Origin of the sequence: Rothia sp. HMSC068F09, from assembly GCF_001812775.1 — a bacterium.
Lineage (GTDB): Bacteria > Actinomycetota > Actinomycetes > Actinomycetales > Micrococcaceae > Rothia > Rothia mucilaginosa_A.
Genome location: NZ_KV810419.1, coordinates 243,849 through 301,519, shown reverse-complemented (window position 1 = coordinate 301,519; position 57,671 = coordinate 243,849). Strand labels below are relative to the sequence as shown.

At 64.4% G+C, this 57,671-nt stretch carries 43 protein-coding genes and 2 tRNA genes (1 of these 45 only partly in view); 3 read left to right on the top strand and 42 right to left on the bottom strand.

Annotated features, from left to right (window positions below):
• From HMPREF2874_RS03435 to dapB, 5 genes are all read right to left on the bottom strand, one after another.
• Positions 1-2,975, bottom strand: partial view of a DNA translocase FtsK gene (locus HMPREF2874_RS03435; RefSeq protein ID WP_070648952.1) — the 5' portion only. The gene continues 163 nt to the left of window position 1, outside the view; the window shows 2,975 of its 3,138 coding nt (coding positions 1-2,975); it begins with the start codon at positions 2,973-2,975; its stop codon lies beyond the left edge, outside the window.
• Positions 2,976-3,223: 248 nt separating this feature from the next.
• Positions 3,224-4,939 carry a ribonuclease J gene (locus HMPREF2874_RS03430; RefSeq protein ID WP_070648951.1) on the bottom strand — a complete coding sequence of 572 codons (1,716 nt, stop codon included), beginning with the start codon at positions 4,937-4,939 and terminating at the stop codon, positions 3,224-3,226.
• Positions 4,940-5,415: 476 nt separating this feature from the next.
• Positions 5,416-6,351 carry a 4-hydroxy-tetrahydrodipicolinate synthase gene (gene dapA, locus HMPREF2874_RS03425; protein ID WP_049344398.1) on the bottom strand — a complete coding sequence of 312 codons (936 nt, stop codon included), beginning with the start codon at positions 6,349-6,351 and terminating at the stop codon, positions 5,416-5,418.
• A 244-nt stretch (positions 6,352-6,595) separates the two neighbouring features.
• On the bottom strand, positions 6,596-7,264 hold the full coding sequence (locus HMPREF2874_RS03420; RefSeq protein ID WP_070648950.1) for a tetratricopeptide repeat protein: 669 nt from the start codon (positions 7,262-7,264) through the stop codon (positions 6,596-6,598).
• Positions 7,265-7,273: 9 nt separating this feature from the next.
• The gene (gene dapB, locus HMPREF2874_RS03415; RefSeq protein ID WP_070648949.1) at positions 7,274-8,032 is read right to left on the bottom strand and encodes a 4-hydroxy-tetrahydrodipicolinate reductase; all 759 of its coding nucleotides are present in this window, start codon (positions 8,030-8,032) and stop codon (positions 7,274-7,276) included.
• Positions 8,033-8,326: 294 nt separating this feature from the next.
• Here dapB and HMPREF2874_RS03410 point away from each other — a divergent pair, with 294 nt between their 5' ends.
• Positions 8,327-10,294 (top strand): acyltransferase family protein, encoded by a 1,968-nt coding sequence (locus HMPREF2874_RS03410; protein ID WP_070648948.1) that lies wholly within the window; start codon positions 8,327-8,329, stop codon positions 10,292-10,294.
• A gap of 189 nt (positions 10,295-10,483) precedes the next feature.
• Here HMPREF2874_RS03410 and HMPREF2874_RS03405 read toward each other — a convergent pair whose 3' ends face one another.
• From HMPREF2874_RS03405 to rpsB, 27 genes are all read right to left on the bottom strand, one after another.
• Positions 10,484-11,815, bottom strand: coding sequence for a M16 family metallopeptidase (locus HMPREF2874_RS03405; protein ID WP_070648947.1), 1,332 nt, complete (start codon positions 11,813-11,815; stop codon positions 10,484-10,486).
• Positions 11,816-11,840: 25 nt separating this feature from the next.
• The gene (locus HMPREF2874_RS03400; protein WP_049344388.1) at positions 11,841-12,887 is read right to left on the bottom strand and encodes an acyltransferase family protein; all 1,047 of its coding nucleotides are present in this window, start codon (positions 12,885-12,887) and stop codon (positions 11,841-11,843) included.
• A 137-nt stretch (positions 12,888-13,024) separates the two neighbouring features.
• Positions 13,025-15,244: a polyribonucleotide nucleotidyltransferase gene (locus HMPREF2874_RS03395; RefSeq protein WP_070648946.1), complete on the bottom strand. Its 2,220-nt coding sequence runs from the start codon at positions 15,242-15,244 to the stop codon at positions 13,025-13,027.
• A 391-nt stretch (positions 15,245-15,635) separates the two neighbouring features.
• Positions 15,636-15,905 (bottom strand): 30S ribosomal protein S15, encoded by a 270-nt coding sequence (gene rpsO / locus HMPREF2874_RS03390; protein ID WP_049332781.1) that lies wholly within the window; start codon positions 15,903-15,905, stop codon positions 15,636-15,638.
• A gap of 267 nt (positions 15,906-16,172) precedes the next feature.
• Entirely contained in the window at positions 16,173-17,579 is a 1,407-nt protein-coding gene (locus HMPREF2874_RS03385) for an amino acid permease (RefSeq protein WP_070648945.1), read from the bottom strand.
• A gap of 252 nt (positions 17,580-17,831) precedes the next feature.
• On the bottom strand, positions 17,832-18,170 hold the full coding sequence (locus HMPREF2874_RS03380) for a hypothetical protein (protein ID WP_070648944.1): 339 nt from the start codon (positions 18,168-18,170) through the stop codon (positions 17,832-17,834).
• A 212-nt stretch (positions 18,171-18,382) separates the two neighbouring features.
• The gene (mtnN, locus tag HMPREF2874_RS03375) at positions 18,383-19,282 is read right to left on the bottom strand and encodes a 5'-methylthioadenosine/S-adenosylhomocysteine nucleosidase (RefSeq protein WP_070648943.1); all 900 of its coding nucleotides are present in this window, start codon (positions 19,280-19,282) and stop codon (positions 18,383-18,385) included.
• Positions 19,282-19,740 carry an S-ribosylhomocysteine lyase gene (locus tag HMPREF2874_RS03370; RefSeq protein ID WP_049332787.1) on the bottom strand — a complete coding sequence of 153 codons (459 nt, stop codon included), beginning with the start codon at positions 19,738-19,740 and terminating at the stop codon, positions 19,282-19,284. Before HMPREF2874_RS03370 ends, mtnN begins: the two co-directional genes overlap by 1 nt.
• A gap of 202 nt (positions 19,741-19,942) precedes the next feature.
• Positions 19,943-20,983 carry a bifunctional riboflavin kinase/FAD synthetase gene (locus tag HMPREF2874_RS03365; RefSeq protein ID WP_070648942.1) on the bottom strand — a complete coding sequence of 347 codons (1,041 nt, stop codon included), beginning with the start codon at positions 20,981-20,983 and terminating at the stop codon, positions 19,943-19,945.
• A gap of 164 nt (positions 20,984-21,147) precedes the next feature.
• Positions 21,148-21,924, bottom strand: coding sequence for a DUF4345 domain-containing protein (locus HMPREF2874_RS03360; protein ID WP_070648941.1), 777 nt, complete (start codon positions 21,922-21,924; stop codon positions 21,148-21,150).
• A gap of 161 nt (positions 21,925-22,085) precedes the next feature.
• Positions 22,086-23,177 carry a tRNA pseudouridine(55) synthase TruB gene (gene truB, locus HMPREF2874_RS03355; protein WP_070648940.1) on the bottom strand — a complete coding sequence of 364 codons (1,092 nt, stop codon included), beginning with the start codon at positions 23,175-23,177 and terminating at the stop codon, positions 22,086-22,088.
• Positions 23,178-23,618 (bottom strand): 30S ribosome-binding factor RbfA, encoded by a 441-nt coding sequence (gene rbfA, locus HMPREF2874_RS03350; RefSeq protein WP_049332795.1) that lies wholly within the window; start codon positions 23,616-23,618, stop codon positions 23,178-23,180.
• A gap of 260 nt (positions 23,619-23,878) precedes the next feature.
• A complete protein-coding gene (gene infB / locus HMPREF2874_RS03345; protein WP_070648939.1) occupies positions 23,879-26,686 on the bottom strand; it encodes a translation initiation factor IF-2 in 2,808 nt (935 codons plus the stop codon).
• 200 nt (positions 26,687-26,886) lie between these two features.
• On the bottom strand, positions 26,887-27,246 hold the full coding sequence (locus tag HMPREF2874_RS03340; RefSeq protein ID WP_070648938.1) for a YlxR family protein: 360 nt from the start codon (positions 27,244-27,246) through the stop codon (positions 26,887-26,889).
• Positions 27,247-27,481: 235 nt separating this feature from the next.
• Positions 27,482-28,588, bottom strand: coding sequence for a transcription termination factor NusA (nusA, locus tag HMPREF2874_RS03335; protein ID WP_049332800.1), 1,107 nt, complete (start codon positions 28,586-28,588; stop codon positions 27,482-27,484).
• Positions 28,589-28,697: 109 nt separating this feature from the next.
• Positions 28,698-29,369 (bottom strand): ribosome maturation factor RimP, encoded by a 672-nt coding sequence (gene rimP, locus HMPREF2874_RS03330; protein WP_070648937.1) that lies wholly within the window; start codon positions 29,367-29,369, stop codon positions 28,698-28,700.
• 2 nt (positions 29,370-29,371) lie between these two features.
• Complete coding sequence (locus HMPREF2874_RS03325; protein ID WP_070648936.1) at positions 29,372-31,204, bottom strand: proline--tRNA ligase; 1,833 nt, start codon at positions 31,202-31,204, stop codon at positions 29,372-29,374.
• Between the two features lie 147 nt (positions 31,205-31,351).
• Positions 31,352-32,419: a GNAT family N-acetyltransferase gene (locus tag HMPREF2874_RS03320; protein ID WP_246823759.1), complete on the bottom strand. Its 1,068-nt coding sequence runs from the start codon at positions 32,417-32,419 to the stop codon at positions 31,352-31,354.
• Positions 32,420-32,729: 310 nt separating this feature from the next.
• On the bottom strand, positions 32,730-33,872 hold the full coding sequence (gene ispG, locus HMPREF2874_RS03315; protein WP_070648935.1) for a flavodoxin-dependent (E)-4-hydroxy-3-methylbut-2-enyl-diphosphate synthase: 1,143 nt from the start codon (positions 33,870-33,872) through the stop codon (positions 32,730-32,732).
• Between the two features lie 174 nt (positions 33,873-34,046).
• Entirely contained in the window at positions 34,047-35,402 is a 1,356-nt protein-coding gene (locus HMPREF2874_RS03310; protein WP_070648934.1) for a M50 family metallopeptidase, read from the bottom strand.
• A gap of 434 nt (positions 35,403-35,836) precedes the next feature.
• Positions 35,837-37,162: a 1-deoxy-D-xylulose-5-phosphate reductoisomerase gene (gene dxr / locus HMPREF2874_RS03305; RefSeq protein ID WP_070648933.1), complete on the bottom strand. Its 1,326-nt coding sequence runs from the start codon at positions 37,160-37,162 to the stop codon at positions 35,837-35,839.
• Between the two features lie 155 nt (positions 37,163-37,317).
• Positions 37,318-37,905, bottom strand: coding sequence for a cell division protein DivIVA (locus tag HMPREF2874_RS03300; protein WP_049332813.1), 588 nt, complete (start codon positions 37,903-37,905; stop codon positions 37,318-37,320).
• Positions 37,906-38,132: 227 nt separating this feature from the next.
• Positions 38,133-38,978: a phosphatidate cytidylyltransferase gene (locus HMPREF2874_RS03295; protein ID WP_070648932.1), complete on the bottom strand. Its 846-nt coding sequence runs from the start codon at positions 38,976-38,978 to the stop codon at positions 38,133-38,135.
• A gap of 79 nt (positions 38,979-39,057) precedes the next feature.
• The gene (frr, locus tag HMPREF2874_RS03290) at positions 39,058-39,615 is read right to left on the bottom strand and encodes a ribosome recycling factor (protein WP_049332817.1); all 558 of its coding nucleotides are present in this window, start codon (positions 39,613-39,615) and stop codon (positions 39,058-39,060) included.
• 265 nt (positions 39,616-39,880) lie between these two features.
• The gene (gene pyrH, locus HMPREF2874_RS03285) at positions 39,881-40,624 is read right to left on the bottom strand and encodes a UMP kinase (protein ID WP_049332819.1); all 744 of its coding nucleotides are present in this window, start codon (positions 40,622-40,624) and stop codon (positions 39,881-39,883) included.
• A 187-nt stretch (positions 40,625-40,811) separates the two neighbouring features.
• Positions 40,812-41,642 carry a translation elongation factor Ts gene (gene tsf, locus HMPREF2874_RS03280; protein WP_049332821.1) on the bottom strand — a complete coding sequence of 277 codons (831 nt, stop codon included), beginning with the start codon at positions 41,640-41,642 and terminating at the stop codon, positions 40,812-40,814.
• A 150-nt stretch (positions 41,643-41,792) separates the two neighbouring features.
• Positions 41,793-42,590, bottom strand: a complete 798-nt coding sequence (gene rpsB / locus HMPREF2874_RS03275; protein ID WP_049332822.1) for a 30S ribosomal protein S2 — start codon at positions 42,588-42,590, stop codon at positions 41,793-41,795.
• A 524-nt stretch (positions 42,591-43,114) separates the two neighbouring features.
• Here rpsB and HMPREF2874_RS03270 point away from each other — a divergent pair.
• Positions 43,115-43,717, top strand: a complete 603-nt coding sequence (locus tag HMPREF2874_RS03270) for a M23 family metallopeptidase (protein ID WP_083309830.1) — start codon at positions 43,115-43,117, stop codon at positions 43,715-43,717.
• 181 nt (positions 43,718-43,898) lie between these two features.
• Here HMPREF2874_RS03270 and HMPREF2874_RS03265 read toward each other — a convergent pair whose 3' ends face one another.
• The 10 genes from HMPREF2874_RS03265 to HMPREF2874_RS03220 form a co-directional block, all read right to left on the bottom strand.
• Positions 43,899-46,157 carry a flagellar motor protein gene (locus HMPREF2874_RS03265; RefSeq protein ID WP_070648931.1) on the bottom strand — a complete coding sequence of 753 codons (2,259 nt, stop codon included), beginning with the start codon at positions 46,155-46,157 and terminating at the stop codon, positions 43,899-43,901.
• A 10-nt stretch (positions 46,158-46,167) separates the two neighbouring features.
• Positions 46,168-47,100 carry a hypothetical protein gene (locus HMPREF2874_RS03260; protein ID WP_070648930.1) on the bottom strand — a complete coding sequence of 311 codons (933 nt, stop codon included), beginning with the start codon at positions 47,098-47,100 and terminating at the stop codon, positions 46,168-46,170.
• Between the two features lie 264 nt (positions 47,101-47,364).
• Positions 47,365-47,438: transfer RNA gene (locus tag HMPREF2874_RS03255), tRNA-Ile, on the bottom strand.
• A gap of 179 nt (positions 47,439-47,617) precedes the next feature.
• The gene (locus HMPREF2874_RS03250; protein WP_070648929.1) at positions 47,618-48,823 is read right to left on the bottom strand and encodes a glycosyltransferase; all 1,206 of its coding nucleotides are present in this window, start codon (positions 48,821-48,823) and stop codon (positions 47,618-47,620) included.
• A 329-nt stretch (positions 48,824-49,152) separates the two neighbouring features.
• A complete protein-coding gene (locus HMPREF2874_RS03245) occupies positions 49,153-50,025 on the bottom strand; it encodes a phage holin family protein (RefSeq protein WP_070648928.1) in 873 nt (290 codons plus the stop codon).
• 651 nt (positions 50,026-50,676) lie between these two features.
• Positions 50,677-50,752: transfer RNA gene (locus HMPREF2874_RS03240), tRNA-Asn, on the bottom strand.
• Between the two features lie 215 nt (positions 50,753-50,967).
• A complete protein-coding gene (gene dnaG / locus HMPREF2874_RS03235; RefSeq protein ID WP_070648927.1) occupies positions 50,968-53,064 on the bottom strand; it encodes a DNA primase in 2,097 nt (698 codons plus the stop codon).
• A gap of 90 nt (positions 53,065-53,154) precedes the next feature.
• Positions 53,155-54,321 carry a tRNA dihydrouridine synthase DusB gene (gene dusB, locus HMPREF2874_RS03230; RefSeq protein ID WP_070648926.1) on the bottom strand — a complete coding sequence of 389 codons (1,167 nt, stop codon included), beginning with the start codon at positions 54,319-54,321 and terminating at the stop codon, positions 53,155-53,157.
• Positions 54,322-54,575: 254 nt separating this feature from the next.
• Positions 54,576-55,553, bottom strand: a complete 978-nt coding sequence (locus HMPREF2874_RS03225) for a GNAT family N-acetyltransferase (protein ID WP_070648925.1) — start codon at positions 55,551-55,553, stop codon at positions 54,576-54,578.
• Positions 55,554-55,769: 216 nt separating this feature from the next.
• Positions 55,770-57,149, bottom strand: a complete 1,380-nt coding sequence (locus HMPREF2874_RS03220) for a glycine--tRNA ligase (protein ID WP_070648924.1) — start codon at positions 57,147-57,149, stop codon at positions 55,770-55,772.
• 234 nt (positions 57,150-57,383) lie between these two features.
• On the opposite strand from HMPREF2874_RS03220, the gene HMPREF2874_RS03215 reads away from it, so the two are divergent.
• Complete coding sequence (locus HMPREF2874_RS03215) at positions 57,384-57,599, top strand: RNA-binding S4 domain-containing protein (RefSeq protein WP_070648923.1); 216 nt, start codon at positions 57,384-57,386, stop codon at positions 57,597-57,599.
• Positions 57,600-57,671: the final 72 nt, after the last annotated feature.

Genomic DNA, 57,671 nt, shown 5'->3' with positions numbered 1-57,671 from the left:
CGGACCAGCACCTCGCGGGCCTTCGAACCCTCCGAGGGGCCCACCACGCCCTGCGACTCCAGCAGGTCCATGATGCGGCCGGCCTTCGCGAAGCCCATGCGCAGCTTACGCTGCAGCATCGAGGTCGAACCGAACTGCGTGGTAATCACGATCTCGGCCGCCTGCAGCAGATCATCGAGGTCGTCGCCGATTTCCTCATCAATCTGCTTCTTCGCGGCCGAAACCATCACGTCCTCACGGTAGATGGTCGGGGCCTGTTTCTTCACGTGCTCAACCACGGCGTGAATCTCGGATTCGGAAACCCACGCACCCTGAACACGCATCGGCTTCGAGGCACCCATCGGCAGGAAGAGCGCGTCACCCTGACCAATCAGCTTCTCGGCGCCGGGCTGATCCAGCACCACGCGGGAGTCAGTGACCGAGGAGGTCGCAAACGCCATGCGGGAAGGAACGTTCGCCTTAATCAGACCGGTCACCACGTCCACCGACGGACGCTGGGTAGCCAGCACCAGGTGGATACCGGCGGCACGGGCCAGCTGCGTGATACGCACGATGGCCTCTTCCACGTCGCGCGGGGCGACCATCATCAGGTCGGCCAGCTCGTCCACGATCACCAACAGGTACGGGTACTCGTGAATCGTGCGCTTGCTGCCGGGATCGGGCTGAACCTTACCCTCGCGCACCGCCTTGTTGAAGTCGTCCACGTGCTTGTAGCCGTAGTGGGCGAGGTCGTCGTAGCGGGCGTCCATCTCGCGAACCACCCACTGCAGGGCCTCGGCGGCCTTCTTCGGGTTCGTGATGATGGGCGTAATCAGGTGCGGAATACCCTCGTAGGCGGTCAGCTCCACGCGCTTGGGGTCGACCATCACCAGGCGCACCTGGTCGGGGGTCGCGCGCATCAGAATCGAGGTAATCATCGAGTTCACGAACGAAGACTTACCGGCACCGGTCGCACCTGCGACCAGCATGTGCGGCATCTTGGCCAGGTTGGCCAACACGAAGCCGCCCTCAACGTCCTTGCCCACGCCCATGACCATCGGGTGGTGGTTCGCGTGAGCCTGCGGGGAGCGCAGCACGTCGCCCAGGGCCACGGTCTCGCGGTCGGTATTCGGAATCTCAATGCCGATCGCGGACTTGCCGGGAATGGGCGAAAGGATGCGCACGTCCGGGCTGGCCACCGCGTAGGCGATGTTCTTGCTCAGCGCCGTCACGCGCTCCACCTTCGTGGCCGGTCCCAGCTCAATTTCGTAGCGGGTCACGGTCGGGCCACGCGAGAAACCGGTCACGTGGGCGTCCACCTTGAACTGCTCCAGCACGCTGGTGAGGGCCTCGACCACGTGCTCGTTGACCTCGGAGGATTCCTTGGCGGGCGGGCCGGAAACCAGCATCTCCTCCGAGGGCAACACGTAGGCCCCGCGGGAGGACTGCACAACCTGCTCGCCGCGAGCCTGCTCGGTGGTCGCGGTCTGGGTGTTGTTCTGCAGGGGGCGGGACAGGCCGCCGCCGGAGCGTGCCGCCTGCTGGGACGCGCCCTGGTTCGTACTCTGGTTTGCGCCCTGATGCGCGCCGGCCGAATGCATGCGGGTCGGAATCGGAGCCTGACCCGCGGCGGCACCTCGGCCGGCCTCCTGAGCGGGTGCGCCCGCGGGCGGAACCACATCGCGGGGCCTGGTCTGCGGGGCGGGCTCGGAGGGAGCCTGCTGCGAGGAGTCGCCGCCGAAACCATCGTAGGCTTCCACGTCGAAGAGGGGCTCCTCCCCCGGGATGCGGCCGTGCGCCACCGCGGCGCGCTGCACCTGATCCAGGCGGGCGGCGGGAGCCTGAGAGGCCTCCACGTCAAAGAGGTCGGGGCCGCTCGAAGCCGCGGCGGGAGCCTGGTTCAGGCGACCGGGCAGGCGACTCAGGCGATTCGGCTTGGCGCCGGTGCGCGCGCCGGGAGCGGGGTTGGCGGGCTGCACGGGCATCTGGGTGGTCTCGGGGTGGGCATCGTCCACCACGGCGTTCACGAAGGCCTCGTCACCGGCGTACTCGTCGAGGGGGCCGTCATCGCCCTTGGAAACGCCAAAGCCCAGCCAGCCGCGCAGGCGCGCCATCAGGCCACCGCCCGCGGAGGAGGCTCGGGCTGGCTTCTCGTCGTCACCGTACAGGTAGCTGCGGTCGTGCTCCTCGGCGTTCAGGTCCACGGTCTGAGTTGCATCATCCGAGGAGGAGCGCTCGCGGGTGGTGCCGTTGGGCTTCTCGCCCAGGGCCAGGCCCACCAGGTGCCGGGTGCGGGGCACAATCTGGCGAATCGGGGTGTTGGTCATGACCAGCACCCCTGCGAGCGCCAGCAGCAGGTGAATCAGAATCTCCACCGCCGCGATACCCCCGCTCAGGCGAACGATGGGGGTGCCGAGGATTACTCCCGTGACGCCGCCTCCGGCCCATACGGCCTCGAAACCGTCCGCAAAGGTCGGGTGCCCGACGTGGCGGGCGAAGAAGAGGGAGGTCGCAATCAGCAGAATCAGGGAGCCCAGGGTCACCCGGTTATTGCGTTTGACCAGGTCGGGGCCTCGGAAGACGCACCAGGCCAGCACGAAGCTGAGCACCGGAATCAGCAGGGCACCCTGGCCGAAGATGCCGCCGAGCATCGTGTGCCAGGCGTCCAGGGGCGCGCGCAGCATGCCGAGGGAGGTGTGGGCGCGCCAGTTGTACCACTCAACACCGGCGCTGATGAGGCCGAAGAGCAGCAGTACGAGCGCGCCGCCATCACGACGCTGTTCGGGTTCCAGGTCGGTGCGCGCCGTGCCAATCGAGCGCACCGCCCCGCCGATAGCGTGAGCGATGCTCAGCCAGACGGAGGCGATGGCGCCGGCGACAGGATTCGTCGCCTCGGCACCGCGACGGGCACCGCCCCTCGAGGAGGTGGTGCGCTTGCGGGTGGTTTTCTTTGACTTAGCGGTCGTACTACGACCCTTTGTGGTCCGTGGAGCCATACCTTTTAGAGTATCAACCTTCCCGTTAATCTAACGATTTCTTCGTTATCAGTGAGCGCAGCGGCTGCGACGGGGCGTCGCACGCGGGTGCTGGACCCGCCGAAACCCGCCGAGCCAGCCCGCCCTGCCGGATGCGCAGGGGGCGGGGCCGACACTCGGTATCGACCCCGCCCCCTGCGTTTCAGGTAACCCGTTTCAGCCTCGGCCCGAAAGCCGATGCCACCTGCGGGAGGCGGCCGCGCTGATATTTAGTTCTTAGCGTCCGGAGAGATGCTCTCGATGACCACGGGCACGATCATGGGCTTGCGGCGCAGGCGGCGAGAGATCCACGCGCCGATGGTGCGGCGCACAATCTGCTGCAGCTGCTGCACGGTGTGCACCTTCTCGGGTGCGCGGTGCAGTGCGTCCTCCAGGGCGGCGGTAATCTTCGGGACGATCTCGTCGAAGACGGCGTCGTCCTCCGCGATACCGCGGGCGTGGATGTCCGGGCCGGTCACCACACGCTTGGTCGCGCGGTCAATCGCGGTCACGATGGACACGAAGCCTTCCTCACCCAGGATGCGGCGGTCCTTCAGGTCGCTCTCGGTCACCTCGCCGACGGAACGGCCGTCAACGTAAAGGTACTCGCAGGGAATCTCACCGACCACGGTGGCCACGCCATCGCGCAGATCCACCACGGTGCCGGACTCGCACAGGAGTACGTTCTGTGCGGGAACACCGGTCTCAATCGCCAGGTCGCCGTTGGCAATCAGGTGGCGCACCTCGCCGTGAACGGGCATGACGTTCTTGGGCTTGAGGATGTTGTAGCAGTACAGCAGCTCGCCGGCGGCCGCGTGGCCGGACACGTGAACCTTCGCGTTGCCCTTGTGCACCACGTGGGCGCCCAGCTTCATGAGGGCGTTGATGATGCGGTACACGCTGGTCTCGTTACCGGGAATCAGCGAGGAGGCCAGCACCACGGTGTCGCCCGGCTCAATCTGAATCTTGTGGTCGCCGTTAGCCATACGCGAGAGCGCCGCCATGGGCTCGCCCTGCGAACCGGTGCACATCATCACAATCTGGTCGGGGCGGTAGTCGTCGACCTTCTTCAGGTCCACGAGCACGTTGTCGGGCACCTTCAGGTAGCCCAGCTTCTCGGCGATGGTCATGTTGCGCACCATGGAGCGGCCCACGAGCACGACCTTGCGACCGCGTTCGGCGGCGGCATTCAGCACCTGCTGCACGCGGTGCACGTGCGAAGAGAAGGAGGCCACGATGATGCGGCCGCGAGCGTCACGGAAGACGTTCGAGAGCACCGGGCCGATGTTCTTCTCGGTCGGGGTGAAGCCGGGGACCTCGGCGTTGGTGGAGTCCGGCAGGAACAGGTCCACGCCCTCCTCGCCCAGGCGGGAGAAGTGGCGCAGGTCGGTCAGGCGACCGTCCAGGGGCAGCTGGTCCATCTTGAAGTCACCGGTGTGCAGGACCTTACCGGCCTTGGTGCGGATGAACACGGCCAGCGCATCCGGGATCGAGTGGTTCACAGCAACGAACTCGCACTCGAACGGGCCGAAACGCTCCACCTGGTGTTCCTTCACCGCGAGGGTGTAGGGCTTGATGCGGTGCTCGGCCAGTTTCGCCTCGACCAGTGCCAGGGTCAGCTCGGAACCGACCAGGGGGATGTCGGGGCGGCGACGCAGCAGGTAGGGAACGGCGCCGATGTGGTCCTCGTGGCCGTGGGTCAGCACCATGGCGACCACGTCGTCCAGACGGTCCACAATGTAGCTGAAGTCGGGCAGGATCAGGTCCACGCCGGGCTGGGACTCTTCGGGGAAGAGCACGCCGCAGTCGACAATCAGCAGCTTGCCGTTAATTTCGTACACGGTCATGTTACGACCGACTTCACCCAGGCCGCCCAGGGGCACCACGCGCAGGGTGTCCTTCTTCAGGCGGGGAGGCAGGGGAAGATTCGCTTCAAAGACGCTCATCGTGTGTCTCCTCTTTCTATTTTCTTACTATCTGTTGTGTCGTGATTCGTTCGAGGGGCTCAGGCGCCGGGCCTTAGCGTGCGGGCCTGCGTTCGCATCCTCGTTCGTCACGGGAAGTCTAGTGATATGCGTTCCGGGGCGAGTTTCGCTCCGAATACGGGTCTGGAGTGTTCCAAATGTTGTGGAGTTTCCGGGGTTTCCGTGGGTTACGCGACGTGTTTCTGCGGCCTATCGGTGCCGCGGCGGGTCATGGTCGTTTCGGACACCTCGGGAAATACGCCAGAGCGGACCCCTCGCCGTCGTAACGGCGAGGAGCCCGCGTTGGGGGCCGCGTTCCACGCGTGCTGAAAGCATGCGTCACGGTAATTCGCTATGAGCGGCCAAATTACCGCGTGGGCGGCCAAAAGTCTCTCTTAACCTGCTTCACGCCGCCCGGGCACACTAGCCCGGACGTATAAAAGAAGCTGAATAAAAGTTTATGCGTTTTTCAGGGTGTGGGCAAGGCTGGAGGTCATCAGGTCCTCGCGCATGGCGGCCAGCACCTCCGGTTCGGAGAGCACGTGCGGCAGTCGAACGACCGGCTGGCCCAGCACGCCCTGCCAGGCGAGAATCTCCTTGGCGGCCACGCAACCGGGGGCGCGACCCATGGTGGCGCGCACGATCGGAGCCAGCTCCAGGTGCAGGCGCTGCGCCTCCACGAGGTCCTGGGCCACCACCGCGTCAATGAGCGCGCGGAAGAGGTTCGGGGCCACGTGCGCGGTCACAGACACCAGACCGACGGCACCCATTGCCATCCAGGGCAGGGTCAGGCCGTCGTCGCCGCTGTAGTAGTGCAGGTCGGTGGTTGCCATGACCTCGGTTGCGGCGCCGAAGTCTGCCTTGGCGTCCTTCACGGCGACGATGCTGTCAATCTCGGCCAGGCGGCGGTAGGTTTCGGGGGCAATCGGGATGCCCGCGCGGCCCGGAATGTCGTAAAGCATCACGGGAGTGTCGGTGGCCTTGGCCACGGTGGAGAAGTGGGCGTACACGCCCGGCTGGGTCGGCTTGTTGTAGTAGGGGGTCACGACCAGCAGGCCGTCCACGCCGACCTTCTCTGCACGGTGGGCCAGCTCAATGGTGTGCGCGGTGTCGTTCGAACCCACGCCGGCAATGATCTTGGCGCGAGAGCCGACGGTGTCCTTCACAATCTGGAAGACGCGCTCGTTCTCGTCGTCGGTCATGGTCGAGTACTCGCCGGTGGTGCCGCAGACCACCAGGCCGTCGTGACCGTTGTCGACCAGGTAGTTCGCCAGGTCTGCCACCTGCTTCTCGTCCACGGAGCCGTCCTGCGCGAAGGGGGTGACCATCGCGGTCAGCAGGCGGCCGAAGACGGGCTCAACAAAGGTACCGGGGTTAGATAGGTTCTCAGACATATTTCCAGGGTACCCCCGAAATGCAGATTTTTACTACATAACGCATAAATTTTCATATAGTGTCGCGCGGCACCCCCCTCCCCCGCACGCCGCGGCAGGTTCCCGAGGTGCCTCCCGCGGGCCCCGGCCCGATAGACCGCCCCGGCTCGCCGAACTAATACTCTTACGACAAAAGGGCCGCCCAGGGTACTCCCCCGGCGCGGCCCCTCAACCTTCGGGAGCGCAACCGCTCCTCCCGATGCTTCTAACGCATTTCCTTCGCGGCACCACCCGAGCGCAACGCCCACGCGTTACGCATCGCCGCGCGGGCGCGCTTGCGCTCGCCCACCGCATCGTACATGCAGGCCAGGTTGAACCAGGCCTTCCAGTTCTCGGGCTCCTGCTCAACCGCCGCCGCGAAGGACTCAAACTCCGCCGCGGCTGCCTCGCGGTCCACCTTACCGCTCGGGGTGCGCGGCAGGTTATCCTCCGCCAGGTCCCCCGAATCGGACAGCTGCTGAGCCATCATCTGAATACGCGTTCCAAAGAGAATCTCACGCACCAGGGCCCACGCGCCGAGCACGGGCAGCAGAATCATGCCGAGCCCCAGCACTACGCCGGCCACCGAGCCCGAAAGGAGCAGGGACACGCCACGATCGGCCGTGTACACCAGATACAGCACCAGCAGCGTGCAGGTCAGCGCGGCGAAGGTCTTGCCGAACCCGCCGGCATCCACGGTCACGAAGACCGCGCTAAAAATCAGCACACCCAGGATGAAGGCGCGCACCACGATGGGCAGCGGCAGGATGAGCACCGTCACCACCAGCAGAACGCACGCGCACGCCGTCCACAGGCGCAGCGAAGCCCACCAGGGGCCGCGGCTTCGCGCCTCGGCGGGAGCCGGTGAACCCTCGGAAGAAATCTGTTCAGACATCGTGCCCTCCTAAGACAGGTCCATATAGGCGTCCAGGCCCACGCTCAGGCCCGGATGCGCCGCCACCTCGCGCACGCCCAGCAGCACGCCGGGCATGAAGGAGGCGCGGTCAAAGGAATCGTGACGAATCACCAGCTGCTGGCCGGGGTCGCCCAGCAGAATCTCCTGGTGAGCCACCATGCCGCGCAGACGCACCGCGTGCACGTGCACGCCGTCCACCACCGCGCCGCGCGAACCCAGCGGATCGGATGTCGTGGCGTCCGGGCTAGGGCCCACGCCGGCCTCGGCGCGAGCGGCCGCCACCTTGCGGGCCGTGTGAACCGCGGTGCCGGAGGGGGCATCCACCTTGTTCGGGTGGTGAATCTCAATGATTTCAACCGAATCGAAGTAGCGGGCAGCCTTGGCCGCAAACTCGGTGGCCAGAATCGAACCGATCGCGAAGTTCGGAGCGATCAGCACGCCCACGCCCGGGTGCTCGCCCAGCATTTCGCGCAGGGAGTCCAGTCGTTCGGGGGTCCAGCCGGTCGTGCCGACCACCGCGTGCATGTCGTGCTCAACCGCGAAGCGAACGTTGGCCTCACTCGAATCCGGAACGGTCAGGTCAATCACGATTTCGGCGCCGGAGTCGACCAGCTCCTGCAGGTCGTCACCGCGGCCCAGGGCCGCCACCAGGTCCATATCCTCGGCGGTGTTGACGGCGCGAACCGCCTCCGACCCCATGCGGCCCGCGGCTCCAAGAACCGCTACCTTCCAAATCTTCTCGCTCATGCGTTCTCCTCGCTTCTTCCCGGTGGCTTCTTCCGTGGCGGTAGGCCCGTTGCGGGGCGGCCCGTCACCGTTTCTTCTCCTCCATTATCGCCGATGCGCTACCGCGCAACCCTCCGGAGGCCTCTTCTCGTCTCTCGGCCGGCCTTCCCGGAGCGCCCGCTCGCGCCCCAATCCCGGCGCTGATGTGCTGGTTCTCGACGTCATATAAGAATCCCACTACGTCATCTAATGGAATCAAACCTATAATAGGCTGGTATTTAATTTTCAATCCGTCCCTCGGAGCACACAGACCGTATGAAGTCCCTCTTTACCTCCTCTGTACGCCCATATGAAGCAAACCGGCGTTATATTCTGCCTGGTTTGGACGGTTTGCGCGCCATCGCGGTGCTCCTGGTGATCGTGTACCACTTCTGGCCCACGGTCCTGCCCGGCGGCATGATTGGCGTGGATATCTTCTTCGTCATCTCGGGTTTTCTCATCACTTCGCTCCTGCTGCGCGAGGGTGCCCTAAACGGCCGCATCGCGCTCGGTAGCTTCTGGATTCGCCGTGCCCGCCGCCTGCTACCGGCCATCGCCCTCATGATTCTCGTGCTGGGTCCCGTGAGCCTCATCGTCGGCGGCGATATCCAGGTCAACCTGGGCCGCCAGCTGCTGGGCGCGGCAACCTTCTCCTCCAACTGGATTTCCATCTTCGCCGGAAACGACTACTTCGCGCAGACCTCCCCGGAGCTCTTCACGAACTTCTGGTCCCTTGCCGTCGAGGAGCAGTTCTACGTTCTCTGGCCCCTGCTGATCGTTGCGTCCGGTCTACTGCTGGGCCGCCGTTGGCGTCGCTTCAGCGTCGTCATGGTGCTGGGAATCGTCGCCTCCCTGGGAGCTGCGACCTTCCTGCTCATGAACGGTGCGCCCGTCAGCCGCATCTACTACGGCACCGACACCCACCTGTACGGTCTGCTGCTGGGCGCACTGCTGGCCTTTGCCCGCCCCTGGTCGCTGTACCCGCCGTTGCAGCAGTCCGTGCTGTACCGCGTGGCTCAGCCCTTTGGCGTGGTTGCTTTCGCCCGCGTCATGATTAGCTGGCTGTCCCTGTTCGCGCTGATTCCCTACGCGGTTCTCGTGCCCGAATCGGCACCCGGTGCGATTCCCTGGGGTCTGTTCGGCGCTTCCCTGCTGGCTCTCGGCGTGATTCAGGGCATGCTGCCCGATATGCTTGCCGGTGCTTCCGAGGCCCTGCGCCGCCTGCTGAACTTTGCGCCCCTGCGCTGGGTGGGCGAACGCTCCTACGGCCTGTACCTGTGGCACTGGCCGCTGGCCGTGGTCATGCACTACGTACTCGGCGCGGACCGCTCCCCGCTGGTGAACGTCGGCGTGCTGGTGGCGACCTTCGCCATCGCCGAGATGTCCTACCGCTGGGTTGAGACCCCGATTCGACGCCACGGCTTCCGTGGAAGCGCCAACCGCGTTATCGCCTCCTTCCAGAACGCCACCGTTAAGGCCCTGCCCATCGCCCTGACCCTGCTCGTGATTGCGGCCGCCGGCGCGACCGGCGTGGCCGTACGCACCGCGCCGGCCATGACCACCGCCCAGCAGTCCGTTGAGGACGGCAAGCGCGCCGCGGCCGAACGTCTGAAGGCCCGACAGGAGGCGCGCGCCAGCGCCTCCGCGAGCGCTTCGGCCAACCCCACGTCCAAGGACGGAAAGGATGCGAAGGCCACCGCCTCAGCAAGCGCCTCGGCCTCCCAGGAGGCCACCGGCCCCATCGACTCCTCACAGGTGACCGTCGTGGGTGACTCCATCGTGGTGGCGACCTCCCCCGATCTCTACGACAAGATGCCCGAGGCCCAGATTAATGCGGCTGAGGGACGCACCATCGCTAACGCGCTGCCCATTATTAAGTCCATGGGCGCCAACGGTCAGATTCGAAAGACCCTGGTGCTGTCGGTGACCGCAAACTCGACCATTCTGGACGGTCAGCTCGATCAGGTGCTGGCGGCCATGCCCACCGATTCGAAGCTGGTGCTCGTGACCGGTTACGGCCCGCGCAACCTGAGCTGGATTGAGTACTCGAATACGAAGATTCGAGAGTTTGCTTCCCAGCACTCCGACCGCGTGATTATCGCGGATTGGAACTCGGCGATTCGCCAGGCCCTGCAGACCCAGAGCGGTCTGCTCGCTTCCGACGGCGTGCACCCCGAGGCGGCCGGCCAGGAGCTCTACGCCCGGGTCGTGGAGCAGGCCATCGCCAAGGCACAGAAGAAGTAGCGCGTCGCAGCCACAACGCGCAAGTACCCGCGTCGAACCGACCCGAACCGGCTGGCCCGGTGACGCTAACCCGGTGACGGTTCTGATGCGCTGAAAGGCCCGTTGGTCACTCTCATGAGAGTGACCAACGGGCCTTTCGATTTCCCGTAGCTCTATTTCAAACGGCGAGGGGCCAATGCCCCGCACGAGCTACCGCACGATGGTCGTAATCATCTGCTGCTCACCCAGGAAGGCGGCGAGATCGCGTATCTCGTCGAGGGAGACGGCGCGAATCTTCTCCAGCAGCTCGTCGGTGCTCGTGAACTGGCCAGAATCCATCTCCGCGCGGCCCAGGCGGGACATGCGCGAGCCGGAGTCCTCGCTGCCGAGCACGGTGGAGCCGGCCAGCTGACCGCGCACCTTCAGCAGCTCCTCCTCGGTGATGCCAGCGGCCGCGAGCTTATCGAACTCGTGGCCCATGACCTCGCGCACCTGCTCAGTCTTGGCAGGCAGGCAGCCGGCGTACATGCCGAAGTAGCCGGCGTCCGAGTAGGCACCGGAGAACGCGAAGGTGCTGTACGCCAGGCCGCGCTTCTCGCGGATCTCCTGGAACAGGCGTGAGGACATGCCCGCACCAAACGCGCTGGTCAGCACGCTCAACGCGTAGCGGCGGTCGTCGCCCGCGATGATGCTCGGGCAGCCCATCACGATGTTGGTCTGCTCAAAGCCCTTCTGCACCTCGCGCAGCTCGCTCAGCGGTACGATGCCGCTGTCGGTACGCACGCGGCGCGGCGCGGGGGCCACGCCCTCCCGCAGGTCCCAGCCGTAGCGGGTGAGCGACTCCAGCACGAGGCGAACCATGGTGCTGTGCTCCAGGGAACCGGCGGCGGAAATCACCAGGCGATCCGGGGTGTAGTAGCGCTTGTAGTGCTCCCACACGGCGTCACGCGGGACCGCCTGAATCTCCTCGGGGGTGCCGCCGATGGGGCGTCCGAGGGGGTTGGCGCCCATGAGCTGCTCCACGAAGTTCTCGAAGGCGACGTCGGTCGGGTCGTCCTGATCCATCGCGATTTCTTCGAGAATCACCCCGCGTTCCTGCTCCAGGTGGGCGGGATCAAGCAGAGCGTTGGTCACCATATCGGTGATGACGTCCACGGCCATGGGCGCGTCGTCGTCGAGCACACGTGCGTAGTAGCAGGTGTGTTCTTTGGCGGTCAGCGCATTGGATTCTCCGCCCACCGCGTCGAAGGAGGACGCAATGTCGAGCGCCGTGCGGGTACCGGTGCCTTTGAACAGCAGGTGCTCCAGAAAGTGCGTGGAGCCGAGCATGCCGGGAGCCTCGTCACGCGAGCCCACCCCCACCCAGAAGCCGATGGACACGCCGCGCGTGCCGGGCATCTTCTCGGTGATGACGCGCACGCCACCGGGCAGGATGGAGCGGCGCACCTCGTTGCCGCCCGCGCCCTCGTAGATGAGGCGGCCACGCTCGTAGTCGAGCTCCTCGGCAATGGCGTCAAGCTCGACGGGCAGGGAAATAGACATTCAGTGTCCTTCGATGTGAGTTCGGTTAGCTAATCTTTTGTTCGATGGGACGCGGCAGGGTAAAGAGCGGAATCCGGAGCTTTCGTGCGCAGTACCCCAGCAGCAGCGAGGCGAGGATCGCAAAGATCGTACCGCCCACCAGGAACAGAGGTACCGAGAAAAGACCAGACTTCGTCAGTACGAAACGGAAAGCGGCACCGCACACGATGTGCGCGATAAAGATTTCCAGGGAGTGGCGTCCCAGGTAGGCGAGCCAGCCGCTCCACGGAACCCGAGCCAGCAGGTAGGAGAGCGAGAGCACCGTCAGCGAGGATATCACCGTCGCAAGAATACCCATAGCTACCGCACCAACATCATTCGTGAAGTAAGGAATGACGGTAGGCGGAGTAGCCTGAATGTTCATCAGAAGGTAGATGTAGTCGAACAGGCCAACAGCAACGATACCCGCGTGAGCTGCCAAGGGAATGGAGCTCATAATGCGTTGGAATCGTTCATGGCCAAGCGCCACACCAACGAGGAAGAAGAAGAGTAGCGAAAGGCCCTGAGTACCGACATACTCGCCGATGTACCCCCACGAGGCAAGCGCAAGAATCGCTGAGCCAGCAATCGTTAGGGCAGCGATAGCGTTCTTCTGCCATACTCGCGTCACCACAGCAATAATGGTGACAATCATGAGCCAGGGGAAGAACCAAAGCTGACCTTCGGGCTTCCACAGCTCCAGCAGGCTCATCACAGTCGTCTTATCGGAAGAATTAGACGGAAGTACAAGCTTCATACCCACCTGTAGAACCTGCCAAATGACGTACAGGTATCCGAAGAGAACCAGACGTTTCGTCAGGTACGAGGAGGGGGTAGTCTTCAACGCTCCTCGCGACACGAACAGGCCGCTCAGGAAGGCAAAAACTACCAGGTGCCAAAAATAGACACCGTAGTCAAGAACATATTTATAGGGGCGGAAGGCTTCCGTCCCCAGTCCAGATGCCCACATCCCTCGATGAATGTGCCCAAACACAATTGCAATGATTGCGATGCCTTTAGCAATATCAATTGTGCTGTCACGTCGTGTCAACATTCGCTCACTTTCCTTCCAGTGCAAGAGAAATATATTAATCTTATCCCTCTTACTCGCGACAAGGGGCGCCCGGTGCATCCGGCGGGGAGTGAACCGCACCGGGTGCGCCGAACGCCCCTCATCGTTAGACGGGTCGACTACTCGTCGTCGCCGCCCTCAACGACCGGTGCGAGCGAGAGCTTGCCGCGGTCATCAATCTTGGTGATCTCCACCTGGACCTTCTGGCCCACGGAGACAACGTCCTCGGCGTCAACCACGCGCTTGCCGCCGTTGAGCTTACGCATCTCGGAGATGTGCAGCAGGCCGTCCTTACCGGGGGTCAGCGAGATGAAGGCGCCGAAGTCGGTCACCTTCACCACGGTGCCCAGGTAGCGCTCGCCGACCTCGGGAACCTGCGGGTTCGCGATGGCGTTCACGGCGGCGCGGGCAGACTCGGCGGAGGGGCCGTCGGCTGCGCCGATGTACACGGTACCGTCGTCCTCGATGGAGATGTCGGCGCCGGTGTCCTCCTGAATCTGGTTGATCATCTTACCCTTGGGACCGATGACCTCACCGATCTTGGCGACCGGAATCTTCACGGAGATAATGCGCGGTGCGTACTCGCTCATCTCGTCGGGTGCGTCGATGGCGCTGGTCAGCACATCCAGGATGTGCAGACGAGCCTCGCGGGCCTGGGTCAGCGCACCGGCCAGCACGGATGCGGGGATACCGTCGAGCTTGGTATCCAGCTGAATAGCGGTCACGAACTCGGAGGTACCTGCCACCTTGAAGTCCATGTCGCCAAGTGCGTCCTCGGCACCCAGGATGTCGGTCAGGGCTGCGTAGCGGGTCTCGCCGTTCACTTCGTCGGACACCAGGCCCATTGCGATACCCGCAACGGGTGCGCGCAGCGGCACGCCGGCGTTCAGCAGGGACAGGGTCGAGGCGCAGACCGAACCCATGGAGGTCGAGCCGTTGGAGCCCAGAGCCTCGGAGACCTGACGGATAGCGTAGGGGAACTCCTCGCGCGAGGGCAGCACCGGGGTGATTGCACGCTCGGCCAGGGCGCCGTGACCGATTTCGCGGCGCTTGGGCGAACCCACACGGCCGGTCTCACCGGTGGAGTACGGCGGGAAGTTGTAGTGGTGGATGTAGCGCTTGGACTTGAGCGGGTGCAGGGAGTCCAGCTGCTGCTCCATCTTGAGCATGTTCAGGGTGGTGATACCCATAATCTGGGTCTCGCCACGCTCGAAGAGGGAGGAGCCGTGCACGCGGGGCAGGACCTCAACCTCGGCGGTGAGCTGACGGATATCGGTCAGGCCGCGGCCGTCGATGCGCACCTGATCGGTGAGGATGCGCTGGCGCACGATGTGCTTGGTCAGGGCGGCGAATGCCACGTCGACCTCGTCTGCGCGCTCTTCGAATTCCTTGCCCTCGCCGGTCAGGGCCTCCTTGAGGTCTTCCTTCAGCTCGGCTGCGGCGGCTTCGCGCTCCTGCTTGCCGGCGATGGAGTACACCTCGACCAGGCGGTCTGCGGCGAATTCCTTCACGGCTGCGTCCACGTCCTCGCCGTGGCCGCCAAAGAAGGGCAGCTCGAGGGCGGGCTTGCCGGCGCGGGCTGCCAGGTCGGACTGAGCCTTGCACAGGGCGGCGATGAAGGGCTTAGCGGCCTCCAGACCCTGGGCGACGACCTCTTCGGTGGGAGCGGTCTGGCCGTCCTCCTTGATGAGCTTCCAGGAGTTGTCGGTGGCCTCAGCCTCGACCATCATGATGGCGACGTCTTCGGTACCGTCGGCCTTGGTAACGATGCGACCGGCCACGGCCATGTCGAACACGGCGTTCTCGAGCTGGGAGTACTTGGGGAAGCAGACCCACTGGCCGTCAATCAGGGCCACGCGCACGCCACCGATGGGGCCGCTGAAGGGCGCACCGGAGAGCGTGGTCGATGCCGAAGCCGCGTTAATCGCGAAGGTGTTGTAGATTTCGTCCGGGTTGTAGGTCAGGACGGTCACGACGACCTGCACCTCGTTGCGGATGCCCTTGGTGAAGGCGGGGCGCAGCGGGCGGTCAATCAGGCGGGCTGCCAGAATGGCCTCGGTGCTGGGGCGGCCTTCGCGGCGGAAGTAGGATGCCGGGATCTTGCCGGCTGCGTACATGCGCTCTTCCACGTCCACGGTCAGCGGGAAGAAGTCGAAGCCCTCGCGGGGAGACTTGCCGACCACGGTTGCGGAGAGCAGGGTGGTCTCGTCATCGATGGTGACGAGCACCGAGCCGTTAGCCTGCTTGGCGAGACGGCCGGTTTCAAAGCGCACGTGGCGCTTACCGTAAATGCCGTTGTCGATTTCGACTTCGGCAAACTGGATTTCGGGACCTTCCACGGTTCCTTCTTTCTCTTGGTCAGCCGGTGCGTAGCGCACGAGTCGGCCTTCGATAGGAAACCACGGCACCGCTCCCCCGCCGTCATCGCGCCGGTTGGCTCCGGCGGTTCCGGGCAGAGTTCCGCACCGTTCGCTATGTGCTGAGGGGTGTTATTCCGTAATTCGCTACCGAGGACCGCGGCGTGTGCGCTCGCGGCTGGTTTTCTGTCATGGTTGGTGGGGCGTGCCCACCGGACGGTCCGCGACCGGTTGGGGTGAGCGCCCCCGAACGCGGCAGTACGGACGTGCCGACGCCCGCGCCTTACGAAGAAGGCGAGGAACAGCTACAGCACGTCCGCACGAACCGCCGCGGGGCGGTTAATCACCGCGTGAAGCGTCAAACGCTCCCGTTTTATCGGCGCAGGCCCAGGCGCTCGATCAGCGAACGGTAACGCTCGATGTCGACGCTCTTGAGGTAGCCGAGCATGTTGCGGCGACGACCAACGAGGATCATCAGGCCGCGACGGGAGTGGTGATCGTGCTTGTGGAACTTCAGGTGCTCGGTCAGGTCGGAGATACGACGAGACAGAACTGCAATCTGAACCTCGGGCGAACCGGTGTCGCCCTCGTGGGTTGCGTATTCCTTGATGATTTCCTGCTTGATAGCGGGATCCAGTGCCACTTTTAACTCCTAGAGTTAGTACCGCATACGTCCCGTACGGACGGTTGCCGCCGGGTGGTGGGCTTGCGCCCTCAATACACGACGTCTGCTGCGGACTGCAGACGCGTTCTTCCCATTCTACGCTACCGGGACGCGTTCGCGGAAGAGCGCACAAAAGCCCGGCGGCAGGTAGCTCATCACACTACCGGCCGCCGGGCTTTCGAGGCGAACGTTCACACGGGCGCTACCCGGCAGCCGCTACCGCCGGGTGCCCGATGGTTTGAGTGCCTACGCCGCGGCGCGAGCGCGCACCACCACGAGGCGGTAATAGCCCAGCAGGAACAGGCACCAGAGTGCACCCATCACCAGCGCCAGCTGGGTGTCGGCGAAGAAGCCGAAGAGCACCACGATAAAGATCATGAACGCCAACGCCAGGTAGCTCAGCCACAGGGGCTGGCGTACCGGCTGCGCCTCGGCGTCCGCGCCGCCCCGCTTGAACGCGATGTGCGCCAGCAGAATCATGACCCACACGAACACGGTCGCGAAGGTAGCCAGGGAGGCAACCACCTCAAAGGCGTTCTCGAAGAGAACGTTCACAATCACGCCGACCGCCATGACCAGTACCATGAGCAGGGTGGTCATCCAGGGAGCGCCGTTCTTGGTGACCTTCGCGAAGGATGCGGGGGCCAGCTTCTGCTTGGCCAGGCCGTACATCATGCGGCCGGCACCGTACACATCGGCGTTCAGGGCCGAGATGGCGGCGGTAATGATGACCACGTTCAGAATCGAAGCGGCCGCGGGGATGCCCAGGCCCTCAAAGATCTGCACGAACGGAGAGTTCTCCTTCGAGACCGAGTACCAGGGGTACAGGGACATGATGACCGAGAGAGTCAGCACGTAGAAGATGAGGATGCGGAACGGCACCGTGCGAATCGCCTTGGGAATCGAGGTGCGCGGATCCTTCGCCTCACCCGCAGCGATGCCGATGTTCTCGATACCGCCGAAGGCAAACATCACCACGGTGAAGCAGGCGAGGAATCCGGTAAAGCCGTTCGCGAAGAAGCCGCCGTCCAGGGCCCAGAGGTTCGTGACGGAGGGCGCCACGGAGTCGTGGGCCTGCACACCCACGAAGAGCAGAACCACGCCGCCAACGATCATGGCGATAATGGCGCTGACCTTCACGAGGGTGAACCAGAATTCGGTTTCGCCGAACGCCTTGACCTTCGCCAGGTTAATGGCGAGCAGAATCAGCAGAACCGAGACGATCCAGATCCAGGAGGGGCTGTTCGGGAACCAGAACTTCATGTACACGGCAAAGGCGGTGACGTCTGCAATGGCGACCAGCGCCATTTCCAGGGCGTAGGTCCAGCCGGTCACAAAACCAGCCCAGCGTCCGAGGTAGCGGGTCGCATATTCGGAGAACGCTCCGGAAACCGGGTGCGCCAGGGCGAGTTCGCCCATTGCGCGCATCACCATGAACACTGCCGCGCCACCAATAACGTAGGCAAGCAGCACAGAGGGGCCCGCCAGCTGAATGGCGGATGCAGAGCCGTAGAACAGGCCGGTGCCGATGGCGGAGCCGAGGGCGATGAACATGATGTGGCGCAGGGAGAGTCCACGCGCTAGCTGCGGGCTCTCGGAGGTAGCCTCAGCTACGCCCTGCTGTACCGGGGATGAGTCCGGAGTGGTATTCATCTTCTTCTTTTCCTTTACCTCATGGGGTGTACCCGCCGGTGGCGGGGAAACTTATCGGGCGGTGCCGCAGCTTAGCAGGTGGCTGAGAGCGGTACCGGTTGATTCACTCCCCATCGAGTGATGGGGCGTTACGCGGAAGGTGTTGCCTTCGCGCGTCGCCCCATCGCATCCCCACCCAACCGGTACGGTGGGAGGGAACGCAAAAGACGGCGGGAAGGCAACGTTGCCTTTCCGCCGTCTTTTCGTCAAAGACTACTTCTGTCGCTTGCGTCCAATGACGATAGAGCACAGAGCGGTTGCAGCAGTCACAGTGTAGACTGCAGGCCACGCGCCAATCTTCTTGGCGAGCGGATGAGCGGCGCCGAACGCGCCGAGGTAGACAGCGGTGAGGAAGGTGGCACGGCCTGCGCCAGCCTTACGCTTCCAATTCTTGTAAGCCACGGCACCGCACAGTGCCAGGACAGCGCCACCGAGCGGGCGGATGCCGGTGCTCGATGCAACCTTGTAGCCACCGAGCAGACCGGTGACGGAGGCGAGAGTCGGGCAGAACTTCACGACGTACTCCTCTGTGAGATCGGATAGTTTCCTCATTCATAGTACTCCACGACACACAGAATGTATATTCACCGCGGTTAATATTTCTGCATTTCTTACGGACCGGATACATCAGGTGCCTGATCGCAAAAAGACTGGGACGCAAAAGGACCAGTACAAAAATACCGGCACAAAAGAACCGGGGCGCAAACCCGTCAGGTTCACGCCCCGGCACTTGCCGCATGCTCTGGATTGTTAGTTCTAGAGCTTTAGAGAGCCAGCTCCAGGTCCTCCAGCTCGGCCTCGGTCCACAGCTCTGCGGCCAGCTGCAGGGCGTAACGCGCCGAGCGGGGGGCCACAACATCCACGGAGAGGTGGAAGTCCTGATCGGCCTCCGGGCCGCACAGATCAGACACGCAACGCACCCCGATAAACGGGATCTCGTAGTTGTGGCAGACCTGCGCAATGGCGGTGGTCTCCATGTCGGTGCTGATGGCGCCCTCGAAGGCCTCGCGGGTGTCCTTCACGTTGTGGGCGGTCACGAAGGAGTTGCCCGCAAGCATCTGGCCGCGGCGCACCTGCCACGAGCCCTCGGCCTTCTCGGCGGTGCGCGCAGGCTCCAGGGCGGCGAGCGCATGCTCCAGAGCGTCCTGCCACTCATCCGCCTGGCCGTCGTAGCTCTCGGGCATGCCCGGAACCTGGCCGCGCGCGTAACCGAACGCAGTGGCGTCCGCGTCGGTGTAGGTGTAGTTCTCGCCAATCAGCACGTCGCCCACGTTAATGCCGCGCGCCAGGCCACCGGCGGTACCTGCGCTAATGACGCCCAGGCAGTTCGAGGAGTAGCTGATTGCCTCTGTCACGGCGCTCGCCGCGTTCACCAGACCAATCTTGGAACGAACCAGCAGCAGGGGCACCTGGTCCTCGCCCACCTGCAGGTAACGCGGATGGAATACCGCCGCACCCTCGGTGAAGGAGGGCTGCAGCTCCTCGGTGACCTTCAGGAAGGGCGCGAGCTCCTCATCCATAGCCACCTGAATGATGATGGCGTTGGACATGCCGTCCATCAGCTCAAACATGCTGTTGAACGCCTCAGCCGGGTCGAAAGCGTTCGGGTCAAAGTCCACCGGGTTGAAGGCGGATGCGAAAGCGTCAGGGATCTGTGCGCTCATTACGCCATCACCTGCGCCCACTCATCGCGTGCCGCGAGGAACTCGCGAGCCGCAGCCTGCGCGCCTTCGAGGGTGTGGTTGGCGCCCCAACCGCACTGCACCTCGTTCGCCGCCGGAACCTCGGTTGCGTTGAGGATATCGTTGAGGGTTGCTTCCAGGATCGGGAAGAACTCCTCGGGCTCCAGGCCCAGGGTCAGCGCGTAGAAGCCGGTCTGGCAACCCATCGGGGAGAAATCGATCAGGCGGTCGGTGTGGTTGCGCATGTGCTCGGCGCTCAGGTGCTCGATGGAGTGCACGGTCGGCATCTCCAGGTGCGCGGTGTTCGGCTGGGTGAAGCGGATATCGTACTTGATGAGGGTGTCGCCACCGGGCAGCACCTTACGGTCGGCGATGCGCACGTAGGGGGCCTTAACGGCACGGTGGTCAAGGTTGAAGGATTCGACGTTCATTTTTTCCATGACTCTATCTTCTCTTAACTTTGCCGTTTCGCGTCCCCGGTCTCGCGAGGGGCTGAGAACGCTCGAGCACCGGGGCCATGCGGACACTAGGGCTCAGCGGGCGCCGGGGCCATGCGGGTACGACAAACCCCGGCGGCAGGTACGAAACCTGCCGCCGGGGTTCAAGCGTTCTATGCGTAAGGTACCGGATGCGACCCGCAGCCTACGCCTCGAGACTCTCCGCCTCGGGCTTCTTCTCGGAATCCTTTTCGCCCCGCACGGAACGCTCCGGCGGGCAGTAGGTCTTCGCATCCTCGGCCAGCACCTCGCGGGTCTTGGCCACGTCATCGTTAATCTGCTCGATCAGCGCCTCCACACCGGTGTAGGCCACCATGGGGCGAAGTCGCTTCACGAACTCGATGAGCACGTGCTGACCGTATAGGTTGAAGTCTTCCACGCGTTCCTCGGGGCGGTCAATCACGTGCGCCTCCACCTGGCGGTGCTCGATGCCGTCAAAGGTCGGGTTCGTACCCACCGAAATGGCGGAGGGGTGGCGGGTACCCGCCTCATCCACGAGACAGCCGGCGTACACGCCGTCCGCGGGCAGCAAGCCTCGCGCCTCAAAGTCCAGGTTCGCGGTCGGGAAGCCCAGCTCGCGGCCACGCGCCAGACCGTGCACGACCTCGCCGGCCATCATGTGGTGGCGGCCCAGCAGCTCGGTCGCGGCCGGCATGTCGCCCTCCAGCAGCAGCTGACGGATGCGCGTCGAGGAGCAGCGGGTGTTCTCGTCCACCATGAGGTCCTCCACGACCACGACCTCGAAGCCGTACTTCTCCCCCAGCTCACGCATCGTGTTCAGGTCGCCCGAGTTGTTGCGGCCAAAGCGCACGTCGTCACCAATCACCACGTAGCGGGCGTTGAGGCCGTCCACGAAGGTGGTCTTCACGAACTCCTCGGGGGTCTGCTGCGCGAACTCCAGGCTGTAGTGCAGCAGCAGGTAGTCCTCCAGGCCCAGCAGGCACATGTAGTGGCGGCGAGCGCCCTGGCCCATGATGTCGTGGTGGGCCACCTCGGGGCGGTGCACCTGAATGGGGTGCGGGTCGAACGAGACCGCGATGGAGCGCAGACCGTGCTCCTCAGCGAGGGACACCACGCGTGAAATCACGCGGGCGTGCCCACGGTGCACGCCGTCAAAGTTGCCGATGGTCACGACCGAGGGGCCATAGCCGGCGGGGACGTCGCTCAAAGCGGTGTAGAGGGTCACGGGCTCTCCTGAAAAGTTAAATGTACCTCTCCATCCTAGACCACGGGCGGCAGGATAAAGAATTAGCGGGCACTCATCGCTAGAGAATGGAACGGGGGCTCGGCAAGCGCCCCGAAAAAGCCCGGGATGAGCCCCTCTCGGGGCCCTCCCGGGCGCATACGAGCCTACTTGCGGCCCTTGGCAGCCGCGGCGGGCTGGGTTCGGGATGCGTTAAGCATCTCCTGGCGGATTGCGTTGGACTTGTTGATCCAGCCGTACCACACCAGCAGGCAGGGCGGGATGACCAGCTCGGTCACCATCAGCACGATAAGAATCCAGTTCGGGGTGCCGAAGTTCACCCAGGACAGGATGCGGCCCACGCCGCCCAGGAACACCACCAGGCACGAGAAGGCCAGCATGTTCACCCACTTGAACTTCAGGGCGATGAACACGAAGGAGAGGCCCACACCCACGTAGGTCGAGGCGAAGAAGACGTAGTTCGACTGCACCGAGGAGTTAGCGAAATCGGTCGGGGCGTCGGGCACGGCCGACACACCGCCGAAGACCTGCCACAGGCCGTAGGCAATCATGAACAGGCCGTACAGGGCCACGGCCGCGCGGAACGCCGCACGGTTCTGAGGCTTAGCCGCCTCCTCAATACTCTTGGGACGGGCGAAAGCCTCGCGGGTCGCCTTCTTCTCGGCCTTCTTGTCTGCCTTCTTCTCGGCCTTGGAGGCGGTGGGCTTCGCGGAGGCCGAAGGGCTCACGCGCACGCCCTCGGGAGCCTTCGCCGCCGAAATATTGGTCTCCTGCTCGGCGGCACCGGCGGTGCCCTTCACCCGGGGAACCGGGGCGGTGTGCGGTTCGGCCTGCGAGGTCTTCTGCGCGGCCTCGCGCTCTGCGGCTTTTTCTGCGGCGGCCTTCGAGACGTTACGCTCGGAGGGCGTCAGGTTCTCGCTCATGTTCTCTCCTTGAGTTGGGCGCCCCGCGCGGGGCGTCTGCGAGTGTTTGGCTGTGTAGGGGCCGGGCCCCGAGTGTGAGGGGTTCCCCGAGTGAGCGGGGAGGCGTCGAAAGGCGAGCTATCCGATAGGTGCTCTAGGATAAGCGCCCTAGGATAAGTTTCCTAGTCGAAGGAGCGGTTCGCCTCGAAAACCAGCACCGGGGCGGCCTGCACCTTCCCGCGCTGCTTCTTGTTCTCCAGCAGGGCCACCAGGGTGCCGTCAGGGGCAAAGCCCGCCACGATACCCTCGACGCTGGCGTGCTGAATCGCGCCCTGCTCGTCGGCGCTCGCGTGGGCGGAGCGCTTGACCACGGTGCCATCGCCGCTGGGGGCGATGCGCCGCCCGTAGGAGATATCGCTCGCCTCGGCTGCACTGAGCTCGCGGGCCCCGAAAATACGGCGGGCGGCCTCTTCCAGCGGTAGCAGGGGCAGGTCCTCGAGGGGCCCCTCGGAGGCCTCGCGGCGCGCCGTCAGCTCGGCCAGGTCGGCCGCATCCTGCAGGTGCACCGCGCCCACGCGGGTTCGGCGCAGCGCCGTCAGGTGACCGCCAGTGCCCAGGGCCTTACCCAAATCACGGGCCAGGGCACGAATATAGGTGCCCGAGGAGCACGAAACCGTGACCTCGCAGTCCACGACGGGAACCGAGGTCGCCATGTGCTCCCCCTCGAGGTCCTCGACGACGTACTCGGCGAAACCGGCAGTTACGGAATGTACCGTGAACTCGCTGATAGTCACCGGGCGGGCGGGAAGCTCAACCTCCTCGCCGCCGCGCACGCGTGCGTAGGAACGCACCCCGTTGATCTTGATGGCGGACACCGCGGAGGGAACCTGCATGATGTCACCGCACAGGCCGGCCACCGCCTCCAGGATGCGCGCACGCATCTGCTCGGGGCCCATGGCGGTCAGGGCCTCCACGGCCTCGGGGTGGGCGGCGGTATGCTCGCCCTCGGCGTCCTCGGTCAGCGTCTCGATGCCCAGGCGAATCGTGGCGTCGTAGGTCTTGTCCTGGCCCACCAGGTAGGTCAGCAGCTTCGTCGCCTTATTCACGCCCAGAATCAGCACACCGGTCGCGGCCGGATCCAGGGTACCAGCGTGGCCGACCCGTCGGGTTCCGGCGATGCGGCGCATCCGCGAAACCACGTCGTGGCTGCTCATCCCGGCGGGCTTATCGATAACCATCAGGCCCGAGGGGCCCTGGGGCTGCTTCTTGGCCACTTAGGCGTCCTCGTCCGCTTCGTCCTCGTCCTTCTTGTAGGGGTCGGCGTCGCCGGCGTACTGCGCGCCCTCGGCGGCGGCGGCCAGCTTGGCGTCGCGCTCGCGGGTCTCGCGCAGCAGGGACTCAATGTGGAAGGCGTTCTCGGGCACCTCGTCGGCCACGAAGGTCAGGGTCGGGGTCAGGCGCGCGGTGATGTTCTTACCCACCTCCGAACGCAGAATACCCTTAGCCGATTCGAGGGCCTTCTTGGTGTTGGCGGCGTCCTCTTCGGAGCCGAGCACCGTGTAGTAAATGGTTGCGTGCTGCAGGTCGTTGGTCACGCGGGCATCGGTGACGGTCACGAAACCGAGGCGGGGGTCCTTCACTCGGCGCTCGAGGGCCTTCGCCACGATGACCTTGATGCGGTCGGCAAGTCGTGCCGCGCGGGCTGCGTCAGCCATGTGTTTCTCCTTGTCTGCGGTTGATGGGGCCGCCCGGGCCCCGGTTGGTTCCGGTTGGTTCCGGTGGATTTCGAAGCGGGGTGGGCGGTCGCCTCGAGATGTTGGTATCTCGAGGAGGGAATTCTAGATACAAAAATTCTATGGGTTGGGGGCAGGATGCGGAAAGCGCCCGCCCCCGCTCCCCCGCTCGCGGGCCTCCGGTCACGGAACCGGGTACCTGCGGGCGGGGTGCGGGTCACGGGCGCATCAGCATGGGAGCCTTAGACGCGCGGCTTCTCGCGCATCTCCCAGGTCTCGATAATGTCGCCTTCCTTGATGTCGTTGAAGGAGCCGAGGCCAATACCGCACTCGAAGCCTTCGCGCACCTCGGTGGCGTCGTCCTTGAAGCGACGCAGCGACTCGATGGTGAGGTTGTCCGCCACCACGGAGCCGTCGCGCACCAGGCGTGCCTTGGCGTTGCGCTTGATGATGCCGTTCTTGACGATCGAACCTGCGATGTTGCCCCACTTGGAGGAGCGGAAGACCTCGCGGATCTCTGCCGAGCCGAGCTCGACCTCCTCGTATTCGGGCTTGAGCATGCCCTTGACGGCCTGCTCGATGTCTTCGATCGCACGGTAGATGACCGAGTAGAACTTCATCTCGACACCCTCGCGGTCGGCCAGCTCGGCCACGCGCTCTGCCGGGCGGACGTTGAAGCCGATGATTACCGCGTTGTCCACGGTTGCCAGGTTCACGTCGTTCTGGGTAATAGCACCCACACCGCGGTGGATGACGCGCAGCTGAACCTCGTCGCCACCGGCGTCAATCTTCATCAGGGACTCTTCCAGTGCTTCCACGGCACCGGAGACGTCACCCTTGATGATCAGGTTCAGGGTGTCCATCTTGCCCTCGGCCACGGCGGCGTCGAAGGACTCCAGGGTGACGCGCTTGCGACGCTTAGCCAGCTGGGCGTTACGGTCGGCTGCCTCACGCTTCTCAGCGATCTGGCGGGCGGTGCGCTCTTCCTCGGTGGAGAGGAAGGTGTCACCTGCGCGCGGCACGGTGGACAGACCCAGCACCTGCACGGGGCGGGAGGGGCCGGCTTCCTTCACGGCCTGGCCGTTCTCGTCGAACATTGCGCGGACGCGGCCGTGTGCCACACCGGCAACAATGGCGTCGCCAACGCGCAGGGTACCGGACTGAACCAGGACGGTGGAGACCGCACCGCGGCCCTTGTCCAGGTTGGCCTCGATGGCCACGCCGCGGGCTTCCTTGTTCGGGTTAGCGGTCAGCTCGAGCACGTCGGCGGTCAGGGTGACCGCCTCCAGCAGCTCGTCGATGTTGGTGCCGTTACGTGCGGAGACGTCCACGAACATGGTGTCGCCACCGTACTCTTCGGGGATCAGGCCGTACTCGGTGAGCTGGCCACGGATCTTGTCCGGGGAGGCGCCTTCCTTATCGATCTTGTTCACGGCCACCACGATCGGCACGTTAGCTGCCTGGGCGTGGTTCAGCGCCTCAACGGTCTGGGGCATCACGCCGTCATCCGCTGCGACCACGAGGATGGCCACGTCGGTGACCTTCGCACCGCGGGCACGCATAGCGGTGAACGCCTCGTGACCGGGGGTATCGATGAAGGTGATGGCGCGGTCTTCGCCCTCGACGGTGGTGTGGACCTGGTACGCACCGATGTGCTGGGTAATGCCGCCGGCCTCACCCTCGATAACGTTGGTGTGGCGGATAGCGTCCAGCAGGCGGGTCTTACCGTGGTCGACGTGACCCATGACGGTCACGACCGGGGGACGAACCTCCAGAACATCCTCGCCCTCAGCCTCAAGCTCTGCCTCGAGGTTGATGTCGAAGGACTCGAGCAGCTCGCGCTCCTCGTCCTCGGGGGACACAATCTTGATGACGTAGCCCAGCTCGGCGCCCAGTAGCTCGAAGGTGTCCTCGTCGAGGGACTGAGTCTGGGTAGCCATCTCACCCAGGTGGAAGAGCACCGTAATCAGCGAGGCCGGGTTTGCGCCAATCTTCTCGGCGAAGTCCATGATGGAGGCGCCGCGGCGCAGACGAATCTCGGTCGAGCCGTCGCCGCGAGGAACAACCACGCCACCGGGTGCCGGTGCGTTCAGCTGTTCCTGCTCGTGGCGGCGAGCTGCCTTCGACTTGCGGCCCTTACGCTTGGAGCCGCCGCGACCGAATGCGCCCTGGGCGTTGCCGCGGCCGCCAGGGCCGGGACGACCCGGACCGCGGTTGAAGCCGCCGTTACCGCGACGTGCGCCGCCGCCGTTACCGCCACCGTTGTTAGAGCCGGATGCGCCGCCACCAACGTTGGATACCTTCGGCATCATCGAGGGGTTCGGGCGTGCACCACCGGAGGAACGCTGTGCACCGGGACGTGCGCCACCGGCGGGACGGGGGCCACCGTTACCACCGGGACGTGCGCCACCTGCGGGACGGGGACCGCCGTTACCACCGGGACGTGCGCCGCCCGCGGGACGGGGGCCACCGTTACCACCGGGACGACCGTTACGTGCCGGGCGGGGACCGCCTGAACGCTGCGAGTCGCCACCATTGCGCTTCATGCCCTGCTGGGGTGCGAAGGGGTTGTTGCCGGGGCGCGGGCCGGGCTTGGGGCCGGGCTTCGGAGCGGCAGGCTTGGGTGCTGCCGGCTTCGGAGCGGCCTCGGGGCGGGCCATACCCTGCTGCGGGGCGAAGGGGTTGTTGCCGGGGCGGGGGCCACCGGGCTTGGGTGCTGCAGACTTTGCGGCCGGCTTCGGAGCGGCCGGCTTGGCGCCGGGCTTCGCTGCGGGCTTGGGGGCCGACTGTGCGGCTGCAGGCTTGGGTGCTGCCGGCTTTGCGGCGGCGGGCTTCGCGGCCGGCTTGGGAGCCGGCTTAGCTGCCTTGGCCTCTGCCGCGGGAGCGGACTGCTTGGCGGGGTACGCCGCGCGCAGCTTCTTCAGCACCATGGGGTTCAGGGTGGAGGAGGAGCTCTTAACGAACTCGCCCATCTCCTTGAGCTTGGCGATAACTTCCTTGGAAGGTACGCCTACCTCTTTAGCAAACTCGTGTACTCGAGGCTGAGCCAAATTTTCTCCTATCCCGGTCCGCACCGGAATAGGTGCGGACTCTAATGTATACGGGGTGCGCGCCGAGGGGCACGCCAATTCGTGAAGTTACCGGTGGGTGAGCACGGGAAGGTACTCATTTCGCGGCACTCATTAGATATCCATCAGTTTTCTGACTCGCTTTCAGATAAGAAGTCGTCAAACTCGTTGACTAACAGGGGCTATACGGTGCCGGGTGCGGCTTCTGGCGAGAACTCGCGCGCCGTCAGGACGGCTCGAATCTGCTCGCAGCAGGCCTTCAACGCGGCGGCGGGTACCGCCCTCTTGAAGGCGCGGGCCAGGCCGTTCTTCTTCTCAAGAGCGGCCACGCACGCTTCGCTCGGGTGAATCCAAGCGCCTCGCCCGGGCATCGTTCCCGCGGTATCGGGTAGATATCGCGGGGTGCCGGCCTCATCGGAGGCGGGCTGAACGCTCACGATGCGCAGCAGATTTCGCCGTTCATCGCGAGTGCGGCACCCAACGCAGGTGCGAATCGGGGGTTCCGGCTGAGCGGAGGCGTCGCTGGGGACCGGTTGGGTCACGGCTCTGCCCTCCTTATGTTCTGTCGGAGCCCGATACGATGCGCGTTTAATGCCTGAGCCGGAGCGAATCCAGGGCGCGCGAGAGCGTCCGGTGTGTTCCGGCACATCTTAATAGTGTATCCCGTTTTTGATTTTTGTGGGTAAAAATGTGAGGTAGGCGCAGGGCGCGGGGTCTCCCCCGGCGCCCTGCGCCTACCTCCCCTCCGCGGTTTACGCGGATGGATGCTAGTCTGCCTTACTCGGCGTCGGCGGCCGCCTCAACGGCTGCTGCCTCTGCCTCTTCACCGGCCTGCTCGGCGGCGGCTTCCTCGGCGAGGCTACGTGCCACGCGCGCGGCGACCTCCTCCTCGGCACGCACCTGGGCGTACTTCGATTCGGAGAGAATGTCGATGCGCCAGCCGGTCAGCTTCGCGGCCAGGCGGGCGTTCTGACCCTCGCGACCGATGGCCAGGGATAGCTGGTCATCCGGCACCACGGCACGGGCGGAGTACTCGCGCGGGTTCGCGATGATTACCTCGGTGACCTTGGCCGGGGACAGCGCCGCAGCAATGAAGGTTGCCGGGTCGGTCGAGTAGTCGACGATGTCGATCTTCTCGTCGTTCAGCTCGGCGGCCACGGCGCGCACGCGGGCGCCCATATCGCCGATGCAGGCGCCCTTAGCGTTGATGGTCGGGTTCTTTGCCGAAACGGCAATCTTCGAGCGGTGGCCGGCCTCGCGGGCGATGGAGTTAATGGTGACCAGGCCCTCGGAAATCTCGGGGACCTCGTGCTCGAACAGGCGCAGCACCAGGTTCGGGTGCGAACGGGAAATCACGATCGAGGGGCCCTTGGGGCCGCGGCGTGCCTCCACCAGGTAGGCGCGCAGGCGGGTGCCGTGCGGGTACTTCTCGCCGGGAACCTGCTCGTTACCGGGCAGAACGGCCTCGACGGTGCCCAGGTCGACCTGGACCATGCGGGGGTTGTTGCCCTGCTGAACCACGCCGGACACCAGGGTGCCCTCGCGGTCCTTGAACTCGCCCAGCACGGAGGCGTCCTCGGCGTCGCGCAGACGCTGGGACAGCACCTGGCGCACGGTGGCGGCGGCGATACGGCCAAAGTTGTTCGGGGTGTCGTCGAACTCGTCAATCTTCTGGTTGTTCTCATCGAGCTCCGGGGCGAGAATCACGAACTCGCCGGTGGTGCGGTCGATGACGGCACGCGAACCCTTGATGGCGCCGGGCTGCTTCAGGTACGCGAGCAGCAGGGCGTTCTCAACCAGGGTGAAGAGCTCCTCCATGACGAGAGAGCGCTGCTTCGCCAATGCGCGCAGTGCGCCCAGGTCAATAGTTTTAATATCCTCCACGCTTTTCAGCCTTTCCCAGTTAGCACGGCGCCGGGACGCTCTCCGCGCCCCGGCTCCCGAACGGTATATACCCGGCACGGAACAGCCCGTGCCTAGAGCTTTAGTGTCTCTATTCTACCGGTTCAACCGGAGAATTGAAGTCAATTTCGACATGCGCAGAACCGATATTTTCCCACGCAACCAAAGCCGGTTCGTGGTACGACTCCTTCTGCCCCTTTTTGGTGTTCTTCTTACGCGCCAGGACCGGGCCCTCGTCCTGCACCTCGAGGAGGCGGGCCAGGTACTCGGTGCCGTCGGGCGCGGTGACCGCAACCAGGCGGGTGCGGGCGCGCTCCCAGTGGCGGCGCTCCTTCAGCGGGCGGGTTGCACCCGGTGAGGAGACCTCCAGCTCGTAGGGGAAGAACTCGTCGTTCGCATCCGCACGATCGAGAGCACCCGAAATCGCACCGGAAATCTCCGCGAGGGAATCCAGCGACAGCGAATCGGTACGTTCGGCGGTGTAGTCCACCGTAATCTTCACGGTGCGGTTGGCGGCCGGGCCCGAAATCTTCAGGCCCTCCAGCACGAGCGAGAACTCCTCGAGGACGGGGGCAATCGCCTCGGCGACCTCCTCCTCGCGGATCGCGCGGGTGCCCACGCGCACCGGCGCATCCACCACGGGCTCACGCTCGGCGCGGGTGCGCGAGGTGTTCACACCGTTCGCGGCGCGGGATGCGGCGCGGCGAGCGCGCGCATTGGGGGCGCTCTTCTTGGTTCCGGAACGCTTCGGCTTGTACGCCACGGTTATTCTCCCTTGACCTCTGCGATGACCTCGGCCACCGCGTTCTCAGCGGACACCTCGCGAGCCTCGCCGCTACGGCGGTCCTTCAGCTCGAGCACGCCGTCCTTGAAGCCGCGGCCAATCACCAGGATCGTCGGAACGCCCAACAACTCGGCGTCGCCGAACTTCACGCCGGGGCTGGTCTTGGGGCGGTCGTCCAGCAGAACCTGCACGCCGGCGGCCTCGAGGGAGGCGCTCAGCTCGTCGGCGTAGGAGTGAGAAGCCTCATCCTTGCCGGTGACGACGATGTGCACGTCGGCCGGTGCCAGGTTGCGCGGCCAGATCAGGCCCTTCTCGTCGTGGTTGCCCTCGGCGACGGCGGCCAGCGCGCGGGTCACGCCCACGCCGTAGGAGCCCATGGTCACGGTCTGCAGCTTGCCGTTCTGGTCCAGAACCTTCAGGCCCAGGGACTCTGCGTACTTGCGGCCCAGCTGGAAGATGTGGCCCATCTCGATACCGCGGGCCGCCACCAGCTCGCCGGAGCCGTCCGGTGCCGGGTCGCCCTCGCGCACCTCGCAGGCCTCCAGCACGCCGTCGGCGGTGAAGTCGCGGCCGAAGACCAGGTTCACCACGTGCTTGCCCTCGGCGTTAGCGCCGGTCACCCAGCGGGTACCGCGTACCACGCGCGGATCCACGAAGAAGGGGATGCCGGTAGCCGAAGCTACGGCGGCCTCGTCCTCGGAGTGCGCGCCGAGCAGGGGTGCATCCAGGCTCAGGCCGGAGCCAACGTAGCCCTTGACCAGCTGCGGGTAGGCCTTCAGGTCCTCCTCGCTGGCAGCCTCAACCTCGACCTCTCCGCCGATGCCCAGCAGCGCGCCGATGTTGACCTCGACGCGGCCCAGGTCCACGGAGCGGTCGCCGGGAACGCCCACGGCGAAGACCTTGCGCTCGCCGGAGGGGGTGATGACGGTGCCGAGGAAGCACTTGAGGGTCTGCGAAGCCTCCAGGGTGCCCTCGAGCTTCTCGGAGTGCAGCTCGTTCATGCGCTCGACGAGAGTCTCGATGGTTGCGGAATCGGGGGTATCCACGACGAGAGCCGCCGGGGTGGACTCGGTGATCTCGATTTCCTCGGGAACCACGGTGGTCACGGCCTCGACGTTTGCCGCGTAGCCGCCGGCCGAACGCACGAAGGTGTCCTCACCGATGGGGGTCGGGTGCAGGAACTCCTCGCTGCGGGAGCCGCCCATCGCACCGGACTGTGCAGTCACGATGACGATCTCCAGGCCCAGGCGCTTGAAGATGCGCTGGTATGCGGCGCGGTGAGCCATGTACGCCTCGTTCAGGCCCTCGTCGTCAATGTTGAAGGAGTAGGAGTCCTTCATGACGAACTCGCGGCCGCGCAGCAGGCCGGCGCGGGGGCGCGCCTCGTCGCGGTACTTGGTCTGAATCTGGTACAGGTAGACCGGCAGGTCCTTGTAGGAGGAGTACAGGTCCTTGACCAGCAGGGTGAACATTTCCTCGTGGGTGGGGGCCAGCAGCATGTCGGCGCCCTTGCGGTCCTTGAGGCGGAAGAGGTTATCGCCGTACTCGTCCCAGCGGTTCGTGGCCTCGTAGGGCTCGCGGGGCAGCAGCGCGGGGAAGTGCACCTCCTGCGCGCCGATGGCATCCATCTCTTCGCGAATGATGTTCTCGACCTTGCGCAGTACCTTCAGGCCCAGGGGCAGCCAGGTGTACACGCCGGGAGCGGCTCGGCGAATGTAACCGGCGCGAACCAGCAGCTTGTGGCTGGCGACCTCGGCATCTACGGGATCCTCGCGCAGGGTGCGCACGAAGAGATTGGAAAGGCGAAGTACCACGATTCTCCTTGAAAAGGTCGGTAGGTGAAGTCTGGGTGCCTCTCGCACGGGCGGCACGCCCGCCGGAGGGCACAGTCGTCTTTAATTCTATAGCGTTTTCGTAAAGCCCGGGAACGGCGGCGCGGTGCCCCGCAACCGTCCGAGCGGCTAATTCTCAAAGATGATGGTCGAGAACCGGCCAATCGGCACCCAACCGGTGCCGCTGTACAGGGCCACCGCCGCCGCGTTGTAGTCGTTCACGTAGAGACTCAGGTGCCTGTAGCGGCGCTGCAGCACCCGCGAGGCCGCCGCGAAGAAGGGCTTTGCCAGGCCCAGGCCGCGGTAGTCCGGGTGCATCCACACGCCCTGCACCTGCGCGGTGTCCAGGCTCGCGATGCCCGCGTCCGCCTTAAAAATCACGCGGCCGGAGGCGTCCGTCACGATAGCGCACCGCTTCGCGCGAATCAGCCCGTGCAGGCGGGCGCGGTAGCCGTCACCGTAGCGGGCAATCGGGTCGAAGCCCACCTCCTCGGTGAACATGGCGGCCGCCGCGACCAGCAGCCGCTCCTCGTCCTCCACGGTGGCCAGGCGCGCGTAGCCGACGCTCTCGACCGGGCGGTCAAGCTCCAGCGGATCCAGCGGGGGCGGCAGGTTCTCCGGCAGGGAAGGCAGGGGCGCCTCGTAGAGGGCCGAGAGGTCCTCCTCCGGGGGCAGGTAGAGTAGCGGTTGCACGGGCCGTTCCGAAAGCACGCGCGTGCGCGGATCGTAGACATCGCTCAGGCTCGGCTGAATCAGGTGTAGCAGCGGAACGCTCGAGGAAGGCCTCTCCGTCTCCTCCGCCATCTGCTGCATCCGCTCCCACAGGGGCATCACGTAATCGCTCTCGCCAAAAATCGAGTCCGTGCGCCCCCCCACCTGCAACAGCAGCTGGGCCAGGGCGTCACGGTGCAGCGCGCCGATGCTCCCCTCCTCGGCGCAATCACCGCCTCCGGGAACCTCCTCGTAGGCGCAGCACAGGCGCACCGGCACCACATTCGAGCCCAGCAGCACCACGCAGCACAGCGTGTCGCCGCGGGCGCACCCCACGAACCCCTGGTAGTGCTGCAGGGGGATGCACGGAGCCGACTTGGGCAGCGGAACGGCCGCGTAGTGCTCGATGGGGTACAGGTTCGGAATCGGGTCCCCGAAGAGAATCTCCTCCAGGCCGTCGCGCCAGTGGGTGTCCAGGACGAACACCTGGTGTTTCAAGGGGTCGTGCGGCTCGGGAATGGGAGGGGCCTCCTGTGTGTGCCGCGGCCTGCGGCGGAAGGGAGAGCGGGAGAAAAAATGAGTGAACATGAACGGATAACGGGTGAGAGTGAGCGGATACACGCGCCCAAAAGCGCGTACTCCAAGAATACGCTGTCGCCGCCGGGCAAAGCACCTTCGGCGACCTGGTTTCTTCCACGGGACGAAGAAAACAGCCGGGATGAAGAAAACAGCGAAGGCGCCCTCGCGTGGAGGACGCCTTCGCGTGCATGAATTTTAGGGGTTAGGGGCTAACCGATTAGCTCACCGAAACGGCCGGGGAACCCTCGGGAACGTACTCGCCCGAAGCTTCCATCTCGGCGGCGATGCGGGTTGCCTCCTCAATCAGAGTCTCAACGATCTGATCCTCGGGCACGGTCTTGATGACCTCGCCCTTCACGAAAATCTGGCCCTTACCGTTACCGGAGGCCACGCCCAGGTCAGCCTCGCGAGCCTCACCCGGACCGTTCACCACGCAACCCATCACGGCCACGCGCAGCGGAACCTTCATGTGCTCCAGGCCCTTGGTCACGTTCTCGGCCAGCTCCCACACGTTCACCTGCGCACGACCGCAGGAGGGGCAGGACACGATGTCCAGCTTGCGGGGGCGAAGGTTCAGCGACTCCAGAATCTTCGAGCCCACCTTCACCTCCTCCACCGGAGGAGCGGAGAGGGACACGCGAATCGTGTCGCCGATGCCCTCGGACAGCAGAATACCGAACGCAACCGAGCTCTTAATGGTGCCCTGGAACGCAGGACCGGCCTCGGTCACGCCCAGGTGCAGCGGCCAGTCGCCGCGCTCAGCCAGCTGGCGGTACGCCTCCACCATCACGACGGGGTCGTTGTGCTTCACGGAAATCTTGAAGTCGTGGAAGCCGTGCTCCTCGAAGAGCGAAGCCTCCCACACGGCGGACTCCACCAGAGCCTCCGGGGTGGCCTTGCCGTACTTCTCCAGCAGGCGCTTGTCCAGCGAACCGGCGTTCACGCCGATGCGCAGAGAAACGCCGTGGTCCGAAGCCATCTGCGCGATTTCCTTGACCTGGTCGTCAAACTTACGGATATTGCCCGGGTTCACGCGCACGGCACCGCAGCCAGCCTGAATAGCGGCGTACACGTACTTCGGCTGAAAGTGGATGTCGGCAATCACCGGGATGCGGGACTGCTTGGCGATGATGGGCAGAGCCTCGGCGTCCTTATCGGTCGGGCAGGCCACACGCACGATATCGCAGCCGGCAGCGGTCAGCTCCGCAATCTGCTGCAGGGTCGCGCCAATGTCGTGGGTCTTCGTGGTCGTCATCGACTGCACGGAAATCGGAGATTCAGAGCCAACACCCACGGAGCCCACCTTGAACTGGCGGGTTTTACGGCGCGGCGACAGAACCGCGGGAGCGGGCTTCGGCATACCAAGGCTGACCGACAAGGTTTTCCTCCATACATGAGTTGTGAAAGACGGTTATGCGTCTTTCTTTCAGCTTTTTATTGTGCCACTGACGCGAAAGAAACCACTAATACGGGTACCCTTACCGCGCGTAACATCACATCTTTTAGGCAGTGCGAAGAGAGCGAAACTTCCCCTTTAGAAAAGGGTGATCGGTTTGACGACGTCGGCGATAATCAGCACCACCGACATCAGGATGAACGCGCCCGCCACCACGTAGGTCAGCGGCAGAAGCTTCACCGGGTCGAACGGGCCCGGATCCTTACGCCCGGTCAGACGCGCGAAGAAGCGACGCGCGCCCTCCCAGAGGGCGCCCAGCACGTGGCCGCCGTCCAGCGGCAACAGCGGAATCAGGTTGAACGCGAAAAGCATCAGGTTCATATTCGCCACCAGCGAGACCAGCATCGCGGCCTTCGACTTCAGGTCGATGCGGTCGGTGGCCGTCACCTCACCGGCAATGCGGCTCACACCCACCACCGACACGGGCGACTCGGCGCTACGCTCACCACCGGTCACCAGGGTCACCGCCAGATCCCACACGCGCTGCGGCAGCGAAAGCATCGAGGTGCCCACCTTGGCGAGGGTATCCCCCACAATTCCGGGGACCTCGGTAATGGAACCGGGCACCAGCTCGCTCGACGGGGAAACGCCCACGAAACCGCCGCGGGTCGTCGCAATCGAACCGTCCTCGGCACGCGCGTACTGGCCCTTACCGTCAGAGACCGGGCGAATCATCTCGACCGGAGTCACCGACAGATCCAGGCGCTGACCGTTACGCTCCACCGTCAGGGTGCTCGGGTGGGAACCCGCCGCACGAATCGCCGAAGACACCGCCTCCCACGAACCCGTCGACGTGCCGTTCACGGCGACCACACGGTCACCCACCTGCACACCAGCAGCCTTAGCGGGCGAGGGGGTGGACTTATCCGTGCACTCGCCGTAGCTAATCGAATCATGGGTCACGCTCACGCTCGGCACGCACTCAGACACCGCCGAAACCTTATTCGTCACCTGCGCCGTACCGAAACCGCACACCAAAATAGCCGTGCAGACCACACCAATCAGCAGGTTCATGGTCGGGCCGCCCAGCATAATCACCATGCGCTTGAGCACCGGCAGCTTATAGAACAGGCGGTCCTCGTCGCCGGGCTGCATGCGCTCGGCGTCCGCCGCACGCGCCTCCTCAGCCAGGGATGCGAAGGGGCTCGTACTCCCCGAATGACCCTCCGTATGGTGCTCCTTCACCTCGGTGGGGCTCGGCGGGTACATGCCAATCATCGAAATGTAACCGCCCAACGGGATCGCCTTGAAACCGTACTCGGTCTCGCCGCGGCGGAAAGAGAACACGGTCTTACCGAAGCCAATCATGTACTGCGGGACGCGCACATTGAACAGCTTCGCGGGCACCAGGTGCCCCACCTCGTGCAGGGCAATCGAGACGGCAATGGCGATTGCCATGAGGATAATGCCCACAGCGTACAGCAGGATTTCCACGCTTTTTCTCGTTTCGGTTCGGGGATACGAAGCTTCTAGGATACTCGCTCAGCCTGGGAAGGTGCCCTCCCCCGCTTTCTGGATGGGCTGGCGGGGTATATGGCTGTGGAGGGGCGGTGTTCGTCCTCGTTCCTACAGGGGCACCCGCCCTCGCTTCGCTTCGGGCCCCCTGATGTCACTACGGACGACACCGCCCCTCCACGCACGCTAGGCTACCCAAGGTGGCGCGCCGTGTTTTCCGGAAGCGCCCTCAGGGTGTCACACGGACGCTCTCCGCAGCGAAGCAAGGAAGAGCGGAGCGTCCGGGTGACGGGTGCCCCTGCGTAGGCGCGGAGGAAACATGCGGCGTGCCATCCCAACTAGCGAAGCGAGGACGAACACCGTCCCTCCTGCAACAGCTGTACTTCTCACAAAAGCAGGAAGAAAGCCGTCTCCTAGTTGCCGGTCATACCCAGCAGCTCATTCGCGCGAACGCGAGCCCAACGCTCCGCGTTCAGCACCGCCTCCAGCGTCAGGTCAGCGTCGGAGACAGCCTCGGCGCTGCCGGTGTGCTCCTCCAGCACGCGCGCCACCGAATCGACAATGTCGGTAAAGCGAATCGCGCCCGCGTGGAATGCCGCCACGGCTTCCTCGTTGGCTGCATTGAATACTGCCGGGTGGGTGCCGCCGACCTTGCCGGCTTCCTTAATCATGCGCACGGCGGGGAATGCTTCCTCGTCCAGCGGTTCAAAAGTCCAGGATGCAGCCTTCGACCAGTCACACGCGGGCACGGCGCCGGGGATGCGGTGCGGCCAGGTCAGACCCAGCGCGATGGGCAGAACCATGCTCGGCGGCGACGCCTGCGCGATGGTGGAGCCGTCCACGAACTGCACCATGGAGTGCACGACGGACTGCGGGTGAACCGCCACGTCAATACGGTCCAGGTCCACGCCGAACAGGTGGTGCGCCTCGAGCACCTCGAGCGCCTTGTTGACCATGGTGGCGGAGTTGGTGGTGACGACCAGGCCCATGTCCCAGGTGGGGTGTGCGAGCGCCTGCGCGGGGGTCACGTCGTGCAGCTGTTCGCGCTTGTAGCCGCGGAACGGGCCGCCCGAGGCGGTGAGGATGAGACGGTCAATTTCGGCGTCGGTTCCGGAGGCGAGCGCCTGGGCGATGGCGGAGTGCTCCGAGTCGACGGGCACCATGGGGGTGTCCAGGGGCGATGCGTCCACGGCGGCGCGTACGAGCGGGCCGCCTGCGATGAGGGATTCCTTGTTGGCGAGCGCCACGCGGTAGCCGCTGTTGAGGGCGGTGAGGGTCGGTTCCAGGCCGATGGAGCCGGTGATGCCGTTCAGGACGGTGTCTGCCGGGTGCGCGGCGGCCTGCACGGAGGCTTCGGGGCCGTGGGCAATCTGCGGGGTGTAGCCGGTGACACCGGCTTCGGAGGCTGCCGCCTCGATGAGTTCGCGCAGGCGCTGTGCGTCTTCGGCGGTGCCGCTGGTGGCGACCAGTTCGGCGCGCACGTGCACGGCCTGGCGGGCGAGCAGCTCGAGGGAGCGGGAGCCCGCCGAGAGGGCGACGACCTTCAGCGGTGCGTCTGCGGCGGAGGCGCTGGTGCCCTTGAGTGCGGCGAGGTGGTCGATGACCTCCATGGCTTGGGTGCCGATGGAGCCGGTCGAGCCGAGGAGGGTGACGCGCTGCGGTGCGCGGGTGAGTTCTGTGAGGGCGTCGGTGAGGCGGTCGCGGTTGCCGCCGACGCGTTCTGAGGATCCAAACTTCATGGTTCTAGTGTCTCACGAGCTCGCGGCTTCGCTGCGGCACGCTGGCTCGCCTCAGCGTAGAAGGCCTCAGTACAAAAGACCTCAGTACAGAAGACCTCAGCATAGAAGAATCCCCCACCCTGTCGTCCGGGGCGGGGGATTCAACACATCATGTTTTAGAGCAGGTCCTGCAGCAGCTCGATGCAGCGGTCCAAGAAGGCGTCCACCTGCGTCTCGTCGTAGCTGACGGTGCCCGATGCCGGGCGGAACATTGCGTGGCGCACGACCGAGGGGTCGAGGGGCTCTTCGCTGTTGAGCTGGGCGTAAACGTGGTCGCAGACGGCGTCCACATCGCCAACGAAGTAGCCCATGTAGCGGCGCTTGCTGGGGCGGCGGAATCGTTCGCCGGCGGGACGCTCCAGGCGGCCGGCGAGCAGCTCACCGGTCTCCACGAGGGAGCGTTCCCAGTTGTCCAGGCCGTACGCCTCGATGTAGCGGCTGCGCTCGAGCTTGGCGAAGCGCTCCTCAATCTTTTCGAGGGCGCGATCAACCACGTCGAGCTTGTAGCCGCCGGGCTCCTCGCGGAAGATGACCTGACGAATCCGTCGGGAGGTGTAGAGATCTTCGGGGAGCTCGGCTGCTCCGCTGAGCTTTTCGTAGTCCTCGGCGAGGCGGGTGAAGAGGCGGTCTACTTCGCTGCGCTTGTAGCCGGGTTCGGTTTCTCCGGCGCGGGCAAATCCGCCTCCGCGGGTGGTGCTGGCCAAGGTGACTCCTCTCAACGATTGAGCTTTAAGAATACCAACGTCGAGGCCTCATCGTGCAAGAACCTGCGGGCCATGTCTCAGAAGCGCACCGCGCATCCGCCGCCGTGCCCGGTGATGCCTATGCAGACCGACCGGACGCGCGGGACCCGGTACGAGCCCCCAGTGCGCAAAAGCGGGGTGCCCTTCCCCCACTGTGGGAGAGAAACACCCCGCTGAGCGTCACGCCCTTAGAGGGGCATCACGAAGGCGAAGATGAGGCAGCCGGCGGCGGCCGCGAACAGAACCGAGTCGAGGCGGTCCATCATGCCGCCGTGGCCGGGTAGGATATTCGACATGTCCTTCACGCCCATGCGGCGCTTGAAGACGGATTCCACCAGGTCGCCGGCGGTGGAGGCAATCACCATCACCGCGGCGAAGGGAATACCCCAGAACCAGGGCGAACCCATCACGGCAAAAGCGATGGAAGCGACCAGGGCCGAGCCGACGAAGGAACCGGTCAGGCCCTCCCAGCTCTTCTTCGGCGAAATTCGCGGCGCCATGGGGTGCTTGCCCCAGTTCACGCCGGCGATGTAGCCGAAGGTGTCGTTGCTGACGGCCATGAGCAGGATCATGAGGATTCCCTGCACGCCGTGCTCGCTCCGGAAGTACACCATCGCGGTACCCAGCATGAGGGGAATCCACAGCACGGCCAGCAGGCCGCCGGCCCAGGACCTCAGCGGCGACACCCTGCGGTCGGCCCGAGGAGCATACGAAGCCAACAGAAGCAGCAGCAGGGTCGCGCCCACCGCAAGCCACAGCCCGCCGAATCCCGCGGCGTAACCGCAGGCCACCGACACCGTCGAGAGGACCCCCAGCGGGACGGCGGGGATGCCGTAGCCGCGGCGGGTGTTGAAGACCGTAGCCACTTCCCAGACGCCTATCCCGACGGCCACGGCGGCAAAAGCCACCAGGACAGGCTGGATGAAAAGGCCCAGCACCAGGACGAGGCCGAAGCTCACACCCACGCCAATGGCGGCGGGTAGGTTGCGACCTGCCTTGGAGGCGGGCTTAGCGTTCTCAGACGTAGTGTTCATTCTCTGTCCCCGGTTGGCGGGGCAGAGCGGCGTGCGCTGCTGTCCCTTCCTTCGCTTCGTTGCGTGTCGTGATGAGGATTTAGACCTCGAGGAGCTCGGCTTCCTTGTGCTTGTACAGAGCGTCGATCTGCTCGACGTGCTTCTTGGTCAGAGCGTCCAGATCCTTCTCGGCGCGTGCGCCCTCGTCCTCACCGATCTCGCTGTCCTTGACGAGCTTGTCGATGGAGGTCTTGGCGTGGCGGCGCACGTTACGGATCGAGATGCGTGCCTCCTCAGCCTTCTGGTTGACGAGCTTGGTGTACTCCTTGCGGCGCTCGGCGGTCATTTCGGGCATGACCACGCGAATTGCGGCGCCGTCGTTGCTGGGGTTAACGCCCAGGTCGGAGTCGCGCAGTGCCTTCTCGATGGCGGCCAGGGCGGTCACGTCGAAGGGAACGATCTTGACGGTGCGTGCGTCCTCAACGTTGAAGGACACCAGCTGCTGCAGAGGGGTGGGAGCGCCGTAGTACTCGGCGGTCAGGCCGCTGAAGATGGCGGGGTTCACGCGGCCGGTGCGGACCTTTGCGAACTCGGTCTTGGTTGCTTCGATGGTCTTTTCCATCTTCTCGCCGGCTTCGGCAAGGATTTCTTCGATCACGGAAGGATCTCCTTAGTCGTAATTCTGGTGTGCAGAATTGTCGGTGGGGCGCGTTCCTCACCCTCCCGTTTCTCTGCCGCACGCACTCCGGGGCGTCAGGCCCCAAATATGCGGAGGAGGCATGAACACATACGAAAGATGATGAACGCCGTGGTTTCTATCAGTTTAGACGGTACCGGCGGGCAGGGCGAGTTAGGCTCTACCCGCTCGGTACCGTGACGTTATTGCGCGCCCGAAAGCGCGGTTTGGCGGGCCGGATACACCCCTAGCGGGTGACGAGGGTACCCATCTTCTCGCCCAGGATTGCGCGGGTCACGTTGCCCTCGCCCTGCATGCCGAACACGCGCATCGTCACGTTGTTGTCGCGGCACAGGGAGAACGCGGTCTGGTCCAGCACGCGGATGTTGCGCTGCATTGCCTCGTCGTAGGTGAGGTTGTACAGGCGCTCAGCGTTGGGGTCCTTGTTGGGGTCAGCGGTGTAGATGCCGTCCACACCGTTCTTGGCGACCAGCACCTCGTCGGCGTGGATTTCCAGGGCGCGCTGGGCGGCCACGGTGTCGGTGGAGAAGTAGGGCAGACCCGCGCCGGCACCGAAGATCACGACGCGGTCCTTCTGCATGTGGCGGATGGCGCGGCGGGGAATGTAGGTCTCTGCAACCTGCGGCATGGTGATGGCGGACTGAACGCGGGTGTCAATGCCCTCCTGCTCCAGGAAGTCCTGCAGGGCCAGGGAGTTCATGACGGTGCCGAGCATGCCCATGTAGTCCGCGCGGGAGCGGTCCATGCCGGCCTGCGAGAGCTCGGCGCCACGGAAGAAGTTGCCGCCACCGATCACGATGGAGGTCTCAACCTCGCCGACGGTTGCGGCAATCTGCTTGGCGATGCTGCGAACCACCTCGGTAGAGATGCCAACTTCACCGCCGCCAAAAACCTCACCGGAGAGCTTGAGCAGCACGCGGCGGCGGCCGGTATCATCACGGTGCATCGGGCGGGGATTCGCTTCAGTCATGGTTCCTCCAGTGGCTTTTATTCGAAGAGTTATGTGGGCGGGTTTAGGCCGCCCGGTCCCTATCAAGGATACAGCAAAGCCGGGTAGCCACCACTGGTGGCTACCCGGCTCAACGCTATAATCCAAACCTCAGTTTTCGCCCCTTATCGAAGCGAATCGGTTTAGACGCAGAACGTGCGGTCGTTCCTTATGCACCCACGCGGAAACGAGCGAATGCGGTTGCGGTTGCGCCAGCCTCGGACAGGACCTGTGCAACAGACTTCTTGGAGTCCTTTGCGAAGTCCTGATCCAGCAGGGTGTTCTCCTTGAAGAAGCCCTTCAGGCGACCCTCAACGATCTTGTCCAGAATCTTCTCGGGCTTGCCCTCGGCGATTGCGGTCTCGCGAGCAACGCGCTTCTCGGTCTCAACCTGGTCGGCGGGGATGGACTCGGAGTCCAGGTACTTGGGGCTCATTGCAGCAATGTGGACTGCAACGTCGTGTGCGATCTCGTCGGTGTTCTCACCGGAGACAGCCAGCAGAACGCCAACCTGTGCGGGCAGGTCCTTGGAGGTCTTGTGCAGGTACACTGCAACGTTCTCGCCCTCAACGCGTGCAATGCGGCGGACAACGATCTTCTCGCCCAGCAGTGCGCCGGCGTCGGTGGTCAGCTCCTCAACGGTCTTGCCCTCGTAGGTTGCAGCCTTCAGCTCTTCCAGGGTGGAAGCGTCTGCGGCAATAGCGGCCTCGAGCACGTTCTGGCCGAAAGCGATGAAGGGGTCGGACTTTGCCACGAAGTCGGTCTCGGAGTTGACCTCAACCATGTAGCCAACGCCGTTCTCGACGCGTGCAGCCACCAGGCCCTCAGCGGTTGCGCGACCCTCGCGCTTGGTGATGCCCTTCAGACCCTTAACGCGGATGATCTCGGCAGCCTTCTGCTGGTCGCCGTTTGCCTCGTCCAGAGCCTTCTTGACGTCGAGCATACCTGCGCCGGTCTTCTCGCGCAGTGCCTTGATGTCTGCTGCGGTGTAGTTCGCCATTGTGAACTCCTTGTGTTGCTGTAATAATCGGGAAAATTCCCGGTGGTACTATGGCGGACGGCGCCGCGCCCAGGTCAGGGCGGGCGCCGTCCGAACGTGGTCCCCGCGGGCGGGGGCCACAAAGCATAAAGCTTAGTGGGCTAAGAAAGCTTACTTAGCTGCCTCTTCAGCCTTTGCAGCCTCGTGCTGCTCCAGGAGCTCGCGCTCCCAAGCTGCCATGGGCTCCTCAGCTGCTTCGGTCTTGCCGTTCTTCTTAGCGTTGCGCTCGATCAGGCCGGCTGCAACAGCGTCAGCAATCACGCGGGTCAGCAGGTTGACGGAGCGGATAGCGTCGTCGTTACCGGGGATCGGGAAAGCAACTTCGTCGGGGTCGCAGTTGGTGTCGAGGATAGCAACAACGGGGATGCCCAGCTTCTGAGCCTCGTTAACTGCCAGGTGCTCCTTCTTGGTGTCAACGACCCACAGGAGGGAGGGAACCTTGGTCAGGTTGCGGATACCGCCGAGGGTCTTCTCGAGCTTCTCGAACTCGCGACGCATCAGGAGCAGTTCCTTCTTGGTGTAGCGAGAGCCTGCCACATCGTCGAAGTCAATCTGCTCGAGTTCCTTCATGCGCTCGATGCTCTTGGAGATGGTGCTGAAGTTGGTCAGCATACCACCGAGCCAGCGGTGGTTCACGTAGGGCATGTTCACGCGGGTTGCCTGCTCAGCGATAACTTCCTGAGCCTGCTTCTTGGTGCCGACGAACAGGATGTTGCCACCGTGTGCGACGGTCGACTTAACAGCCTCGTATGCCTTGTCGATGAAGGCGAGGGACTGCTGCAGGTCGATGATGTAGATGCCGTTGCGCTCGGTCAGGATGAAGCGCTTCATCTTGGGGTTCCAACGGCGGGTCTGGTGACCGAAGTGAACGCCGGAATCCAGCATTTCACGCATAGTTACGACGGGCATGTCGTCTCCTTTATGGTGCCGCGCGGACCTCCCATTCGGGCTAGCCCAACGCGCGCATAGTAGTTATCAGTTTCTCCTGGCGGCGATTAGCGTTCACGGTTGCCCGTTCAGCTCAGGCCCTAACCACCCGGTTGGGTGGACCGAAGGTCCCTTATCGGCCCCCTTTTCTAGGGGTGCCGCTCACGCCGCGCGTCGTCAGTGATGCCCCACGGGCTCCCCTCGAGGGAGAGAATATCCGCGCAGGCGCACTGCAATACGAAATTGTACCGTATTTTTTGCGATTAATCCGCAAGAAGAGGCTTAACGCCCTTCCCGGCCGTTCCGCTGTGTTGAGCGGCACTGTGGATCAAGGATTTTCTACCGAAACCGGCGGGTTTATCCACATTTCTCGACGCGGTGTGGCGGCTCCATCGGATACATGATGAGCTCGATCTATGAAGACCGCATTGAAGACCCTAGAGCGAGCGCTACGATGCCTTGCCCTCCTGGCCTGTTGCCTGCCGGGTGTGGGCAGCCAGAGCTATATGAACGAAACGGGTGCTGAGGTAGCCGAGGCTGTTGCCGCCTCGGTAACGGAGGCACCGGGCCCCCACGCTGCGGGCAGTGCAGGTCCACACGCCGTTGAGCTCGTCGCCGGCCGCACACGCTACCGCTCCCCCACCGCGGACTCCGCTCCGCGGGTTATCCACCCCTTCGAGAAACCCGCCCAGCGCTGGAGCGCCGGGCACCGCGGGGTGGATCTGGCCGTGCCCGACCGCGACCGGCACGTCTACGCGCCGGCGCCGGGAAGAGTGGTGTTCAGCGGTACGGTCGTCAACCGAAAAGTGCTGGTCATTGCCCATCCGGACGGTCGGCGCAGCACCTTCGAGCCCATGGACGAGGCGCTCCCGGTCGGCACCGAGGTAACGGCCGGGGATGCCGTCGGCACCGTTGCCGCCCCGGAGAGCGCTGGCGAGAACGGCGAGCGCCCCTACCGGCGATGCTCCGCCCCGTGCCTGTACTGGGGCGTGCGTCAGGGAGGCGCCCGCGGGGACGGCAGCGGACGCGAGGCCGAATACGTGAACCCCATGAGCCTGCTGGGTTCGCAAGATCCCAGTATTCTGCTTCCGGTACCGGGCGGGTACTAGCCCCGGGCCGCGGTGATGTCTCTCTATCTCTCCTCCCCTCCCCCCCCCCGGGACTGGATGACTCCCGCAGGCAGCTGGATACAGCGATGGCCCGTCGCCTCCCTTTGGGAGACAACGGGCCACAAACCCCAAGTTGGGCTACGTTCCCGGTGGGGAACTACGTCCGGAGGTTGGTCGCTACCTACTGGAGCACATCGCCGTCAGTATCGCCGAACTGAGTCGGCTGGGCGGGCTGCTGCTGACCGTACTGCGGCTGAGCAGGCTGCTGCGGAGCATCCTGAGCGGGAGCCTGAGCGGGCATGGCAACCGTAGGGTCGGCCTCGCCCTGCGCGGGCTGGGCCGCACCGGGCTGGGCCGCACCGGACTGTGCTACGGTCTGGGGGCTGAAGACCTGCGTGGGCGAGTCGTCCCCGGCAGCGTAAGCGGCACCCTGCTGCGGCTGGTAGCCACCCTGTGCCGGGTAGGCCGCCTGCTGCTGGTATGCATCCTGAGCCGGAGCACCCTGAGCAGGAGCGGCGTAACCCTGAGCGGCGCCATAGGCTGCGCCAGCAGCACCGGCCGCGGCGGGAGCGGTCGCAGCGTAAGCGGCGGCGGTTGCCTCACGACGCTCACGGCCCTTCGCGCGGGCGGCCGCAATCTTCTTGCGGAAGAGGAACAGCAGAATCAGGCCGGCCAGAACCAGAGCCAGGATAATGCCGTTCACGATCAGGTCGGTCATGCTCAGGCCGGAAGCCGGAATCTGCAGGTCGCGAGTCGCGAACACGCCGCGATCGCTCTTCATGCTCAGCTCGCCGCCGTTGACGGTGAACTCAATGCCCGCCTCCACGTATCGGGGGTTCGCGGTGCGCACCTTCTGCTGATCCAGCGAGGAGAAGGCCGGGGCCTTGAAGGTGAATTCGAAGGGTACCTGGTAGTAGCTACTACCCATCTTCGAAGCCGGGTTGACCTCGGGGCGCACCGTGTAGTCGGAGCCGAAGGGATGGTAACCGCCCTCGCGAGTCACGGTGATCTTCGAGCCGTTCAGGTAGGAGCCCAGACGCTGGTTGAACTCGTCCTGGTCCTTGCCACGAATCTTCACGCTCACGATGGTGGAGTCGCCGTCCTGACGGACCTCGGTCTCGTCATCGCCGCCACCGGCCAGGGAGTCCTTGAGCTTCTGCTCAGCACCGGCGATGTCGCTCGTGGGGAAGGAGTAGAGGATGCGTGCCTCCATCGAGCCGTCCAGACCCAGGGAGGTCGCCATCTTCACGTTCTTCATCGTCACGGTCTTCGAAGAGACGAGGGTGAAGGTGGGCATCGTCTTGTTCGAGGTGCTGGACGAAGAACTGGAGGAGCTCGAAGAGCTGGAAGATGCACTGCTGTAGCTGTCACCATCGCTGTTCTTCAGCGAGAGGGCAACACCGTAGCCCTCCGGGGAGCACAGCAGGGAGCAGTCCAGGGTGCCGGAGACGGTCTTCTCAACCTTGAAGACGTGGGATTCCTCGGTCACGTCGCGAGTGAAGGTCAGGTCGGTGGTGCTTGCGCCGAGCACCTTCTTGATCTTATCGCTCAGGTCCTGCGAGGAGGAGGCGTGGAAGGTCATGGTGCGACCAATCTCTTCCTTGGCGGCGTTCGTCGAAGCGGAGGGAGCGTAGCTCTTTGCCTCGGAAGCGTCCAGGCCCTTCTTCAGCTCAGCACCGTCGGGCTTGACCTGGTTCAGGAATGCGTCAACCGCCGAGGAAGTCTCGGAGCTCATAATTTCCTTCGCGATGAAGGAAATCACGACGTCGTAGCCGCCATCCTTCTCGGACGCCTGAATCAGAACGCCCTTGAAGCCGCGGTCCTGCACGTCCTTAGCGGAAATAGTGGAACCGCCGGAGTTCTTCACTTCCTTATCGCCGAACTTCACGGTGGTGTCGCCGTCGCTGCTGAACACGCTGCTCTTACGCGAGGACTCAATCACACCGTCGACCACGAGGGCCTCCGGAACCCAGCCCAGCAGCTCCTTCGAGGTGAAGTTCTCCTTCACCTGGATGCCCTGCACCAGGCCCTGGCTGGAGTTGATGATGCTAATCTGCGGTTCGGTATCGGTGCCGGAAGCCTTCAGGATGCTGGCCACCTTGGAGCGGTACTCGTCAATCGACGAGAAGGGCAGGGTGAAGGTCGCGCGGGCCTTGTCGCCCTCGGACTGGATACCGCCGTACTCAAGGCCGCTAGGCAGGTGCTTGCGGAGGGAGGCGTCCAGAGCCTGGGTGCCGCCCTTGATCTTGTCCTGGTTGTCCTTGAGGTCGAAGGAAACCTGCATGGTGCGAACACCCTTATCGGCGCTTTCGAGGCCAAGCTGGGTCTCAATCTTCGCACCGCAGGCGCTCAGAATCAGGGCCGCAATGGTCAGCAGAACGGCCAGGAGCATCCAGCGCTGGCGGGAGCCGCGCTGAACGGAATAAGTCAGAGTCTGCATACGGGTTTCCTTAGTTGAGCATGCGGAAGGTAATGAAGTACACAACCATCACGGCGAGCACCCACGCGGTGCTCAGCAGCGCGTGCATGATGACCGGAGACTTAGCGAAGCGGCCCAGACGGTTCAGACCCAGGTAGATGAGTGCCTCGCCCGAGAACACTGCGAAGGACATCACCAGGCCCAGCAGCACAAAGATGAATCCGAAGCCCTCGTTGCTGCTGACGCCGCGCATGAAGAGAGCCACCAGGCTCAGAAGAATGTACGTGGGGATTAGGGGCAGGCTCGAAACCGCCACTACCTGCATCGAGGACGAGAAGTTCGCCGGAGCCTTACCGATGCGAGCGGTCAGCAGAATCTGCACGCCGCGCAGAATCAGCACCACGGCAGAAACTACGAGGAACACCAGGAAGGCAAGGAAGACCTGACCGAAGTTGATCTTGTAAGCCACCAGGCCGTAGGCATCACGCAACGCGAACTTCATGAAGCCCAGCGACAGCTGGGTGAGGAAGAACGCCGAGATAATGGCCTGCAGAAGGCTGGGGATAACCCAACCCCACAGACCGGAGGCGGCCAGACGGGACTGTGCGGGGCCGGGCTTGCCGGCGAAGACCTCCAGGAACGCGTCCCAGCTTGCACGCAGAGCCGTCACGAAGGGGTTCGGTGCGGCGGGTGCGTAGACCGCCTGCGCGGGCTGACCGGGCTGAGCACCCGGGTAGGCCTGACCCTGGACCGGCGGAATCGGCTGGCCGGCGGGCTGCTGAGGCTGCGCGCCCTGGGCGGGAGCACCCTGCTGAGCCGGCTGGGTGGGCTGCGCCGGCTGAGCTGCCTGCGCGGGCTGGCCCGTCAGCGAAGCATCCTGCGCGGGTCGGGCGCCAGCATCGTAGCCGTAGCCCGCTGCGGCAGAATCGCCCTGCTGCGGGTTGTGGGGAGTGTTCTCTGACATTGAGATCCTCTCGTATGGTGTGTCTGTCAATGATGCGATCCTACCGGTATCTTCCGTACCCAAGGTGCAATCACGGTCTCTCTTTACATGAGACTCTTCCACAGTACCCTATCAACCGCAGGTGCGCTCTCCGCGCGGTCATTTATCTAAATCTAGGGCATGACTAGGGAGGTTACCTCAACGCCTAGCGATACGAGCATCCTATATCTCAGACGCAGAAAGCCCCGCCCGTCGACAAGTGGGTGAAGTCGACGGGCGAGGCCGTAGGGAGTGCGGGGCTCGAACCCGCGACCAAGGGATTATGAGTCCCCTGCTCTAACCGGCTGAGCTAACTCCCCATCCGGTGCAGGCATCGCCTGTTATCTTGCGAGCGCACCATCATCTAGGGTACCCGAAGGCACTCCCAGAGTGAAAAACATTGCAATCCGGTCCTCGGCACTCCGCTCCCCCGCTCGCCGACCACGACGAAGCGGGCTAGGAACGGACCGCTCCGGGAGCTCTGGACCGTTCGGGACCGTTAGCAGCGGGAAGCCAGGTAACGCTCGTAGGGCGCGTCGCTCACGTAGAGCTCCTCGAAGGTACGCCAGGTGTTCTCTGCGCTGTGGAATCCCACGATGCGGCGAGATTCGCGGCCCATCTGCTCGCGCTCCTCAGCGGGCAGGGAGATGATTGCCTCCAGCTTTTCCGCCAGGTCCTTCGCGTTATTCGGCTCGAAGAGGTAGCCGTTGACGCCCTGCTCGACCAGGTGGGGCAGAGCCAGGGCGTTGGCGAGAACCACCGGGGTGGAGGCGCTCATTGCTTCCAGCGAGACCAGGGACTGTAGCTCTGCGGTGCCGGGCTGGCAGAAGATGTCGGCCATCTGGTAGACCTCGGGCAGCTGATCATCGGGCACGAAACCACGGAAAATCACGCGGTCGGCCACTCCGCAGTCGTGCGCCTTCTGTTCGAGGGCTTCGCGCAGCTCGCCGTCGCCGGAGATATCCAGCACCACGTGGTCGTACGAGTCGGGCAGCATCGAGAAGGCCTCGATGAGAACGTCCACGTTCTTCTCCTCGGCCAGGCGGCCCACGAAGGCGATACGCAACTCGCCGGGGACCTTGCCGATATCCGTGCCCGCGGCCAGCTCGTAGTCGCTAATCTCGATACCGTTCGAGACGGGCATGACGGGGTGGGTAAAGTGGCCCAGGTCGCGCATTGCATCCGCACCGATCTGGGTGGGGGTCGTGACCACGGCGGTACGAGCGAAGCAGAAGCGCATGTCCTTCCAGGTGCAGCGGTCAATTAGACGCTTGACGGGTGCGGGGAAGGGCAGGAACGGGTCCAGGTTGGCGGGCATGAAGTGGTTGGTTGCGATAACGCGAATACCGCGGCGCTTCGCCTGGAAGATGAGGGCTCGGCCGATGATGTAGTGGCACTGCACGTGCACGACGTCGGGACGCACCTCGTCAAGAATCTTGCCAACTTCGGACCAGATTTCCCAGGGCAGGCAGATGCGGTTGGTCTCGTGGGTCGGGGGCAGGTGCGAACGCAGACGATGCTCAACGATGCCGCCCTCGACCTCGGTGCGGTAGCTGGGGCCGGGGATGGGGCTGGCGGCTACCACATGCACGGAGTGGCCTCGCTTGAGCATGGCGTTTGCGAGGCGGTGCCCGAATTGTGCCGCGCCGTTAATATCCGGCGGGTAGGTCTCTGCGCCAATCAGAATCGTCTTTGCCTGGTCCATGACGGGGCTCCTCATCGGGTGTAGTGTGTCGGTGACTCGGTTGGGTGGCGGCTATCGCCGGAACCGTTCCTGTGTGCCGTATCTGCCTGTGGTCGCCGCGCGCGGAGGGGGCATCCTGTGGTGCACGACATTTGTCCATTCTACCGGGGACTCGCCGTATTATCCGACCCGTGGGGCGGGTTGGCCCCTGGGAATTGCCCCAAAAAGGCAGTTGCCGCTCACGCGGAGGTAGGTTGCGGGCTTCTCTGGGCACGACAACGCCCCGACGGGCGGGGCCTGTCGGGGCGTTGTGTTACTCGACCGGTGGTCGCGCGTGGGCGGTAATTCGCTTAGCGGCGGACCAGGCGGTTGAGGAAGTGCAGGACGGTCGCGATGGATGCGCCCAGTGCTGCGAAGGACTTCCAGCGAGCCTGCAGAACCTCGGGCTTGCGCACGTTCTCTGCCAGGCCACGGCCGGTTGCTGCTGCACCTGCGGCAACCTCGGAGGGCACTGCCTTGAGAGCATCCAGAGCCTGCTGGGTGTTGGCCTGAACGTCGCCGGTGTAGGACTGCAGGTCGTCGCGCAGGGCGGCCAGGTGCTGACGGCGCTCTGCGGTGCGCTGCTTGAGCTCTTCGAAGGTCGGCGGCTTGGGCTCTTCCTCGCCGCGTGCCTTGCGTTCTTCGGCTTCCTTGCGGGCGCGTTCTGCGGCCTCTTCGGCTTCCTTGGCCTTCTGAGCGGCACGCTCTGCCTGTTCCTTCTTCAGACGCTCAGCGGACATGGCGGTGCCTTCCTTGAGCACGCCGAGGTCGAAGAGCAGACCGAAGATTGCGGATTCAGGCTTGAAGGGCAGCTGTGCCTTGACCTTCTTGAGGCCGACCAGCGCGCAGATGGCCACGACGATTAGGAAGATGAGGGCAAAAATCAGTGCCGATGCCCAGTACGGCATGACGGTGCCGAGACCGAGGATTGCGGCGGCAACCAGGGCGATGATGAGGAAGAGACCGAAGACGGCGGCAACGCCGAAGAAAGCCGCGCCCTTACCAACGGCAATACCCTTGGTCTTCAGCTCGTGCTTTGCAATCTGGATCTCGTCCTTGACCTGGCTGGGGCCGAGGGACTTGAAGGTTTTGCCAGCGTCGATGATGCTCGCGACGCCGGACTTAATCCCGCTGATGCCAGCAAAGAAACGCTTGGGTGCCTTGGGATTAGTAGTAGTGGTCATGACCACCTCTCCGTGACGTGTTTTTGGAGGCTTCTTTTTCGCACTCCACCTCCTATATTTTAGCCCCTCACCCCAAGTGTTCGTGACCGTTTGAACGGAGGTTACGGCCATCTCTTGGGGTATTTTCGACTTTTTGAGGGGTGAGGTTCAGCCGCGAGCTGAGAAACAGACTACCCGCGACCTGCGATAAGAGGGCCGGAGGCTGGTACCCACCGGCGGCGGGAACCTGTCTGAGTTCGGCGACAGCGGCGGGCGAAAAATGGTTCGCCGTTCCCTTTCCCCGACTGGACTCGAACTAGCGAGGCGAAGATTTTCCGAGCGCGTGAGGAAGTAAAAACCGTTACCCCGCCGAGGGCGTAAGCCCGAGGGCCCGGAGGGAGCGCCCCAGCGCCTGCGTATGGCGGAGTGGTTAATGGTGCACGACTTAGAGGGAACGTTCCGACTGGACTCGAACCAGCGAGGCGAAGATTTTCCGAGCGCGCGAGAAATCGTCTTACCCCCTTCCCGTAAATCTCTGTTGCTCTGGACTCAACTAGACGAAGTTAGGTGCGGGCGCCCCAGCGCCTGCACCTAACGCAGTGGTTACTGTGTTCGAGTCCCGTCGGGGAAAATGGAAAAGCCTCAGAACTTCGTTCTGAGGCTTTCTCTGCTTGGCTCCCCCGACTGGACTCGAACCAGTAACCCTTCGATTAACAGTCGAATGCTCTGCCAATTGAGCTACGGGGGAATATTTTGTTTTCGTTGCGCGGTTTCCCTTGCAACGAGTAATAACTATACCGGGGGTCTCGGGGCTCCGAAAGCCGAAATATGATGAAGTGCATCACATTTTGTGGTGACGGTGTGGAATCGTCCGCAGGGCACCCTGCGGGCCTCCGAGCCATGCCTCTGCCTCGTCGCCCCCACCGCGCCGCATCGGGAGGGGGGCGAAGATGGCACGCGGTCTTAGGCGCGTTGGGCTGTGAGCTGGCGGCGGCGCATCTCGAGCTCGAGGAGCTGCCGCTGCACGGCCTCGTACTCCTCATCGTCCGGGTTGGCGCTCAGCTGCTCCAAGCGCATCATCAGGTCGGACTTCTGGCGGGCAATCTGCTGCTCGAACAGGGCGTTGAGCGCACCGGTCACGAAGCCGGGCAGGCGCTCGGCGCTGCTGACGGGCAGGGGCGAGACGGCCAGCTCCGCAATGGCGGGGTGAACCCCCTCCACCGCGCCGGAGCGCACACAGTTGATCCACTCGATACCCGGCGTGGGCGCCATGACGGTTGCGGCGTGAATAATGCCGGCGGCCACCTCGCGGTGGGTGCGGTAGCGGAACTGCACGGTGGCGAGGTTACGCCACTGCTCCACGCTGATGAGCTCGGGGTGCTGCAGGGCAATCTCCAGGGCGGCCTTTTCGAGGCGCGCGACCGGGTCGTTGGGGTCGGGAGTGAGGAACTCCTCCGCCGCGGGAGCACCCTGAGCGGCACCCGGTTCCGCGCCGTTCTGTCCACCCGGGGCCTGCGCGTAGGGGGTGCCGTAGTTCGCGGCGGGAGCGGGCGGATGCGCGGCGGCGTTGTAACCCGCGTAGGCGCTCTGAGCCGGGTACTCCTCGGGCGGGGGTGCGTCGTAGCCGGGGTCATAGGGCGCATCCGCGGGGTACGGTCCGGCGGGGCCGCGCTCGGGCAGACGCTCGTAGCGGGGCGCCGCGGGGGCCTCTTCCCGGTAGCTGCGCTGGGTCTTGGGGTGGTTCTGCGCGTACGCCACGGCGCGCTGAATCTCGTCCAGCTCCAGGCCGAGCTGACCCGACACCTTGCGCATATAGGCCGGGCGCAGGTCGCGGTCCTTAATACCGGCAATAATCGGGGCGATGGCGCGCATCGCCAGCACACGGCCCTCCAGGGTTGCCAAATCGTACTTGGCGAGGGTCGTGTCAATGGCGAACTCGAAGAGCGGGCGACGCGAGGCAATCAGCGAGCGCACGGCGGCGTCCCCCTTGTGCAGGCGCAGGTCGCAGGGGTCCATGCCGTCCTCGGCCACCGCCACGAAGGTCTGCGCGACGAAGCGCTGGTCCTCCTGGAACGCTGCCATGGCGGCCTTCTGGCCGGCGGCGTCACCGTCAAAGGTGAAGATGACCTCTCCGCCGGAGCCGTCGTCGGTAATCATGCGGCGCACCATCTTGATGTGGCCGGGGCCGAAGGCGGTACCGCAGGTGGCCACGGCGGTGGTGACGCCCGCCAGGTGCGCGGCCATCACGTCCGTGTAACCCTCCACGATGACGACCTGCTTCTTCTTGGTCATCTCGCGTTTGGCCAGGTCAATGCCGTAGAGCACCTGGGACTTCTTGTACAGCTGCGTCTCGGGGGTATTGAGGTACTTGGGGCCCTGGTCGTCGTCGAAGAGGCGGCGGGCGCCGAAGCCGATGGTCTCCCCCGCGATGGTGCGAATCGGCCAGATGATGCGGCCGCGGAAGCGGTCGTACAGGCCGCGGTTGCCCTCGGAGAACATGCCGGTCGCCTTCAGCTCCTCATCAGTGAAACCCTGGGAGCGAAGGTGCTTGAGCAGGTGGTCCCAGCCGCGCGGGGCGTAGCCGACACCGAACTTGCGGGTTGCGGCGGGGTCGAAGCCGCGGGCACCCAGGAAGCGTTGCGCCTCCTGCGCGTCCGGCGAGTAGAGGTTGCGTTCGAAGAACTCGGCGGCAATCTTGTGCGCGTCGAGCAGGCGGCGGCGCATACCCGCCTCGTAGCGGTCGCCGGGCTTACCGCCCTCATAGTGCAGGGTGTAGCCAATGCGGGCGGCCAGACGCTCCACGGTCTCCACGAAGCCGGTGTGTTCCATGGCCATGACGAAGGAGTACACGTCACCGGACTCACCACAACCGAAGCAATGGTACGAACCCACCTGCGGGCGCACATTGAAGGAGGGCGTGCGCTCGTCGTGGAACGGGCACAGGCCCTTGTACGTGCCGATACCCGCGCTTTTGAGGCTCACGTAGCCTTCAATGATTTCGCGAATATCGGTGCGGGCACGTACTTCGTCGATGTCTTCTTTGCGGATTAATCCAGCCATGAACTCAATTCTACGGTGGTGATGCGTGAGCCCCGGGGACGACCCCGGGCGGGTTGGCTGAGGGTTCAGCCGCGATGGTTCGGACGGGGTTTAGCCGCCCGAGATGTCGAGCTCGGCCTCCGCCAGGCCCAGGCGTTCGGCGTCGCCCAGGATGCGCGAATCCAGCCAGCCATCGGGCAGGTGCGGCTGCTTAGGGCTACCGGCGCGACCTCGAGAGCCCTCCACGGCGGCGCCAGGGTAACCAATCGAGTGGTCCAGCTGAGCAATCAGCTCACGGAACGTCGCCAGGTCGGGAACCTGAGCCATCTTCGCGCGTAGCTCGCCGCCGACCGGGTAGCCCTTGAAGTACCAGGCCACGTGCTTGCGGATTTCGCGCAGGCCTCGGGTCTCATCGCCGAAGGTTTCCACCAGCAGTTCTGCGTGGCGGTAAATCATGTCCGACACCTCAGTCAGGGTCGGGCGGATACGCTCCGACGAACCCTCAAACGCATTCTGCAGGTCACCAAACAGCCACGGGCGACCCTGGCAGCCGCGACCAATCACCACGCCGTCCACGCCGGTCTGCTCAACCATGCGCACCGCGTCCTCGGCAGAGAAAATATCGCCGTTGCCCAGGATCGGCACATCCGGAATCAGCTCACGCAGCTGCGCAATAGAATCCCAGTCAGCCTTACCCGAATAATGCTGAGCCGCAGTACGACCGTGCAGAGCAATCGCCGCGACACCGGCATCACGCGCAATCTTGGCGGATTCGAGGAACGTAATGTGGTCATCGTCGATGCCCTTACGCATCTTAATGGTCAGCGGAATATCGTTGCGGGACGCCTCCTTCACGGCGGTCTGCACAATCGCAGTGAACAGGTCAGTCTTCCAGGGCAGAGCGGCACCGCCACCGCGGCGAGTCACCTTAGGAGCCGGGCAGCCGAAGTTCAGGTCGATGTGGTCGGCACGGTCCTCTTCAACGACCATGCGCACGGCCTTACCAACGTTGACCGCATCAACGCCGTAAATCTGAATGGAACGAATCTTCTCGTCCGGGTCGTGCTCGATGATGCGCAGGGACTCGGGCTTGCGTTCCACGAGGGCGCGCGCGGTCACCATTTCGGTCACGTACAGGCCGCCACCGTATTCGCTGCAGAGGCGGCGGAAAGCCTTATTGGTCACGCCGGCCATGGGGGCGAGGACCACGGGGGTGTCAACGGTCAGTTTGCCCAGCTTTAGGGGCGGAAGAGTCAGACGGGGTGCTTCAGAATTCACCCCTATATTGTGGCATACGGGGGCAAATCGGGAACCGGACTCAGCTGACGGGGTACAGAGCTATCGGGGTACGGCGGCGCAGTACAGCAACACAGTACGGCGGCACGGCACAGACTTAACAATGGTGGTGAGGCGCAGGCACGCGAAAGGGGCGGGAGAGTATTCCACTCCCCCGCCCCTCTCGGCAAGAACCAGCCGGCAGGCTCGGTGCCGAGAATATACTCGGGAATATACTCGGGAACCTACCCGAGAACCTACTCGGTCACGTAAATATAGGTCGGGTCGCCCTCCACCGAGGCGGTACCGGCGCGCAGCAGCACGTCGGTCACCTGAACCAGCGCCTCCATGGCGTCGTCGACCTCCACCGTCACCGGGTACTTAGCGCTCAGCAGGGACAGTACCTGCATGATGGCCTCCACGGCGCCCTCGTTCTCAAAGTCGTAGCCCAGCAGCAGCTCGGTTGCGGTGTTCTCATTCACCAGCGCCGCCTCCGGGTCGGTCTCGAAGGGATGGTAGCTCACGGCGAAGGCTACGATCGGGCCCTTCTTACCCTCTGCGGCAGCCTCACGAATATGATCGCGAAGCACCACGGCGCCAAAAGCACGCACCTCATCCGAGAGGAAGTAGCGGTTCACCGTGCCCATACCCACCTCAGCGGGAACATCCCACTGATGCGAGCGGCGGTAGAACTCCCAGAGGGCGGCGGTTAGCTCCACCGAGCCGGTCGCCAGGTCCTCAATGGCCTGGGTTTCGTTGCCGTCGGCATCCTCACGCAGAGACACCGGGGGAATCGCTCCCGGTTCCACGCGCACCATACGGGAACGCTGAATCAGCTTCATACCGGTCGCCTGCGCAAACTCCTCGCCGTCACTAAACGGCGACAGCTTCACGCGCAGGGCGGTGGTCTGGCCGTTCGCCGCGGCCACCTCTCGCAGGGCGTCCATCAGGGCGGTGCCGATGCCCTGGCGGCGGTGGTCTGCCGCCACCTCAATGTAGGACCACAGGCGAGTCGGATGCAGGGTCGAGGCCACCACCGAACCGGCGGCAATCGGCACGCCGGATGCGGTCACCACCAGGGTGCGGCTGAACGGCGCATCCGTATCCGGGCCAAAGAGGCCACGCTGGCGCTCCTCAACCTCATTGCGGGCAGAGTTCCAAATCTCAAGCAGGGCAAGGTCATCGCCCTCCTGCCAGGGGCGAATCTCAAATTCTTCGCTGAGGCGTTCAGCCATGTCTGTATGCTCTCCTTCACCTATACCCGTACGTGCCTGAGCCGCCGACGGGTTCCAAGCCGCGGCCCGCCCCGTCCGGCGTGACGACCCGCACTATCGCGTCTAACCAGGGTAGCCCAAATACACTGAGGCGGGTAGCCTCTTTCGCTCTCAGAGGCTACCCGCCGCAACGTAATGGTCAGCGGTTCGCGGGAATACTCCCGCCGCGGGCCGGTACTAGCCGGCCAGGCGTGCTGCTAGGTAGGACTTCACCTGGTCCAGGGCCACACGCTCCTGGCTCATGGTGTCGCGTTCGCGAATGGTCACGGCCTGGTCCTCGAGGGTGTCGAAGTCCACGGTGATGCAGAACGGGGTACCGATCTCGTCCTGGCGGCGGTAACGGCGGCCGATGGCGCCGGCCTCGTCGTAGTCCACGTTCCACAGGCCGCGCAGCTCCTCGGCCAGCTTGGTTGCGGGCTCGGACAGCTCCGCCTTCTTGGACAGCGGCAGCACTGCGGCCTTGACCGGTGCCAGGCGCGGGTCGAGCTTCAGCACGACGCGCTTGTCCACGCCGCCCTTGGTGTTGGGGGCTTCGTCCTCAACGTATGCGTCGACGAGGAAGGCCATCATGGAGCGGGTCAGACCGAAGGAGGGCTCAATCACGTAGGGCACGTAGCGTTCGCCGGTGGCCTGGTCGAAGTACTCGAGCTTGGCGTTGGAGTGCTCGTTGTGCACGCCCAGGTCGTAGTCGGTGCGGTTGGCGACGCCCATGAGCTCGCCCCATTCCGAGCCCTGGAAGCCGAAGCGGTACTCGACGTCGATGGTGCCGGCCGAGTAGTGTGCGCGCTCTTCCTTGGGGACGTCGAAGCGGCGCATGTTGTCCGGGTTAATGCCCAGGTCAACGAACCAGTTCCAGCAGTCCTCAACCCACTCGTTGAAGTACTTGTCAGCGTCGTCCGGGTGCACGAAGTACTCGATTTCCATCTGCTCGAACTCGCGGGTACGGAAGATGAAGTTACCGGGGGTGATCTCGTTACGGAAGGACTTACCGATCTGGCCGATGCCGAACGGCGGGCGCTTGCGGGAGGCGGTGACCACGTTGTTGAAGTTCACGAAAATACCCTGAGCGGTCTCCGGGCGCAGGAAGTGCAGGCCCTCCTCGTTATCGACCGGGCCCAGGTAGGTCTTCATGAGGCCGGAGAAGTTCTGCGGCTCGGTCCACTCGCCGCGGGTGCCGCAGTTCGGGCAGGCAATCTCGCTCATGCCCTCGGCGGGGCGGCCCTTCTTCGCCTCGAAGTTCTCCAGCAGGTGGTCCTGGCGCAGGCGCTTGTGGCAGGACAGGCACTCAACCAGCGGGTCGGTGAAGGTCGCGACGTGGCCGGAAGCCTCCCACACCGCGCGGGGCAGGATGACGGAGGAGTCCAGGCCGACCATGTCCGCGCGGGAGCGGACGAAACGCTGCCACCACTGCTGGCGGATGTTTTCCTTCAGCTCCACGCCGAGGGGGCCGTAGTCCCATGCAGAGCGGGAACCGCCGTAGATTTCACCGGCCTGGAAAACGAAGCCGCGGCGCTTTGCGAGCGCAATAACGTTATCGAGGGTGGACTTTTCAGCCATAGTTACTCCTTCTGCCCCGCCACCGGCTGTGGCGTGCGTGAGTTCGGGTTGATGGGGGGGGCGCTACCCAGAGCAGGGCGCCCGGTGTTCGCGCTCATCGGCGCAATATGCACACTTTTTGATGCAAGACACCAGGGTACCATCACCAACCCGCCCAAGGTATGCTCTTGCCCCTCGCCGCTCCCCCAAAATCTCTGGAAGCCAGGACGCACCCGGCGGGATAAACTAGAGGGCATGGAAGAAATTTTTATTCGCGACGATATGATCCGCCTCGGCCAGTTCCTCAAGCTCGCCAACCTCGTAGAGGACGGCGCGCAGGCACGCGAGGTCATTCAGCACGGCCTGGTCAAGGTCAACGGCGACATTGAAGAAGCACGCGGCAAGCAGCTGCACCCCGGAGATACCGTCACCTTCAACAGCGTGACCGTGAAGGTAGCGCACGAGGACTAGTCCTCTCTCTGCTTGGTTAGGGCTACAGGCGAGGGACGGCGTTCGTCCTCGTTCCTACAGGGAACCCGCCCC

Coding starts and splice junctions, on each gene's coding strand:
- pyrH (WP_049332819.1), bottom strand. CDS start 40,624: ATGACTGAAGCGAATCCCCGCCCGATGCACCGTGATGATACCGGCCGC.
- HMPREF2874_RS03225 (WP_070648925.1), bottom strand. CDS start 55,553: ATGGCTGAACGCCTCAGCGAAGAATTTGAGATTCGCCCCTGGCAGGAG.
- HMPREF2874_RS03295 (WP_070648932.1), bottom strand. CDS start 38,978: ATGAACACTACGTCTGAGAACGCTAAGCCCGCCTCCAAGGCAGGTCGC.
- rbfA (WP_049332795.1), bottom strand. CDS start 23,618: ATGGCTGACGCAGCCCGCGCGGCACGACTTGCCGACCGCATCAAGGTC.
- HMPREF2874_RS03400 (WP_049344388.1), bottom strand. CDS start 12,887: ATGTTGACACGACGTGACAGCACAATTGATATTGCTAAAGGCATCGCA.
- HMPREF2874_RS03260 (WP_070648930.1), bottom strand. CDS start 47,100: ATGTCAGAGAACACTCCCCACAACCCGCAGCAGGGCGATTCTGCCGCA.
- HMPREF2874_RS03270 (WP_083309830.1), top strand. CDS start 43,115: ATGAACGAAACGGGTGCTGAGGTAGCCGAGGCTGTTGCCGCCTCGGTA.
- HMPREF2874_RS03385 (WP_070648945.1), bottom strand. CDS start 17,579: ATGAATACCACTCCGGACTCATCCCCGGTACAGCAGGGCGTAGCTGAG.
- HMPREF2874_RS03220 (WP_070648924.1), bottom strand. CDS start 57,149: ATGGCTGAAAAGTCCACCCTCGATAACGTTATTGCGCTCGCAAAGCGC.
- mtnN (WP_070648943.1), bottom strand. CDS start 19,282: ATGAGCGCACAGATCCCTGACGCTTTCGCATCCGCCTTCAACCCGGTG.
- HMPREF2874_RS03420 (WP_070648950.1), bottom strand. CDS start 7,264: ATGTCTGAACAGATTTCTTCCGAGGGTTCACCGGCTCCCGCCGAGGCG.
- dnaG (WP_070648927.1), bottom strand. CDS start 53,064: ATGGCTGGATTAATCCGCAAAGAAGACATCGACGAAGTACGTGCCCGC.
- rpsB (WP_049332822.1), bottom strand. CDS start 42,590: ATGCCCGTCGTAACTATGCGTGAAATGCTGGATTCCGGCGTTCACTTC.
- dapA (WP_049344398.1), bottom strand. CDS start 6,351: ATGTCTGAGAACCTATCTAACCCCGGTACCTTTGTTGAGCCCGTCTTC.
- HMPREF2874_RS03265 (WP_070648931.1), bottom strand. CDS start 46,157: ATGCAGACTCTGACTTATTCCGTTCAGCGCGGCTCCCGCCAGCGCTGG.
- HMPREF2874_RS03250 (WP_070648929.1), bottom strand. CDS start 48,823: ATGGACCAGGCAAAGACGATTCTGATTGGCGCAGAGACCTACCCGCCG.
- HMPREF2874_RS03245 (WP_070648928.1), bottom strand. CDS start 50,025: ATGACCACTACTACTAATCCCAAGGCACCCAAGCGTTTCTTTGCTGGC.
- HMPREF2874_RS03380 (WP_070648944.1), bottom strand. CDS start 18,170: ATGAGGAAACTATCCGATCTCACAGAGGAGTACGTCGTGAAGTTCTGC.
- HMPREF2874_RS03360 (WP_070648941.1), bottom strand. CDS start 21,924: ATGAGCGAGAACCTGACGCCCTCCGAGCGTAACGTCTCGAAGGCCGCC.
- dapB (WP_070648949.1), bottom strand. CDS start 8,032: ATGAGCGAGAAGATTTGGAAGGTAGCGGTTCTTGGAGCCGCGGGCCGC.
- dxr (WP_070648933.1), bottom strand. CDS start 37,162: ATGAAGTTTGGATCCTCAGAACGCGTCGGCGGCAACCGCGACCGCCTC.
- ispG (WP_070648935.1), bottom strand. CDS start 33,872: ATGCCGAAGCCCGCTCCCGCGGTTCTGTCGCCGCGCCGTAAAACCCGC.
- HMPREF2874_RS03215 (WP_070648923.1), top strand. CDS start 57,384: ATGGAAGAAATTTTTATTCGCGACGATATGATCCGCCTCGGCCAGTTC.
- HMPREF2874_RS03405 (WP_070648947.1), bottom strand. CDS start 11,815: ATGTCTATTTCCCTGCCCGTCGAGCTTGACGCCATTGCCGAGGAGCTC.
- HMPREF2874_RS03410 (WP_070648948.1), top strand. CDS start 8,327: ATGAAGTCCCTCTTTACCTCCTCTGTACGCCCATATGAAGCAAACCGG.
- HMPREF2874_RS03370 (WP_049332787.1), bottom strand. CDS start 19,740: ATGGAAAAAATGAACGTCGAATCCTTCAACCTTGACCACCGTGCCGTT.
- tsf (WP_049332821.1), bottom strand. CDS start 41,642: ATGGCGAACTACACCGCAGCAGACATCAAGGCACTGCGCGAGAAGACC.
- HMPREF2874_RS03430 (WP_070648951.1), bottom strand. CDS start 4,939: ATGAGCGTCTTTGAAGCGAATCTTCCCCTGCCTCCCCGCCTGAAGAAG.